Raw genomic sequence first — 55,778 nt, 5'->3', positions numbered from 1 at the left:
ATGACTTGGCGTATCAAGTCCATGCTTTCCTGATCATGGTTATCGCGGCGGTGATGTTCGTCGTCGTGCTGCGCAATGTCGACGAGCCAAAGCCGGTCGCGCCGGAGGGTGAATATCTCGACGGCGTGATTCGTGCGGGCGTGATCGCCACGGCATTCTGGGGGATCGCCGGCTTTCTGGTGGGCACGTTCATCGCCTTCCAGCTGGCCTTTCCGGCGCTGAACTTCGATTGGGGGCAGCCCTTTACCAACTTTGGCAGACTGCGGCCGCTGCACACCAGTGCGGTGATCTTTGCCTTTGGGGGCAACGCCCTGATCGCCACCTCGTTCTACGTCGTGCAACGGACATCGGGTGTGCGGCTCTGGGGCGGCAAGCTCGGCTGGTATGTGTTCTGGGGCTATCAGCTCTTTATCGTGCTGGCGGCGACGGGCTATCTGCTCGGTTCGACACAGTCCAAGGAATACGCTGAGCCGGAGTGGTATGTCGATCTCTGGCTGACGGTCGTCTGGCTGGCCTATCTGGCCGTGTTCATGGGAACGATCATCAACCGGCGCGAGCGGCACATCTACGTCGCCAACTGGTTCTACCTCGCGTTCATCATCACCGTGGCCATGCTGCACGTGGTGAACAACCTCTCGATCCCGGTAAGCATCTGGGGCAGCAAATCCGTGCAGGTCTTTTCGGGCGTGCAGGACGCGATGACCCAGTGGTGGTATGGGCATAACGCCGTGGGCTTCTTCCTCACCGCGGGCTTCCTCGGGATGATGTATTACTTCGTGCCGAAACAGGCCGGACGGCCGGTCTACAGCTATAAACTGTCGATCATCCACTTCTGGGCGCTGATCTTCCTCTACATCTGGGCCGGTCCGCACCACCTGCACTACACGGCGCTGCCCGACTGGGCCTCGACGCTGGGCATGGTGTTCTCGATCATCCTCTGGATGCCCTCGTGGGGCGGTATGATCAACGGCCTGATGACCCTGCAAGGGGCATGGGACAAGCTGCGGACCGATCCGATCCTGCGGATGTTCGTGCTCAGCCTGGGCTTCTACGGCATGTCCACCTTCGAAGGACCGATGATGTCGATCCGTGCGGTCAACTCGCTGTCGCACTACACCGACTGGACCATCGGACACGTCCACTCCGGCGCGCTTGGCTGGAACGGGATGATCACCTTCGCCTGTATCTACTTCCTGACGCCAAAACTGTGGGGACGCAAAGAGATGTATTCGATGTCCGCGATCAACTGGCACTTCTGGCTCGCCACGCTCGGGATCGTTCTCTACGCCTCCTCGATGTGGGTCACCGGGATCATGGAAGGTCTGATGTGGCGTGAAGTCGACGACCAGGGCTTCCTCGTGAACTCCTTCGCCGACACCGTCTCCGCCAAGTTCCCGATGTATGTCGTGCGTGGTCTGGGTGGGGTCATGTTCCTCTCCGGTGCGCTGGTCATGGTCTGGAACATGTTCATGACGATCCGTGGGGCAACGCCGGCAACGGCTGCCCTCCCCAACGCAACACCCGCAGAATAGGAGCAGCCAATGGCCTTTCTAGACAAACACGCCATCCTGGAAAAAAGCCCGACACTGCTTTTGACGGCCTCGCTTCTGGTCGTCACGGTCGGCGGGATCGTGGAAATCGCACCGCTTTTCTGGCTCGAAAACACCATCGAAGAGGTGGAAGGAGTGCGGCCCTACAGCCCGCTCGAACTGGCCGGGCGCGACATCTACATCCGCGAAGGCTGCTACGTCTGCCACAGCCAGATGATCCGGCCGATGCGGGACGAGGTCGAGCGCTACGGGCACTATAGCCTCGCCGCCGAAAGCATGTACGACCACCCGTTCCAATGGGGCTCGAAACGGACCGGGCCGGATCTGGCTCGGGTCGGCGGGCGGTATTCCGACGCATGGCATGTGGATCACCTGATGGACCCGCAGTCGGTCGTGCCGGAAAGCGTGATGCCGAAATATGCCTTCCTTGCCGATACTCCGATCGAGGGCGAGCATATCGAGGCGCTGCTGTCGACGCACCGGCTGGTGGGCGTGCCCTATTCGGACGAACAGATCGAAATGGCCGAGGCGGATTTCCGGGTTCAGGCGGATCCGGACGGCGATTGGGACGGGCTCGAAGAGCGCTATCCCGGCGTCGTGATCTCGAACTTCGACGGGCAACCGCAGCTGACCGAGATGGACGCGCTGATCGCCTACCTGCAAATCCTCGGGACGATGGTCGACTTCTCGACCTTCACGCCCGACGCCAGCCGATAGGAGGGGCAGATGGATACCTATTCTCTCCTGCGCCAGATCGCCGACAGCTGGGTTCTGCTGGCCATGTTCGGGTTCTTTGTCGGGGCGGCACTCTGGGCATTCCTGCCCAGCCAAAGCCACGCCCGCGAAGACGCCAGCCAGATCCCGTTCCGCAATGACAAGGCACCCGCTCAAGCAAAACCGGCCCAACCGAAAGGGCAAAGCGATGACTGACAAGAAAATTGACGACACGACCGGGGTCGAAACAACCGGGCACACTTGGGATGGCATCGAGGAATTGAACAACCCGCTGCCGCGCTGGTGGCTCTGGACCTTCTACGCCACCATCATCTGGGGGGTCGGCTACACGATCGCCTACCCGGCCTGGCCGATGATCTCGGGGGCAACCTCCGGCCTGCTCGGGTTCTCCACCCGCGCTGAGGTGGCCAGCGACATTGCGGCGCACGAGGCCGAAAACGCAGACCTCGTCGTTGCGCTCAACGAGGCCGACCTTGCCGTGCTGGCACCGGGCGACGATCTGCACCGCTATGCCAGCGCCCGCGGGGCCTCGGTGTTCCGGGCGCAGTGCAGTCAGTGCCACGGCTCGGGCGCTGCGGGGGCTGTCGGCTATCCCAACCTGCTCGATGACGACTGGCTCTGGGGCGGCGACATCACCGCCATCGAGGCAACGATCCGGCACGGTATCCGCAACGAAACCGACCCCGACGCCCGTTGGTCGCAGATGCCCGCCTACGACGGCATTTTTGAGACCGCCGAGATCGACGCCGTGGTCGAATACGTCGTCAGCCTGTCCGATCCGGAACATGATGCCGCTCTGGCCGCCGAAGGGAGCATACTCTTCGCCGACAACTGCGCGGCCTGCCACGGCGAGAACGCCGAAGGCAACACCGACATGGGTGCGCCGAACCTCGGCGACGCGATCTGGCTCTATGGCCGGGACCGCGACACCCTCGAATACACCGTGCGGAATGCGCGCTTCGGCGTGATGCCTGCATGGGGACAACGGCTCTCCGACGAAGACGTCCGTGCCGTTGCCGTCTACGTCCATTCCCTCGGAGGAGGGGAATAGGACGTTCGCCCGGCCGCCGTTGATCCGGTGGCCGGCGCCCTCGGAGCGGTGATCGCTGATCTCTCCACCGCTCCGGGGCCCTTCCCGCGCCGACGGCCCGGCATGGCACTGGTTTGGGCGCGTCGCGGATTCGTGGTAAGATGCGTCGATCTTTCACTCGTCAGAGGAGATCGAGATGCCACGTGGAACACCCGTAAGATTCACCGATTTCATGCTCGCCCAATGGGGCAAGGGCGGCAAATTCCTTGCCGTGGTTCAGCGCTTCTACGGTGAACTGCGATGGAGCTATACCGTCGCCAACGGCAAATGCGACATCAAGGTTCACGGAGTGCAGCACCGGAGCGGGCGGGTCTCGATGATCGGGCTCCGCTTCGGCGCCTCGATCGGGGTCGGCGTCGGCCCACTGGGCTTCAGCTTCGGGCGGAGCGATACCGTCGAGGTCCATTCCGGCTGGACGACCGAGGTCGATCCCGAAGAGCTATTCGTCAAATGTGCGCAAGGCACCGGTTGCCAAAAGGTCGTGAAAGTCGACATCTTTCGCAACTACGCCTTCACGCAGAGCGACGATCTGACCCTGGGGATCCTCGGCTTCGGACAAAGCATCACGCGCCGGATCACCAACAAGTTGGGGACCGTCTACCTCAAGACGCCCTGCGACGGGGCCTGTTGCCCACCCGAGGGGGTGCAATTCGTCCAGCCCGGACAGATCGCCAACGCCCTGCCGAAAAAGCCGCGCGAGCGGCTGCCCAAGGACACTCCGCCCCCCTGGGAGGTCACCGGGCCACATGTCGATCCTGAACGGGTGCGGTTCAAAACCGACTGACGGCGCAACCAATTGATTCAGATCAAGGCAGCAATCCTGCGGTCGGCCTAGTGAGGGGCAACTCTAGGGAACCAGACATGTCTTCGACACCCAAACTCTACGCCGCCCGCGAACCGATCTTTCCGCGGCGGGTCTCCGGCCGGTTTCGGCGCTTCAAATGGGCGATTCTCGTCGTCACTTTGGGGATTTACTACCTGACCCCTTGGATTCGCTGGGATCGCGGGCCAAGCCTGCCCGATCAGGCGGTGCTGGTGGATATGGCGGGGCGGCGGTTCTACTTCTTCTGGATCGAGATCTGGCCGCACGAATTCTATTTCGTCGCCGGGCTGCTGATCATGGCCGGCTTGGGGCTGTTTCTGTTCACCTCGGCGCTGGGGCGGGTCTGGTGCGGATACACCTGCCCGCAAACCGTCTGGACGGACCTCTTCATCCTCGTGGAACGCTGGATCGAAGGCGACCGGAACGCGCGAGTCCGGCTGCACAGGGCAAACTGGGATGTTCGAAAAGTCCGGCTTCGGCTCACGAAGTGGTTTGTCTGGCTGATGATTGCGGTCGCCACCGGAGGGGCTTGGGTGTTCTACTTCACCGACGCGCCGACGCTGCTGGTTGATTTGGTGCAATTCCAGGCGCATCCCGCTGCCTACATCACCATCGCCATCCTGACCGCGACGACCTTTGTCTTCGGCGGTTTCATGCGTGAGCAGGTCTGCATCTACATGTGTCCGTGGCCACGGATTCAGGCCGCGATGATGGACCCCGACACCATCACCGTCGCCTACCGGGAATGGCGGGGCGAGCCGCGTGGCAAAGGCAACGTGCGCAAGCGCGACCGGCTGGCCGCCGAGAAGGCGGAACGCGAGGTGCGGGCCGCCGGCCCCGGTGGGGCCCGCTATCCTGCGACGCCCTATCCGAACGCGGCCCTTCAGGTTGGCGGCACGCCAAAAATCACCGCAGCCGAGCAGGAGCACGGCGACTGCATCGACTGCATGGCCTGCGTGAACGTCTGCCCGATGGGGATCGACATCCGCGACGGTCAGCAGATGGAATGCATCACCTGTGCGCTCTGCATCGACGCCTGCGACGAGGTGATGGACAAGATCGGCAAGCCGCGCGGTCTGATCGACTATCTCGCGCTGTCCGACGAACCGGCCGAGCGGGCGGGCAACCCGCCCAAGAAGATCTGGCGGCACGTGCTGCGTCCGCGCACGATCCTCTACACGGCGCTTTGGGGGGCCATCGGGCTCGGGTTGGTCTACGCGCTGTTCATTCGGTCCGATATCGAGCTGACGGTCAGCCCGGTGCGCAACCCGACCTATGTGGTGCAATCGGACGGGGCCATCCGCAACATCTATGACGTGCGGCTGCGCAACAAGTCGGGCGAAGACCGGGAATTCCACCTCAGCCTGACAAGTGACGAAACCCTGCGGATCGATCTCGAAGGCGGCGGCAGAGACCTGACGGTCGACGTGCCCGCCAACAGCACCGTCCTGCAGCGTGTCTACGTCACCGCCCGCAGCGAAGATCCCGCCGCCACGATCGACAGCACCGATCTGCGGTTCTGGGTCGAAGATATCACCACCGGCGACCGCGCCAGCCTTGCCACCAATTTCAACGGGAGAGTTCAATGACACGCGAAATCAAAGGGTGGCACGTCTTTGCCGTATTCGCCTTGGCCTTCGGCGTGATCATCACGGTAAACCTGACGCTGGCGGTCAACGCCGTGCGGACGTTTCCGGGGCTGGAGGTCGACAACTCCTACGTCGCCAGCCAGTCCTTTGACGAGGACCGCGCGGCGCAGGTCGCGCTCGGCTGGGACGTGTCGGCCAGCCTCGACGGCGGCACCCTCTCGCTGGTCATCCTGCAAGACGGCCAGCCCATCGCGCCGGTGATCGAAGAGGCTGTCTTTGGCCGGGCCACCAGCGTCGCACAGGACGAGACGCCCGAGTTCACCTTCAACGGCGAGGCGCTTCAGGCCACCGTGCTGCGTGCGGGCGACGTCGCCTCGACGGGCAGCCACGGCAACTGGAACCTGCGGATCAAGGCACGCGCCGACGACGGGACCTTGTTTCAACAACGCATAATCGTGATGATCGCCGAATGACCTACGCTTGCCCCGCCTGCACCGCCGCGCCATTGGCGCAAGAGATGGCCTCCGGCCCGGCGCTGCAATTCTCGCTGCCGACGATCCACTGTGCCGCCTGCATCGGCAAGATCGAACGCGGGCTCAGCACGTTGAACGGCGTGCAATCGGTGCGGGTCAACCTGTCGCTGAAGCGGCTGTCGGTCAGCGGGCCGGTCGATCCGAACGCGGTGCTGACACAGCTCACCGGGCTGGGCTACGAGGCTTATCCGCTGGACCTCGCCGCGCTGAATTCAGCCCGCGACGATCAGGGGCGCGTGTTGCTCACGCGGCTGGCCGTTGCGGGCTTTGCGATGATGAACGTGATGCTGCTGTCGGTCGCGGTCTGGTCCGGGGCCACCGACGCGACGCGCGATCTGTTCCACCTGATCTCGGCCGCCATCGCGCTGCCGGTCGTCGCCTATTCCGGGCAACCGTTCTTTCAGAACGCATGGTCGGCGCTGCGGGTTCGGCGGCTCAACATGGATGTGCCGATCTCACTCGCAATCCTGCTGGCGGCCGGCATGTCGCTGTTCGAGACGCTCAACAGCGGGGCGCACGCCTATTTCGACGCGGCGCTGTCACTGACGTTCTTCCTGCTGATCGGGCGCTACCTCGATCACCAAACGCGCAGCACGGCCCGGTCAGCGGCCAAGGAACTGACCGCACTCGAAGTGCAAACGGCAGAGCGGGTCAGCGGCAACGGAACCCAGACGGTCGCCGTCTCGGCGCTGCAAATCGGTGACGTGGTTTCGGTGCCCTCCGGGGCGCGGGTGCCGGTGGACGGCGTGCTGCTGTCCGACGGCGCGCTGATGGACCGCAGCTTCCTCACCGGGGAAAGCGCCGCCGTCAGCGTCAAGGCCGACGCTCCGCTGCAAGCCGGCGAGATCAATCTCGCCGCACCGCTGCGGCTGCGGGCGACCGCCGTGGGCGAAGACACCACACTCCGGCGTATGGCTGCGATGGTCGAGACCGCCGAAAACAGCCGCAACAGCTACACCGCGCTGGCCGACCGGGCCGCACAGATCTATGCGCCCGCCGTGCATCTGCTGGCCTTGGCGGCCTTTATCGGCTGGGTGGCCTTCTCGGGCGACATCCGGCTCTCGCTCAATATCGCGATTGCGGTTTTGATCATCACCTGCCCCTGCGCGCTGGGGCTGGCCGTGCCCGCAGTCTCGACCGCCGCCGTCAGCCGGCTTTTCTCCGAAGGGGTGCTGGTCAAGCACGGCACCGCCCTCGAACGGCTGGCCGAGGTCGACCACATCACCTTTGACAAGACAGGCACCCTGACACGGCCCGCCGTGGCCCTTCCCGCCGGGATCAGCGCCAAGGATCAAGGCATCGCGCTGGCCCTCGCCCAAGCCTCGCATCACCCGATGTCGCGGGCGTTGGTGACCGCGCTCGACGGGGTCGTCCCGGCAAAGGTCGACCAGATCATAGAAGCCGCCGGACAAGGCGTCACCGGGCAGATCGACGGGCAAACCGTGCGTCTCGGGCGGGGGGCATGGCTCGGGGCGTCCTTCGACGGGCTCGGACTGAGGGTCGGCAACGACGACGCCATCGCCTTCGATACCATCGAGACACTGCGGGAGGGCGTGCAAGAGGCGCTCGGCCAGATCGACCTGCCGGGCGACATCGTCACCGGCGACGCCGACGGCCCGGCGCAGAGGCTGGCCGTGCAAGTCGGCCTGCCGGTCATCGCCAACGCCAGGCCCGATGACAAACTGCGGCACCTGACCGCGCTGGCCGATCAGGGACACCACGTGCTGATGATCGGTGACGGGCTGAACGACACCGTCGCGCTGGCCTCGGCACATGCCTCGATCGCGCCCTCCTCGGCGCTGGACGCATCGCGGAATGCGGCCGATGTGGTGATCCTGAAAGAGGGCTTCGCCATGTTGCCCACGATCCTGCGGGTGGCCCGGGCGACGCGGACGCTCAGCCAGCAAAACTTCACGATCGCCACGGTCTATAACGGCATCGCTATCCCGATCGCGCTGGCCGGTTACGCCACACCGCTCATGGCGGCCTTGGCAATGTCGATCTCGTCGATCACAGTGATCCTGAATTCCCAACGCATGAGGTGGGTCAAATGAACGTGCTTGTTGTGCTCATCCCGGTCTCGCTGATCCTCGGAGGTCTGGGGCTCGCCGGGTTCCTCTGGACCGTGCGGTCCGATCAATACGACGACGACAAAGGCAACGCCGCCCGGATCCTGCTTGACGACTGACACATGTTCCCGGCAAGGGTCACACGGGCACAGGCTGCAAAGCTCCTTCAAGATCTGGTGACCCCGGCAGGATTCGAACCTGCAACCTGCCCCTTAGGAGGGGGCTGCTCTATCCAGTTGAGCCACGGGGCCACGCCAGACTTCCCTAGCAAGGCGCGGGACATCTGACAACCAAGCTCACGCATGCTCTTGGCGCTCACGCCGAGGAAGAGTATCACTGACGCATAGCTATCATGGATGCACCCTGACGTGACCATTCCACCCCGCCGCCCCCTCACTCTGCGCGACGTCTCCGAAGAATCGGGCGTCAGCGAAATGACGGTCAGCCGCGTGCTGCGCGGCAAGGGCGATGTGAGCGAGGCCACGCGGGCGAAAGTGCAGGCGGCGGCCAAGCGGTTGGGCTACGTGCCCAACAAGATCGCCGGATCGCTGGCCTCGAGTCATGTGAACCTCGTCGCGGTCATCATCCCGTCGCTCAAGAACATGGTCTTTCCCGAAGTGCTCGCCGGCGTATCCGAGATCCTCGAGGACACGGACCTGCAACCGGTGGTCGGGGTCACCGACTACCTGCCTGAAAAAGAAGAGAAAGTGCTCTTCGACATGCTGTCGTGGCGGCCCGCCGGTGTGATCATCGCCGGGCTCGAGCATTCCGAGGCGTCGCGGGCGATGCTGGCGCAGGCCAATGTCCCCGTGGTCGAGATCATGGACGTCGACGGACAACCCATCGACGCCTGCGTGGGCATCTCGCATCAGCGGGCCGGGCGGGTGATGGCCGAGGCGATCATCGCCGCAGGCTACTCGCGGATCGGGTTTCTGGGCACCAAGATGCCGCTCGACCACCGGGCGCGGAAACGGTTCGAGGGGCTGACACGGACGCTGGCCAAGGCCGGGATCGAGATTGCGGACCGGGAGTTCTACTCCGGCGGCTCGGCGCTCGCCAAAGGGCGGGAGATGACTCAAACCCTGCTGTCGCGCACGCCGGACCTCGATTTCCTGTATTACTCCAACGACATGATCGGCGCCGGCGGGCTGCTGTATCTGCTGGAGAAAGGCATCGACGTGCCGGGTCAAATCGGGCTTGCCGGGTTCAACGGGGTCGAGTTGCTCGACGGGCTGCCGCGACGGCTGGCCACGATGGATGCCTGCCGACGCGAAATCGGGCAGGCCGCGGCCAAGGTGATCATGTCGCGCATGGGGGACGGGGCCGACGCCATGCCGCTGCTGACGGAGCTGCAGCCCAAGATCGACTTCGGCGATACGCTCAAGCGCGGCTAGAACGGCACCTCTATGGCGACGCCCCGCGCCATCGCCAGATCGACGACCGCGGCGGCCACGGCCAGATCCTGCAACCCCACGCCGGTGCCGTCAAACAGGGTCACCTGTTCGGCGGACGTGCGGCCCGGGGCGGTGCCGTTGATGACCGCGCCCAACTCGGTGATCGCCCCGGCATCCAGATGCCCCGCCGCAACGGCGTGCTGGCACTCGCCGATGGTCACGGCCTGGGCAACCTCATCGGTAAACACCGCCGCTCGGGACACCAGTGACACCCCGACCTCCTGCTTGCCCTTGGTATCGGTCCCCATACAGGCCAGATGGGTGCCGGGGCGCACCTGTGCCGACGTCAGGATCTGCGCAAACGACGAGGTGACCGTGACGATCACATCCGCCTCGGCCCCCAGCCGGTCCAAATCCACCGCCTCGAAGGGCAGGCCCAGATCGGCAGCCGTCCGCGACAAACGGGCGAGCTTCGCCGGATCACGGTTCCATCCAATCACCCGCTCGAAGCCGCGCTCGGCCGCCACGGCACGCATCTGGAACGCGCTCTGATGACCGGCCCCCACAATGCCCAACACCTTGGCATCGGTCCGGGCCAGATGCTTGACCGACACTGCCGCCGCCGCCGCAGTGCGCAGCGCGGTCAGCAAATTGCCCCCCACCAGCGCCCTCGGGCGGCCCGTATCCGGATCAAACAAGACCACGGTCGATTGATGATTGGTCAGCCCCTTCGCCACATTGCCCGGCCAATAGCCGCCCGATTTCAGGCCCAGGTTCAGACCAGCCCGGTCAAATCCGGACTTAAACCCGTATATTGCATCCGCATGGCCGATCGCCTCCCGGATCACCGGGAAATTACGGGCATCGCCCCGCGACATGGCGGCAAACACCTGCTCCACGGCATCAAACGCGGCCTCCGGAGTCATCAAATCGGCAATCGCCGTCTCAGGCACGATCCACATCACGTCTCTCCCGTCATTCGCTTCTTTTGGCCCCAAATACGGCCCCGCCGGAGGCGTCCCCCGGCCGGGCCTCGCGCATCAATAGGCCTTGCCGCGCGCACTCACCGGCCAAAGCGTCTCGACCTTGCCGCCGCGGACCCCGATATACCAATCATGGACATTGCAGGTCGGGTCACAGTGGCCGGGCACAAGGCGCAGCTTGTCGTTCACCTTGAGCACCCCATCCGGGTCGGCAACCACACCATGCTCGTCCGAGCATTTGACATAGGCCACGTCGGTGCGGCCAAAGATCACCGGCAGGCCCGAGTCCACCGATTGCGCCTTGAGGCCGGCGTCCACGATGGCCTTGTCCGCTTTGGCGTGGCTCATCACAGAGGTCAGGATGAACAGCGCATTCTCCCACTCGCCTTGGTCGATCCGCTTGCCGTCCTTGTCGAGGATGCGGCCGTAATCGGCATCCATGAAAGCGTAGGAGCCGCACTGAAGCTCGTTATACACGCCCGACGCGCCCTCGAAGTAGTATGAGCCGGTGCCGCCGCCACCAACGATATCGCACTCGAGGCCCACGGCCTTCAGGCCATCCACGGCGTCTCTCACCTGGGCGACAGCGATCTCGATCTTGGACTTGCGGTCGTCATAGTTGTCGAGGTGCTGCATCGCGCCCTGATAGGCCTGCAGGCCCGCGAACTTGAGGCCATCGGCGGCATCGATCGGACGGGCTATCTCGATGACGGCCTCGGTCGTGGTCACGCCACAACGGCCCGCGCCACAGTCGATTTCCACAAGGCACTCGATCTGCGTGCCATGGCGAACTGCGGCCTCGCTCAGATCGGCCACATTCGCCAGATCATCGACACAGCAGATCGTGCGGGCACCCAGCTTGGGCAAACGGGCAAGGCGGTCGATCTTCACAGGATCGCGCACCTGGTTCGACACCAGCACGTCCTTGATGCCACCACGGGCAAAGACCTCGGCTTCGCTGACCTTCTGGCAGCAGACACCGCATGACCCACCAAGCCGTTCCTGCAGCAGCGCCACATCGACCGATTTGTGCATCTTGCCATGGACACGGTGGCGCACCCCCATCTTCTTGGCAAAGTCGCCCATCTTGGTGATGTTGCGCTCCAGCGCATCCAGATCCAGCACGAGGCAAGGGGTCTGAATGTCGGCCTCGTCCATGCCAGGAATGGCAGGAACGTCATATCCGACCTCAAGGGCGGCAAAGTCGATATCTCTCATGGCATGGTCCTCATAACTGGGTTCGGAAGGGTCGGCGCTCACCAAGGCAAAGCGTCAAGATCGACATTGCCGCCCGTGATGATGACACCCACGCGCTTGCCCGCGAAGGCGTCCTTGTTCTTGAGAATGATCGCCAGCGGCACCGAGCAACTGGCCTCGATGACGATCTTCATCCGTTGCCACGTCAACTTCATCGCGGCGATGATCTCGGCCTCGCTGGCGGTCATGATGTCGGTCACGTGGTTCGACACGAAATGCCATGTCAGCTCCTTGAGCGGCACCTTGAGGCCGTCCGCCACCGTCACAGGGGCATCGTCTGCGATGATATGGCCCGCCTTGAAGCTGCGATAGGCGTCGTCTGCCATTTCCGGCTCGGCGGCGATGATCTTCACCTCCGGGGCCAGCGAGCTCAGCGTCAGACAAGTGCCCGAGATCATCCCGCCGCCGCCGATCGGGGCCACGACCATGTCGAGCCCGTCGGTCTGCTCCAGCAACTCGCGGCTGCAAGTCCCCTGCCCCGCAATCACCCTCGGGTCGTTGTAGGGATGCACAAAGTTGCCGCCCGTCGCAGCCTGCACGTCCGCAAAAACAGCCTCGCGGGACGAGGTCGAAGGCTCGCATTCGGTGATGATCCCGCCATAGCCCCTGACCGCGTCCTTCTTGGCCTGCGGTGCGGTGCGCGGCATGACCACATGGCAAGGAATGCCGCGTCGGCCTGCCGCATAGGACAACGAAAGCGCATGATTGCCCGAGGAATGGGTGCAGACCCCGCGTGCGGCCTCCGCCTCACTCAGGCCAAACACCGCATTCGACGCGCCACGGACCTTGAACGCCCCCGCATTCTGGAAATTCTCGCATTTGAAGAACAACCGCGCGCCCGTCAGCTCGTTCAAATATGAAGACGTCAGGATCGGCGTGCGGTGAATATGCGGCCGGATCCGGTCATGGGCGGCGAGCATATCCTCATAGGTCGGAATTTCCATCACGCCGCATCCTTGGCCACGGCCGCACGCGGTGCCATATACACAGCTTGCGCGGCGGCGACCCCCGAACCGAGCTTCATCGGCAAGCCCAGATCCACCATGCTCATCTCGGCCGTCGCAATCCCCGACAGCATCATCGCATCGGTCAGGCTCCCCAGATGGCCGATGCGGAACACCTTGCCCGCCACCTCGCCAAGGCCGACGCCAAAGGCCATCCCGTATGTCTGGGCCGCACGGGTCACGATGCTGGTTGCGTCAAATCCTTCCGGCGTGCGAATGGCGCTCACACTGTCAGAGTAGAACTCTGGCCGGGTGGCGCACATCTCCAGCCCCCAAGCCTCGACCGCTGCGCGCACGCCATCGGCGATCCGTCGATGGCGGGCAAAGACATTCTCCAAACCCTCCTCGAGCAGCATATCGCAGGCCAGATTCAACCCGTTGATCAGGCCAACGGCGGGCGTATAGGGATAGGCGTTATTGGCATAGGCCTTCTCCATATCGCGGATGTCAAAGAAGGTGCGGGACAGCTTGGCCCACTCAGTCATCGCCATCGCCTTGGCGCTGAATCCCACGATCGCCAGACCGGGGGGCAACATGAATCCCTTCTGCGATCCGGTCACGGCTACATCGACCGACCAGCCGTCAAACTCGAAATTCATCGACCCGACAGAGGACACCCCGTCGACCATCAGCAGAGCCGGATGGCTGGCCGCATCCATCGCCCGGCGCACGGCCGCGATATCCGACAAGACGCCCGTCGCGGTCTCGTTATGGGTGGCAAGCACCGCCTTGATCGCGTGGCCCTTGTCGGCACTCAACGCCGCCTCGATCCGATCTGCCGGAATCCCCTCGCCCCAAGGCACCTCGATGACACGCACGTCGAGGCCGTGGCGCTGGCACATATCGATCCAGCGGTGAGAGAACATGCCATTGCGAGCCATCAGCACCGCATCACCGGGGGACAGAGTGTTTGTGATCGCCGTCTCCCATCCACCGGTGCCGGTGGACGGAAATATGAACACCTCGGCGTCGGCGGATTTCAGAACCTTGCGGACACCGGCAATTGCCGGATGCAGGATCTGGCCAAACAGCGGCGAGCGATGGTCGATCGTCGGCATATCGCAAGCCTTGCGGATCACCTCGGGGATGTTCGTCGGGCCGGGAATAAAGACAGGATTCTGAAAGCTCATGTGGGCTCCTCCTCTGGATGTCTTCTGACTAAGGGGGTGCATCGCGACTCACAATTTTTTTGAAATGATTTTTCGAAAGTCGCGCAGCGCAAAAATCAAAGCCTTGCCAATGGGTTACATTTTTCACATTATGGAAGCGTTTTTCAAATTGGGGAATTTCAGCATGGACGACGGCGATTCCACCCCAAGGCGGACCCGTGGCAGGCCCCGCGATTGGCACGACAAGACCGAGCAAAACACCATCAAATCGCTCGACCGGGCGATGCAGGTGCTCGAACGGCTCGGCGAGCTCGGCGGCACAGGGCTCTCGGCTCTGGCCGATGATCTGGGGCAATCGCCGGCCACGGTCTACCGGGTGCTGGTCACGCTCGAAGGGCGCGGGATCGTGGAGTTCAACAGCACGTCGCAGCTCTGGAACGTCGGAGCGGGGGCGTTCCTGATAGGATCCAGCTTTCTGCGGCGCACCTCGCTGGTCGAGCGGGCGCGTCCCATCCTGCGGGATCTCATGGAGGCGACGGGCGAAACCGCCAATCTCGGGATCGTACAGGAAGGCGCCGTGCTCTTCGTCTCCCAAGTCGAAACCCACGCCACGATCCGGGCGTTCTTTCCGCCGGGCACCATGTCGCCGCTACATGCCTCAGGCATCGGCAAGGCGCTACTCGCACAGATGCCCGATGAGCGGCTGACGCGGCACCTCAAGGCACATCCGCTCACCGCATTCACGCCGCACACGCTGACCCAGAGGGAGGCGCTGATCGCCGATCTGGCCGCCACCCGAACGCGCGGCTATTCCATCGACGCCGAGGAAAAGACGCTCGGTATGCGGTGCATCGCCGCCCCGATCTTCGACGTGCATGGCGAGGCCGTGGCCGGGCTGTCGGTCTCCGGGCCAACCAGCCGGGTCGAACCTTCGGCCACGCCGCGACTGGGGGCGCAGGTCATTCAGGCCGCACAGGCTCTGACACGGGCAATGGGCGGGCACGCTCGGCACGGCTCCACTGCACCGCCAGAATCCCCGCCGCGATGATCGCCACGCCCACGACGTCGAGCAGGCCGAGCGTTTCGCCCAAAAGGATCGCCGCAATGGCGACGCCAAAGAACGGGTTGAGAAAGTGGAACGTCGCGGCCTTCACGGCGCCGATCCGGCCGACCAGCCAGAACCAGACCAAGGTCGCCAGCAATCCCGGAACGAGGGCGGTATAGGCAAACGCCACGATCAGCTGCCAGGACCATGTCACGTCGAACGGCTCCCAGACCAGCGCAGGCACCGCCAGAACGGCCGATCCCACGAACATCTGCAACCCGACGATCATCAACAGATTGCCACCCGACGAGGCGCCCCTGACGGCCATCGTCGCCGCGGTCAGGGCCACAACACCCAAGACGCACAGCGCCACGCCGGTCATGTCGACGCCGCCCTGCAAACGGGCGCCCATGATCAGTGTCACGCCGACGAAGCCCACGATCAAACCGGCCAAAGCCAATGGACGGGGGCGGTCGGCCAGAAACAGCCAGCCCGCCACGGCGACCATCAGCGGCATGGTCGAGGCAATGATCGACGCCAGACCCGCTTCGATGGTCTGCATGGCGACGAAGTTCATGCCCAGATAGAGCGCGTTCTGACAGATGCCAAAGACGATCACACCGCGCCATTGTGCGCGGGTCAGCCGGGCGGTCTGGCCCATGGCAAAGGCGACGCCCACGCCAATCAGACCCGAGATCAGAAAGCGCAGCGCCAGCGTCGTCAGCGGCGGAGCGTATTCGACGATGACGCGGGCCGAGGTAAAGGCCGACGACCACATCAGCGCAAAGGCCAGGCCCATCGCGATCGCTTTGAAATCCATTTGTGCCAATCCTTGCCGCGCCGGGGTCAAATCTTCCCCGACCCTGAAGATACCAAGGTCATGCGGTTCGCAAGGGCCGGCACGTCGGTCGGCGGCATTTACAGGTCGAGCGCATCCAATTTCGCATAGCTCGCTTCCATGCCGTCCTCCATGCCGCTGGCCAGCATCGCGGCGCGGTCTTCGGGGGTCGGCAGGGTCATGGTCACGACGACCAGCGTCCCCGAGTCCTCGGTGGCGGTGAATTCGGTCAGGACCTCGTTCTCGGGCGACGGATCGGGCATGTGCATGATCTCGGTATGGCGCAAACGGGAATGCGGGATCACCTCCTTGTAGGTGCCGGTGACGCGCATCGTCGCCCCCGCCGGACCGGCCCATTCGAACCGGATCGCGCCGCCGGGCTTCGGATCGGACTCGCAGACCGACATCGTCCAACCGGGCGGGCCGAACATCCACTTGCGAAGCAACTCGGCGTCGATATGAGCCCGGAAGACCGCTTCGGGCGCGGCGCGAAACCGGCGACGGACGATGACGCTCTTCTCGCCATCGGTCTCTATCGAGAGTTTGGTCATGTCTTTGGCTCCTGTGATTGCAGATCGTTCAGAACAGCGTCCAGCCGGTCGTAATTGGCGGCGTAGATGCGGCGGACGTGGTCGAGCCAGTCCTCCAGCGCGCCCAGCGTGTCCGGGGCCAGCCGACAGGGACGCCGATTTCCGTCGACGCGGCGCAGGATCAGACCCGCGTCCTCCAGCACCTTGAGGTGACGCGAGATCGAGGGCTGCGACATCAAGAACGGGGCGGCGATCTCCGACACCGTCGCTTCGCCCTCCGCGAGCCGGGCCAGAATCGCGCGGCGGGTCGGGTCGGAAAGCGCCGCGAATGTCCTGTCCAGAGCCTGAGCCATCACCAAACCTATATTTGCTTTTAGCTATATAGCACATGATGCATATTGCTGTAAACCGACCCGGCCCGGCCTCAAGGCACGACCGCAACGAAAAAGGGCCGCCCGAAGGCGACCCTTAAGTCTGACGACGTGTGCGGGATTAGCCGTTCACGCTGTCCTTGAGAGCCTTGGCGATGGTCATCTTGACCACCTTGTCGGCCTCTTTCTTGATCTGCTCGCCGGTGGCGGGGTTGCGCACCATGCGCTCGGGGCGCTCGCGGCAGTAAATCTTGCCCACGCCGGGCAGGGTCACTGCGCCACCGCTCGATACTTCGTCGGTGATGATCGCAACGACGGCTTCCAATGCGGCGCCAGCGGATTTTTTGTCGGTATCCATTTTCTCGGACAGGGCAGTGACAAGCTGCGCCTTGGTCATTGGTGATTTAGCCATTCTTTTGGTCTCCCTTGTCGTACCCCGCCATTGGGGCTCTGCTCGTGCTGTTCCACGCTATGTTGTATAGGCACACAACGAATTGGGGCGCATTGCAAGGGAAAACAGCACGATTTGTGTTGTTTTCACTGATTTCACAGGAAAGCAGTCTCTTCAAAGCTACGCAACTTGCGGCTGTGGATGCGTTCCAGCGGCATTTCGCGCAAACGCTCCATCGCCCGGATCCCGATCATCAAGTGGCGCGAGACCTGCGTCTTGTAGAAACTAGAGGCCATTCCGGGGAGTTTCAACTCGCCATGAAGCGGCTTGTCGCTGACGCACAACAGAGTGCCGTAGGGAACGCGAAAGCGGAAACCGTTGGCGGCAATCGTGGCGCTTTCCATGTCGAGGGCAACGGCGCGGGACTGGCTCAGGCGCTGGACCGGGCCACGTTGATCGCGAAGCTCCCAGTTGCGGTTGTCGAGGCTGGCGACGGTGCCGGTGCGCATGATGCGCTTGAGCTCATAGCCCTCCAGCTCGGTCACCTCGGCCACGGCGTTCTCAAGGGCGATCTGGATCTCGGCCAGCGGCGGGATCGGCACCCAGACCGGCAGATCGTCGTCGAGCACCTTGTCTTCGCGCAGATAGGCATGGGCGAGGACGAAATCGCCAAGGCGCTGGCTGTTGCGCAGGCCGGCGCAGTGGCCCACCATCAGCCAAGCATGCGGGCGGAGCACGGCGATGTGGTCGGTCGCGGTCTTGGCATTGGACGGGCCGACACCGATGTTGACCAACGTGATCCCCGCGCCGCCCTTGCGGGTCAGGTGATAGGTCGGCATCTGCGGCATCTTGGGCGGCGCAGGCATCGGGGCATCCGGATCGGTGATCACGACGTTACCGGGACCGACAAAGCTGATGTAGCCGCTGTCGGGATCGGCCAGCATCTTGCGACCGTAGGCCTCGAATTCCTCGACATAGAACTGATAGTTGGTGAACAGCACGTGGTTCTGGAAATGATCCGGCGTGGTAGCGGTGTAATGGGCCAGCCGGGCCAGCGAATAGTCGATGCGCTGCGCGGTGAACGGGGCGAGCGGCACCGATCCGTCGCCATATTGAAAGCCGTCGCCATTGACGATGTCGTCGTTCGTCGTCGCCAGATCGGGCACGTCGAAGACATCGCGCAAGCTGAACTCCATCGCGCCCTCTTGGGGCACCGACACTTCGGCATCGCCGGCCACGGCGAAATGGACCGGCATCGGCGTGTCGGACATGCCGATCACCACGGGCTCGTGGTGGTTCTGGATCAAGAGCTGGATCTGCTGGGTCAGGTAATGAGCAAACAGATCCGGGCGGGTGATGGTCGTGGAATAGACGCCCGGCTGGGCGACATGGCCGAAACTCAACCGGCTGTCAGTGATGTCAAAGGTCGAGGTGGTCAGGCGAATCTCGGGGTAGTAGGCGCGGATACGGCCTTCGGGGCGGCCGGTGGCGATGGCCGCCGAGAATTGCTCGGACAGGAACCGGACCGACAGATCGTAGAGCTCGCGGAGGCGCTCCACGGCGGCGGCGGCATCGGTAAAGGCCTCCGGTGCGGGGGTGGTGGGGGTCAGTATGCGTGTTGTGTTTTCTATCTTCATCATTCCATCGTCATAAAATCAGGTGTGTTGAGAAACCCCTGCGGCGCCGAAGGCGCGGATCGCAGGGGCCGTGTCTCCGCCCGGCGGGCGCACAGGGCGCTGGCCGGGTCGGTTCATTTCGGAGCCTCAAACAGATCGGTCAGCTCGAACTTGGTCACATCCACAAGGCCCAGATCGCTGATGCGAAGCTCGGGGATGACGACGAGAGCGAGCAGCGAATGCTGCATATAGGCGTTGTTCAGGGTGCAGCCACACTCGGCCATGGCGGCGATCATCTGGTCGGCCATGGCGGCCACATCGACCGCCGGGCTGTCGGACATCAGGCCCGCGATGGGCAGGGGCACGAGGGCCAGTTCCGCCCCGTCCTTCCACACGGTGATGCCACCGCCCACCTCACCCAGACGATTGGCGGCCTCGGCCATCATCTCCTGGCTGGTGCCGACCACGATCATGTGGTGGCTGTCATGGGCGACGGTCGAGGCAATCGCCATCTCGCCCTCATAGCCAAAGCCGCTGACAAACCCGTTGACCACATCACCGGTCGCGCGGTGGCGCTCGACCAGCGCGATCTGGCAGACCTCGCCGGTGGCCTGCACCCGGCCTTCGGTGACGGGCAGCTCATAGGTCAGCGCCTTGGTCGGGGCCTGGTTCTCGACCACCCCGATGACCTTGGCGGTCACCGCAATTGCCCCTTCGGGGGCTGCAATGGCAAAATCCTGCGCCGTGAGTTTTTTGCCAAGATGAACAGTCTGCCGGGCGCTTTCGGGCCAATCGTAGTGCGGGCATTGGGCGATCCGGGTTCCGGCCTCGGCCACGCGGACGCCGCGGGCAAACACCACCTCGATGGGCAGGGTCCGCAGATCAGACGTCAGGATCACATCGGCGCGGCGGCCCGGGGCGATGCTGCCCAATTCGCGCTCCAGCCCGAAATGGGTGGCGGTGTTGACCGTCGCCATCTGCAGCGCGATCAGCGGGTCGCAGCCGCACTCGATCGCGTGCCGGACCACCCGGTTCATATGGCCGTCGTTAACCAGCGTGCCGGAATGGCAATCGTCGGTGCACAGGATGAAGTTGCGCGGATCGAGGCCCTTTTCGGTGATCGCGGTGATCTGGGTTTCCACGTCATACCATGCCGACCCGAGGCGCATCATCGAGCGCATGCCCTGCCGGACACGGGCGATGGCATCGGCCTCGGCGGTGCCTTCGTGATCGTCGGCAGCCCCTCCGGCGGCATAGGCGTGAAAGCCGATCCCCCGGTCGGGCGAGGCATAGTGGCCGCCCACGGTCTTGCCGGCGGCCATCGTCGCGGCCATCTCGGCCAGCATCTGCGGATCGCCGTTGATCACGCCGGGGAAATTCATCATCTCGCCCAGCCCGATGATGCCCGGCCAGGTCATTGCCTCGGCGACGTCCTCGGCGGTGATCTCGAACCCGGTGGTCTCAAGACCCGGCGCGGAGGGGGCGCAGCTCGGCATCTGGGTGAAGATGTTGACCGGCTGCATCAGCGCCTCGTCATGCATCATCCGCACACCGGCAAGGCCAAGGACGTTGGCGATCTCGTGAGGGTCGGTGAACATGGTGGTCGTGCCATGCGGGATCACGGCGGCGGCGAATTCGGCGGGGGTGAGCATCCCGCTTTCGATATGCATATGGCCGTCGCACAGACCGGGGATCAGATAGCGGCCCTCGGCCTCGACCACCTCGGTCTGCGGCCCGATGCAATGAGAGGCATCGGGGCCGACATAGGCAAACCGGCCAGAGGCCACGGCCACCTGCCAGCCCTCCAGAATTTCGCGGGATTGCACGTTGACCAACAGGCCACCGCGGATGACCAGATCGGCCGGGGCGCGACCGGCGGCGACCTCGACCAGTTTCGGGGCCGCTTCGGCCCATGTTTTGACGGCGTTTTCCATTTCCGAATATCACACCAGTTGTGCGACAGGAGCAAGACGCCACCGCACTCTATCGGCACTTTGTGCCGAAATCCGTCAGGTCACATTTCAATCATGTGCAAACAACGGGCTTTCCATCTGCAATCGCACCTCGGATGGGGCGGGCGCCGGAAGGCTACATATCCATGATCGGGGCGACTTCGACCGAGCCGGAGCCGTCCTTGACCATCGGGCAGCCCTTGGCGATCTCGCAGGCGGCGGCGTGGTCGGCGGCCTCGACGACGGTAAAGCCGGAGCTTGGGTTCGACCCGCCGTCCTCGGCAATGCCGCTGCCGGAGACGGTGTGCGACATGCCGACAGCGCCGCCGGGATCGGCAAGGGCAGCGCCCATGCCCTCATACCAGGCGCCCCAATCGGCCATCATCTTCTCACCCTCTTCGGGGGTCTCCGGCATGCCGCCGCCGTGATAAACGAACAAGAATTTAGGCATGATACTCTCCTGATTGTTGTTCAGGGGTCCAGTAGGCGCGCTGCGGAGCGCATCGGTCAAGCTATTTGACATTGGCGCGGCCCGCCGCCTAGCTGGGCAAATCACGCCAGAAATGTCGGAAAACGGCAGGACGCCGGGGCCATCGGGGGCCTAGGCTACCGCCATCGCAAGGAGACCACACCATGGACGGACAACAGCAGACCGGGGCAAATATCGAGCACTGGCAAGAGCGGGTCGACCTTGCGGCCGCCTTTCGCTGGACCGCCCGGCTGAACATGCACGAAGCCGTGGCCAACCACTTCTCACTGGCGATCAACGACAGCGGAACGCGGTTCCTGATGAACCCGAACCAGATGCATTTCGCGCGGATCAAGGCGTCGGACATGATCGTGGTGGATGCCGAGGATCCGGAAACGCTGTCCGGGCCGAACGCGCCCGACCCCACCGCATGGGGGCTGCACGGCGGGATCCACAGGCACGTGCCGCATGCGCGGTGCGCGATGCACTGTCATTCGATCTTTGCCACGGTGTTGGCCAGCCTCGCGGACAGCCGACTGCCGCCGATCGATCAGAACTGCGCGACGTTCTATGACCGGATCGTCATCGACGACGGCTACGGCGGGCTGGCCTTCGAGGACGAAGGGGAACGCTGCGCGGCGCTGTTCACCGATCCGAAAAAGAGGGTGATGGTGATGGGCAACCACGGGGTGCTGGTGATCGGCGCGACCGTGGCCGAGACGTTCAACCGGCTCTACTACTTCGAGCGAGCGGCCGAGACCTATATCCGGGCGCTGCAAACCGGACAGCCGCTGCGTGTGCTACCGGACGACGTGGCCGAAAAGACGGCACGAGAGCTCGAGGACTATCCCGAACAGGACGCGCGGCACCTGGGCGAGCTCAAAGCGATCCTCGACGACGAGGGGTCGGACTATGCGCGCTAGGGGCATCCGATGACCAGCTTCGGGCTGACCGACGAACACCAGATGATCGCGCAAACCGTGCGGCGGTTCGTCGAACACGAGATCTATCCGCACGAGGCCGAGGTCGAACGGACCGGGGTGGTGCCGCCGGAGCTCGCCGCCGAGATCAAGCGCAAGACCATCGAAATGGGCTTTTACGCCTGCAACTTTCCCGAAAGCGTCGGCGGGGCCGGGCTCAACCACCTCGAATTCGCGATCGTCGAGAGAGAGCTCGGACGCGGATCGATGGCGCTCAACCACTTCTTCGGGCGGCCACAGAACATCCTGATGGCCTGCAAAGGCGACCAGATAGAGCGATACCTGCTGCCCGCGGTGCGGGGCGAGCGGATGGACGCGCTCGCGATGACCGAACCGGGGGCGGGCTCGGACGTGCGCGGCATGAAATGCAGCGCCCAGCGGGACGGCGGCGATTGGGTGGCGAACGGCACCAAGCATTTCATCTCCGGCGCTGAGCACGCCGATTTCGTCATCGTCTTCATGGCGACGGGCGAGGATCAGACCCCAAAGGGGCCGAAGAAGCGGATCACCACCTTTCTGGTCGACCGGGGAACGCCGGGGTTCACGATTCGCGAAGGGTATAAATCGGTCAGCCACCGCGGCTACAAGAATATGATCCTCGATTTCGACGACTGCCGGCTGAGCGACGCCCAGGTGTTGGGCGAGGTCGACGGCGGCTTCGAGGTCATGAACGAATGGCTCTACGCCACGCGGATCACGGTGGCCACGATGTGCGTCGGCCGGGCGCGGCGGGTGTTCGACTACGCACTGGACTACGCGGCGACGCGGGAGCAGTTCGGACAGCCGATCGGCAAATTCCAGGGGGTCAGCTTTCAACTCGCCGACATGATCACCGAGATCGACGCCGCCGACCTGCTGACCCTCGCGGCGGCCGACCGGCTCGACAAAGGGCTGCCGGCCAACCGGGAAATCGCCTCCGCCAAACTCTACGCTTCCGAGATGCTGGCGCGGGTCACCGATGCGGCGATCCAGATCCACGGCGGCATGGGGCTGATGGACGACTACCCGCTGGAACGGTTCTGGCGGGACGCGCGGGTCGAGCGGATCTGGGACGGCACCAGCGAAATCCAGAGACACATCATCAGCCGTGATCTCTTGCGGGCACTGGGGGCCTGACGCTCTTGGCCCCCGCCGCGCCCAGTTCCGGTTTCGACGGCTTGACGCCGCCGACAGGAGCGAGAGGCCAGCCTCTCGCGCTCTCCGGGATATTTTTGACCCAAAGAAGCAACGCTTCGTTAACTAGAATCGGGGACGCTTCTCATGCGGAACAGGCGGGGACGCCGATGGCCGTACCCAGAGAAGCCCCCCGGTATCTGGAACGGCCGGGGGGTATTTCTGCCTCTGCCTTCTTTGGGTCAAAAATATCCCCGCCGGAGGCTCCTGCCCGCGCCACCGAGTATGGAGCCTTGCATTGATGCGAGACCTGTCCCGATTGTTGCGCCCCCGTTCCGTGGCGGTGATCGGCGGTGGGGCATGGTGTCGGGCGGTCGTGCAGCAGTTGCGAAAGGCCGGTTTTGCGGGGAAAATCTGGCCGGTCCATACGAGCGCGACTCAGGTCGAAGGGTTGCCCGCATTCCCGGGCGTCGCCGCATTGCCCGCACCGCCCGATGCCGCCTTTGTCGGGATCAACCGCGATGCCACCATTCCGGCGATTTCCGAGCTTTCCCGGATGGGCGCAGGTGGCGCGGTCTGTTTTGCCAGCGGATTCGCCGAAGTCGGCGACGGAGCCACGCTCCACGCCCGCCTGCTGGATGCGGCGGCCGACATGCCGATCCTCGGGCCCAATTGCTATGGCTTCATCAACGCCTTCGACGGGGCTCTGCTCTGGCCCGACCAACACGGTTGTTCGCCGGTGACGCGCGGGGTCGCGATCCTGACACAGTCGTCCAACATCGCGATCAACCTGACCATGCAGGCCCGGGCCCTGCCCATCGGCTATGTCGTCACCTGCGGCAATCAGGCTCAGACCACGCAAGCCCAGATCGCCCGCGCCCTGCTCGACGATCCGCGTGTGACGGCCATCGGCCTGCATATTGAGGGCTTCGGCGATCTGGCAGACTGGCAGGCCCTTGCCCGCGACGCCGCCGCCCGCGGCATCCCCCTTGTGGCCCTCAAGATCGGAGCGTCCGACGAGGCGCAGGTGGCGACCGTATCCCACACCGCCTCACTCGCGGGCAGCGATGCCGGGGCGCAGGCCCTGTTGGACCGTCTGGGGATCGCCCGGGTCTCTGACCTTGGGGTGTTTCTGGAAACGCTCAAGCTCATGCACGGCACCGGCCCCCTGCCGCACCCCGGTATCGCGTCGATCAGTTGCTCCGGCGGCGAGGCCAGTCTTGCGGCTGATACCGGCGCCCGCGCGGGTCTGCGCTTTCCGCTGCTCAGCCCCGATCAAACCGCCGCCCTGCATGACGCCCTTGGCCCCAAGGTGACGTTGTCCAACCCGTTGGACTACCACACCTACATCTGGCGCGATGCGATCGCCATGGCCCGCGCCTTCATCGCGATCGACGCCCCAGACATCGCCCTTACCTGCCTGATCGTGGACTACCCCCGGGCCGACCGCTGCGATGCATCCGATTGGGCCTGCGCCACCAGCGCCGCCAAGGACACCGCCTGGGCCACCGGCAAGCCGACCGCCATGCTCGCCACCTTGCCCGAACTGATGCCCGAGGACGTGGCCCAGGACCTGTTGGCTGCCGGGGTGGTGCCGCTGAGCGGGCTGGCCGATGGCTTTGCCGCCATTGCCGCTGCCGTGGCGCGGACTGCCCCGGATCGGGGGCGAGACCTGCTCCTGCCCGGCCCGGATCGGGAGCCGCTGCCGCTGACCGAGGCAGAGGCCAAGGCCACCCTCTCCGCCCACGGACTGGCCATCCCTGCGGCGCGTCACAGCATGAACGCCGCAGATGTCGCGAGCGCTTGCACCGGGCTCCGCCCACCCTTCGCACTCAAGGGCGAGGGGCATGCCCACAAGTCCGACGCCGGGGCAGTTGTGCTCGGGCTTGCCACCCCGCAGGCCGCACAGCAGGCGGCGGAAGGAATGGACGCCACCGGCTATCTGATCGAAGAGATGATCAGCGACGCCGTGGCCGAGCTGCTTGTCGGGGTGGTGCGCGATCCGGCGCATGGCTTCGTGCTGACGCTCGGGGCGGGGGGCATACTGACAGAGCTTTGGCAGGACAGCACGCAACTGCTGATCCCGGCGAGCCGCGCGAGCATCGAAACCGCGCTTGGCCGCTTGCGGATCGCGCCGCTTCTGACCGGGTTCCGGGGCAGGCCTGCGGCCGACCTCACCAGCATTGTGCGTGCCGTCGAGGCGGTGCAGGGCTACGTGCTTGCCAATGCGGACCGGCTGGCCGAAGTTGAGGTGAACCCGCTGCTTTGCACCCCCACCCGCGCCGTCGCCGTCGATGCGCTGATAAGGATTGCCCCCAATGACTGACGCCCCCGTCAAGACCCGCACCAAAGGCGCGATCCTCGAGGTCACGCTCGACCGGCCCAAGGCCAACGCGATCGACCTCAAGACCTCGGTCATCATGGGCGAGACCTTCCGGGCCTTCCGCGATGACGACTCGCTCAGGGTCTGCATCCTGCGCGCCGAGGGGGAGAAATTCTTCTGCCCCGGCTGGGACCTGAAGGCGGCAAGCGATGGCGATGCGGTCGATGGCGATTACGGGGTCGGCGGCTTTGGCGGCTTGCAGGAACTGCCGCACCTGAACAAACCGGTGATCTGCGCGGTCAACGGGATCTGCTGCGGCGGCGGGCTGGAACTGGCGCTGTCCTGCGATCTGATCCTCGCCTCCGACAACGCCACCTTCGCGCTGCCTGAAATCCGGTCGGGGACGGTGGCCGACGCCGCCTCGATCAAGCTGCCCAAGCGGATTCCCTATCACGTGGCGATGGACCTGTTGCTGACGGGGCGCTGGTTCGACGCCGAAGAGGCGCTCCGCTGGGGGCTGTTGAAAGAAATCACCACCCCCGAGGACCTGCTGCCCAAGGCTTGGGCGCTGGCCGAACTGCTCGCTTCCGGGCCGCCGCTGGTCTTTGCCGCGATCAAGGAGGTGGTGCGCGAGGCCGAGGACATGAAGTTTCAGGACGCGCTGAACCGGATTACCAAACGGCAATTCGCCACGGTGGACCGGCTCTATGGCAGCGAGGACAACCTCGAAGGGGCGCGGGCCTTCGCCGAAAAGCGCGATCCGGTCTGGAAAGGCAAGTAGCGCGACAAAAGCCGGACCTTCGACTGCCCGTGGGATGGCGATGTAGCGGGCGACATAGGCGCTTTATGGCTGCCACTGTCAGGACGTGGAATGAGCCCCAGGCTACGGATGACAAATCGCCAGCCCGCCGGGACGGGCAGTCGATGGTCCGGCGGCCTGACGGCCTTGATTCCGGACCGAACAAGCGCCCCGAAGGACTGTCCCCCTAACGCCGCTTGGAAAACGACGCCACCGCCACGGCTGCAATGACGATCAGGCCCACGAGGATCTCGCGGATATAGCTGTCCACCTGCATCTGCGTCAGGCCATTGTCGAGGATGCCGAGGATCAGCACCCCGACCAGCGTGAACAGCACGCGCGGCTCGCCCTGCCTGCTCATCGTCATACCCAGAAACACGGCGGCAATGGCGTCGAGCATCAGGCCGCTGCCTTGGGTCGGGTTGGCCGAGGCGACGCGGGCGGCATACATCAGGCCGGCACCGGCCGCGCCGAGGCCGGTCAGGCCAAAGGCCAGAAGGCGCAGACGTTTGACCTTGATCCCGGCAAGGTGTGCCGCCTCCTTGTTGCCGCCGATGGCATAGAGACGGCGGCCGAAGGTGGTCTGCTCCAGCACGAACCAGCAGACGAGGATGACAAGCGCGGCCGTCACCGTCAGGAACGGTATCCTGACGTCGCCCAACTCGATGCCGCCACGGGCAAAGCCCGAAAATCCGGCCGGAATATCGCGGCCAAAGATCGTCTTGCCGTCGCTGATTAGGAACGCCAGTCCGCTGAACACCGTAAGCGTGCCAAGGGTGGCGACAAAGGGCAGAATGCCGATGACCGACACCAGAAACCCGTTGAACAGGCCGCCCGCCGCGCCCACCAATAGCGCCGCGAGGAGCGCGGTCCAGATCGGATAGTCCATGGTAAAGACCGTCGCCGCGACGATGCCTGCAAGACTGGCCATCGAGCCGACCGAGAGGTCGAAATCGTTCATCACCATGACGATGGTCATCGTCGCCGCGACCACGGCGAGCATGGACAGCTGCTGGCTGATGTTGATGAGGTTGCGGGCGGTCAGGAACGTCTCGGGCAGTTGGACGGCAAAGAACACGATGATCGCGGCAAAGCCCAGAAGCGTGCCGGATTGGCGCAGGGTCTTGGTCATTGGGCTGAACTCGTCATGCTGGGCCTTTGGGTCAGATGCGCCGCCTCGGGCGGGTAGAAATGGGTCAACAGAGCGGCGCTGGTCAGGCCCTCCGTATCGAGGATCTCGGTCTGGCGACCGTCTTGCAGCACGAGAATGCGGTCGCACATGCCCAGCATCTCCGGCAGGTCGGACGAGGTCAGGATGATGGCGCAACCCTGCGCGCTGAGATCGCGGACGGTGGTATAGATGTCGAACTTGGCGCCCACGTCGACGCCGCGTGTCGGCTCGTCGAGGAGGAGGAGCTTGGGCTGGCCATAAAGCGCGCGGGCAAAGACCACCTTTTGCTGATTGCCGCCCGAAAGCTGGCCGACGGGCTGGTCGATGTGATCGTATTTCACCCGCATCTTGGCGCTCATGGCGGCAGCATCGCGGCGCTCGGCGCCCGCCTTGGCGCGCAGGCCGTAGCGGCCCAGATGCGGCAGCACCACGTTGGCGCGGATCGACATATCGAGCATCAGCCCCTCGGCGCGGCGTTCGCGGGGCAAATAGGCAATACCGCGCGCCCATGCCTCGGCCGGTGTGGCCGGCGTCGGGCCACCCATAACACGCACCTGTGTATCGTGGGTTCGGCCAAGGCCCATGAAAAGCCCGAGCAGCTGGCTCTGTCCCGCTTCCGCCAGACCGGCGACGCCCAGGATCTCGCCGGCCCGCAGGGTGAAGTCCGCCGCCCCCGACACCTCGGCCACGACCTCGGCACCGATCGGATGGCGCCGCGGCGGATAGGCGTCCTGCACGTCCCGTCCGGTCATCGCATGGATGATCTGGTCCTTGCTCAGCCCGGCCACTGGGCCGGTCGAGACATGACGTCCGTCGCGCAGCACGGTCACGTCATCGCAGATCGCCATCACCTCGTCGATCCGGTGCGAGACATAAAGCACCGCCGCCCCCTTGGCCGTCAGCCGGGCGATCACCGCAAACAGCATCTCGGATTCCTCGCCGGTCAGCGCGGCCGTCGGCTCGTCGAGGACATAGAGATCGGCCTGCCTGCCCTCGTCGGCGACCAGCGCCGCCGCGATCTTGATCAGCATCTTGTCGCCCGCGGGCAGATCACCGGCCAGCCCCGCCACGTCGATATGCGCAGCGCCCAGAAAGGCCAGCGCCTCGCGGGCCATCGCCCGGACCCGCGGCCAATCCACCGCCAGCCCAAAGCGGCGCGGATAGGGCCGCCCCAGCAGCACATTCTCGGCCACCGAGATCTGCGGGACGATGTTCAGCTCCTGATGGATAAAGCGAAAGCCCGCGTCATGGGCGTCCTGCGCCGAGGCGAGGGGCAGCGGAACGCCGTCCTTCTCGACGCTCAGGCTATCCGCCCCGACGACGCCCGCGATCAGCTTGATCAGGGTGCTCTTGCCCGCCCCGTTCTCTCCCATCAGGGCGTGGACGCGGCCTCCGGTCAGGGTCAGGGACACGTCCGACAGGGCAGGCACACCGCCGTAGGCCTTGGACATCTGTCTGAATGTCAGGCTGTGCATGGCATCGCTTTTCAGAGGGCGGAAAGGGGCGACGCCGGTGTCGGCGCCGCCGCGGGGATCACTCGGCGGCGTTGGCCGATGTCACCAGCATGGTCGGCACATAGATCACGCTCTCGCGGAGCTCTTCGCCGGCCAGCAAGCGGGCAACGACATCGGCAGCGGTCGACCCGATTCCGTTGAAATCCTGCGCAATGGAGGCTTCGAAATTGCCACCGGCGGCGATGGCGTCGCGGGCCTGCGGGTTCGCGTCGATGCCGGTGATCACGATGCCCTCACCGGCGCGGCCGGCATCCTCGATGGCCTGCAAGGCGCCCAGCGCGGGCTGGTCCCACGCGGCCCAGACGGCGGCAATGCTGCCCGGCTCGGGATTGGCGGCGAGGATCGCCTCCATCTTGGCGCGGCTGTCGGCGATGCCACCATCGGACACATCCGGGGTCACACGGTCGAGCACCTCGATATCGGGAAAGTTGCCAAAGATCGCGTCGGCCACAACGCCCCGGATCTGCACCGGCGGAAAGGCGTCAAAGACAAACATCACCACGGCACCTTCGCCGTTGATGCGGTTGGCCACGTAGACGGCGGTCTCGGCGGCCATGCCATAGCCGTTGGAGGTGACGTTCGCGGCGACCAGCGGATCGGATCCGGCATCCATGCCCACCACCGGAATGCCCGCGTCGGCGGCAGCCATCAGGCCGACACCCACCTGAGCGGGATCGACGTTGATCACGATGGCGTCGACATTCTGAACAACGGCATCCTCGATGCGGCTGATCACGGCGGCCACGTCGCCAGCGGTGTCGATGACGTTCACGTCCCAGCCACGCTCGGCGGCGGCGGCTTCAAAGCCCTCGACATAGGCCTGCGTGCCCGGCTGCGCGAGATACGGCGTGATCACCGCCACGGTTTCGGCCCACGCGGCAGAGGCGCACAGAGCCAAAGCCGAGACAGCCAGCGTCAGATGTCTTGTCATTTTCGTCTCCCCTAGGTTTGGCGGTATCTGAGAGCCTTCGGCGTGGATTGTAAAGGGATGGTCGCCGCCCCGGGACCGGGTTTCTCGGCGGTCAGGGGGCCGCGGCCGACAGGGCAGACACCCGTTTGCCCAGATCGGCGGTCGTTGTGATCGCCTCTGCGTAGAGAGCAAAGAGATCGTCATAGAAAGCACGCCGCCCCGGATCGGGCGCATAGCTTTGGTCCACCGCGGCAAGCGCGGCATAGGCCTCTTCAAACCCGGCAAAGGCACCCACGCCGATGGCGGCCATCGTCGCGGCACCCAGAATCCCCGGATCCTTGGCGGCAAGACGGCGAAGCTCCACGCCCATCACATCGGCACGGATCTGGTTCCACGGCTCGGACTGAAACCCACCGCCGCCGCAGGTGATCGTGTCGCTTTTCACCCCCGACGAGGCCTGCAACGTCTCGAGCGCCATGCGGGCGGCCATCGCCACGCCCTCATAGACCGCGCGGGCGAAATCGGCCTGCCCGGTCTGGCGGCTCACCCCCAGAAAGGCGGCGCGCAGATCGGCGTCCCACAAAGGGGCGCGCTCGCCCTGCAACTGCGGCAGGAACAGCGGCACCGCATCGCTGCGGGGGCCGACCATCGCGGCCATGGCCTCGGGCGACATTTCGTGCACGCCGGTGAACCAAGCCACCGCATCGCCGCCCGATTGGGTCGGCGCGGCATGCAGCCTTATGCCCTCGCATTCGGCAAAGACGATCGCGCCCGGCGTCGGGATCACCTCGCGGGACGAGATGCCCATGATCTCGCTGGTGCCGCTCAGATACATCGTCGAACGGTCCTGCGCCCCGCCTGTGCCGACAAGGCCCGCCCAAGCGTCCATCGTGCCCGACACCACCGGCACGCCCTCGAAGGGGCCGCCGCGCACCCGGCCGACCACGTCGCAGATCGGCACCAGCGGAGCCATGCGCTCCGCCGCGCCGGGCACGAGGGCCAAGACCTCCGGCACATAGCGCAGATCGCTGTCCACAAGGCCCACGTTCGACAACGGGTCCGTCGCGGCCTCGCCGGTCAGGGCGAGCAGGCAGTAATCCTTGGGCAGCATCACCCATCGGGTCTGCTCCCATATCTCCGGGCGATGGGCGGCAACCCACGCCATCCTCGAGGCCGCATGGCTCGCGTCAATCGGCATCGGGGCGCCCCACCACGCCTGCTTCTGCTCAACGGTCACGCGGGCATCCAACGCCGCGGCTTCCGCCCCGGCCCGGCCATCCTGCCACAGTATCGCGGGCATCAGCGAGGAACCATCCGCGCCCACGAAAACATGGGTGTTGACCTGACTGGTCAGGCCAATGGCCGAAACCTCATGGCCCGCAAAAGCCTCCAGTGCGGCATCGATCAGACGGATCCAATCCGCCGGATCCTGCTCCACCACGTTGCGGCCAGAGCGGCGGGTCGGATAGCTCTGGGCAAAGCGGGCCACGATCTGGCCGGTCTCGTCGATGATTCCGGCCTTCACCGAGGTCGTGCCGACATCAATCCCCAGAATGCGCATCAGCGGCCCCTAGCGCTTGGAGAACACAACGACATAGCCGTTGTCCTTGGCATGCGGTCCGGTCGCACCCTCGCGATAAAGCGGCACAGTGGACAACGAGAACCCCGTGATCTGATCGGCCAGCGCCTCGATCTTGGCCTCGAATCCGGCGGCCACATAGTGCTTGGCATTCATCCCCAGCGAGAAAATCGCACCGGGTGCGGCGGCCGCCAAAAGCGGGTCGAACGCCTCCGGGCCGACATGGCCCAGCGTGAACGTGCCGGAACTGACCACGCCGGCATAGGGGCCCTCGGGCAAGACAATCGGCTGGGTCACATCCGCCTCGATCAGATGGCGGTATATGCCCTTGCGGCCCGCCACTGCGAGCATCTCCGGCGACAGATCCAGCGCGTCGATGGGGGCAATCCCCGCCGCGCCCAGCCCCTCGCCCATCACGCCCGTGCCCGCACCGACGTCGAGCACCGGGCCGGCGCCACCGGCGGCCAGAAACGCATCCGCCACATGGCTTGGCATCAGATAGCCCTGCCCCTGCACGAAATCGGCGTCATAGGTCTCGGCCCATTCGGCATAGAGGCGACGTGTGTCCTCTGGCCCGTTCAGCGAATAGGCGGAGGAGAGCTTGCTGTTGTCCTGATCTGTCATAGAGCCAAGATCCGCACTGGGCGACAAATTGCAACCACCTTGCGCAAGGCCGCGCATCACGGCATCACTCGGGCTATGAAAACCTTGCTCTCCTTCGGCCACGGCTACTCCGCCCAGGCACTTGCCCGGATCCTGCCCCGCGACTGGCGGGTCATCGGCACGACGCGCAGCGAAGACAAGGCCGCCGCCCTGCTCGCCGCAGGCACCGAGCCGCGGATCTGGCCCGGCGCCGACCTGACACCGGCGCTCGACGCGGCGACGCACCTGTTGATCTCGGCGGCCCCGGACGCGGACGGCGACCCGGTCCTGCGGGAATTGCGCTCCGAGATCGCCGCACGGGCAGGGCAGTTCGAATGGGTGGGCTACCTCTCCACCACCGGGGTCTATGGCGATCACAACGGCGCTTGGGTCGACGAAACCGCCCCGCTCACCCCCGCCACTGCACGCGGGCAAGCGCGGGTGAGGGCCGAAGCGGACTGGGCGACGCTCGGGCTCCCTCTGCATATCTTTCGGCTGGCAGGGATCTACGGCCCCGGCCGCGGCCCCTTCGCCAAGGTGCGCAACGGCACCGCTCGCAGGATCATCAAACCGGGGCAGGTCTTCAGCCGCACCCACGTCGACGACATCGCGCAAGTCCTGCTCGCCTCGATCAATCAGCCCAACCCCGGCCGCGCCTACAACGTCTGCGACGACGACCCGGCCCCGCCCGAAGACGTCATCGGCCACGCGGCACAGCTTCTCGGCCTGCCGATCCCGCCCGCCGAAGACTTCGACACTGCCGAGATGACGCCGATGGCGCGCAGCTTCTACGCCGAGAGCAAGAAGGTCTCCAACGAGCGGATCAAATCCGAACTTGGGGTCGTGCTGAAATACCCCGACTACAGGGCCGGGCTCAGCGCGCTTCTGGCCTTGGAAGAGCGCGACGAATAGCCCAAGCCAGCCCGGAGAACAGCGCCAGAACCGCCATGGCGACCAGCACATTGGTCACATAGAACTCGATGCGGCCGGCAGGCTCCAAGTTGTTGAGAAACTTATAGGGCAACCCCGTCGTCACCGACCCCACAGGGCTGTCGGCCAGGGGGCGGACGACGCCCTCGATCCACGCAAAATACGTCGCACAAAACAGCAGCAAACAGCCCGCCGCCGCAAAGGGCCTGCGAAACGAACGATGGATGAACAGGGCATCAATCCACTGCAACGCCGGACCAAGGGCATGCAAATACCCCTCCAGCCACCACGAGTTCAATTCGCCGTCACGGGTGACAGAGGTGGGATCGGCCAGATACAGACGCCAATACAGGAACACGACCATCAGATTGGCCACGGCGGTCATGGCGACGACGGCGTCCCAACGGCGCTCCGTTCGGCCCTCCTCGCGGGCAATCATCCGGCTGGCACAGAAGAACGACGCAAACAGCGCCCAGACGGTCAGGAACCGGAACGGCCCGGCAAACTGCTCCCAGCCGCCGAAAATCACCATCCGCAGACAATAGCCCGCAGCCAGCAAAAACACCGCCCAGCGATAGATCAAAACAGCGCGCATCCGGCCCTCCCGTCTTCGGCAACATGACCGATCGCAGAGGGGCCGACAATGCTTGCACCGGCGGCGCCGGCAAACCATATGGACATGACATCAAAGCCCCAAAAGGACTGGTCCCTTGCGCAGCCAACTGACCCGCTTTCTCGAACGCGACAGCACCAAGAACGCCATCATCGGCGTGATCCTGTTCAACGCCGTCATTCTGGGGCTGGAAACATCGCAAAGCGTGATGGCGACGGCCGGCGGGCTGATCGGTCTGCTCGACAGCATCTGTCTGACGATCTTCGTGGTCGAGCTCTTGGCGAAACTCTACGCCTATCGGGGGCAATTCTTCCACAACCCCTGGAACCTGTTCGATTTCTTCGTCGTCGGGATCTCGCTCGTGCCAGCGAGCCAAGGGCTGTCGGTGCTGCGGGCGCTCCGTATTCTGCGGGTGCTGCGGGTGATATCGGCCGCCCCCCGACTGCGGCGGGTGGTCGAGGGGTTCATCACGGCCCTGCCCGGCATGGGATCGGTCTTCGTGCTGATGGCACTGATCTTCTACATCGGGGCGGTGATGGCGACGAAACTCTTCGGGGCCGACTTCCCCGAATGGTTCGGCACATTGGCGCGGTCCGGCTATTCGCTGTTCCAGATCATGACGCTGGAAAGCTGGTCGATGGGGATCGTCAGGCCAGTGATGGAGGTCTACCCCTACGCATGGCTGTTCTTCGTGCCGTTCATCATGGTCACCACCTTCGCCGTGGTAAACCTGCTCGTCGGCCTCATCGTCAACTCGATGCAGGACGCCCACGCCGAGGAATCGAACGCCGCCACCGACGAATACCGCGACCGGGTGCTCGCCCGGCTGGAAGCCATCGAAGCCGAGCTGAAATCAAGGCGCGACTAGGGGCTTCTTTGGGTCAAAAATATCCCCGCCGGAGGCTCCCGGCCTAGCCGCCCGCCTTGAATGCCTCATAGCGCGCCCGGGTCTCCGCATTCATCGGATACAGGCCGGGCAGCGGCACGCCACGGTCGACCTCCTCCATGATCCACGCCTCCATGCGCTCCTGCTCCGGGGCTTCGGCGAGCACCGTCTCCAGATAGGCCGCCGGGATCAGCACCGCACCATCGTCATCAGCCAGAATCCAATCACCGGGCATCACGGCGACGCCGCCACAAGCAACCGGCTCGTCCCAGCCGACAAAGGTCAGGCCCGCCACGCTCGGCGGCGCGGCCACACCGGCGCACCAGACCGGCAGGCCGGTGCCGTGAACGCCGGCCGCATCGCGGACCACGCCGTCACTGATCAGGGCGGCCACACCGCGTTTCACCATCCGGGCGGCAAGGATATCGCCAAAGATGCCGGCATCCGACACGCCCATCGCATCCACGACGGCGATACAGCCCTCGGGCATCGCCTCGATGGCAGCGCGGGTCGAAATCGGCGAGGACCAGCTTTCCGGCGTCGCCAGATCCTCGCGGGCCGGCACGAACCGCAGGGTAAAGACCGGGCCCGCCAATCGCGGCTGTCCGGGGGCCATCGGCTTGGGTCCGCGCAGCCAGACGTTGCGCAATCCCTTCTTGAGCAGAACGGTGGTGACGGTCGCCGTCGTGACCGTCTCCAGCACCGATTTCGTGTCCATCATGGCTTTACCCTTCGTTCATCCGTGCGCCCCATTAACCGGGCCAATCCAAGCAACCGCACCTACGGCATACCGACGCCATACCGACGTGATACCGCGGGCCATTTCAGGCCGTTAACTAGTTGCGCGACTCAGCGCGGGCCGGCAGCACATCGACACCCATCACATTCAGCACCTTGGCCTCGATGTGCTCGGCGTTCATCCCGGCCACGTCGTACATGTCCTTGGGGCTGGCCTGATCGATGAAAATGTCGGGCAAAACCATCGAACGATACTTGAGGCCGTGGTCAAAAACCCCTTCATCGCCAAGCAGTTGCGCGACATGAGAGCCGAATCCGCCGACAGCGCCCTCCTCCACCGTGATCAGCGCATCATGGGTCTCGGCAAGGCGCAAAATCAGGTCGCGGTCGAGCGGTTTGGCAAAGCGGGCATCGGCCACCGTGGGCGTAATCCCGCGGGCTTGCAGCGCCTCGCAGGCCAGCATCACTTCCTGCAATCGGGTGCCAAATGACAGGATGGCAACGCCTTTTCCCTCTTGGATCATGCGGCCTTTGCCGATCTCCAAGGGCTTGACATCATTGGGCATTTCCACGCCCACACCCTCGCCACGCGGAAAGCGGAAGGCAATCGGCCCGCTGTCATGGGCCGCCGCCGTGGCGACCATGCGGATCAGCTCCGCCTCGTCGCTCGCGGCCATCACGACAAATCCCGGCAGGTTGGCAAGGAACGCCACGTCGAAAGAGCCAGCATGGGTCGACCCGTCCGCACCGACCAACCCCGCACGATCAATGGCAAATCTGACCGGAAGCCGCTGAATCGCAACGTCGTGAACGACCTGATCGTAGCCCCTCTGCAGAAAGGTCGAATAGAGCGCGCAAAACGGCCGCAACCCGCCCGCCGCAAGCCCCGCGGCAAAGGTCACCGCATGCTGCTCGGCAATACCGACGTCAAAGCAGCGCGAGGCATAGCGCTCCATGAATTTGCTCAGGCCCGTGCCATCCGGCATCGCTGCCGTGACGGCACAGATGCGGCTATCCTTCGCCGCGTGATCCAGCAAAGCATTCGCAAAAACAGAGGTATAGCTGGGCGCATTGGATTTCGCCTTGGCCTGTTTTCCGGTCACCATGTCAAACTTGGCGGTCGCATGCCCCTTGTCAGACGCCTCTTCGGCGGGGGCATACCCCTTGCCCTTCTTGGTGATCGCATGGATCAAAATCGGCCCCGTGGCGCGGGATTTCACAGTGCGGAGCACGGCCAGAAGTTGCTCCATATCATGGCCGTCGATCGGCCCGAGATAGGAGAAGCCCAGCTCCTCGAACAGGGTCCCGCCCACAGTCATATGCTTGAGCATTTCCTTCGCCCGATGCGCACCCTCGCGAAGCGGCGGCGGCAGGAACGACACCGCCCCCTTGGCCGCAGCCTTAAGCTCTTGGAAAGGAGCCCCGGCATAGAGTTTGGACAAGTAAGCCGACATCGCCCCCACAGGCGGCGCAATCGACATCTCGTTGTCATTGAGGATGACAATCAGCCGCTTTTTCAGATGACCCGCGTTATTCATGGCCTCATAGGCCATGCCCGCGCTCATCGCGCCGTCACCGATCACGGCAATCGCGTCGCCCAGGCCATGTTCAGGCGCACCGCCCAGATCACGAGCCACGGCAAAGCCGAGCGCCGCGCTGATCGACGTGCTCGAATGGGCGGCCCCGAATGGGTCGTATGGGCTTTCGGAGCGTTTGGTAAATCCGCTGAGGCCACCCTTCGTACGCAAGGTGCGGATACGGTCGCGACGGCCGGTCAGGATCTTGTGGGGATAGCACTGATGGGACACATCCCAAATGATGCGGTCCTTTGGGGCATCAAACACAGCATGTAGCGCGACAGTGAGTTCGACGACACCAAGGCCAGCGCCCAGATGGCCCCCGGTCTCGCTGACTGCGCTGATCGTCTCGGCACGCAGCTCGTCGGCCAATCGAACCAATTCCGCGTCCGACAAACGCTTCATGTCGGCGGGCACCTTGACCTGATCCAGCAGGGGCGTTTCGGGACGGTTTGTCATCTTGCGAGCCTTCTCAGTTCCGCCGGGAAATCACAAAGCGGGCGGCGTCCCGCAGGCTGTCGGCCTTTGCACCAAAGGGCTCCAGCGCCACACATGCCTCGTCGATCAAGGCGCTTGCGCGGGCTTTTGCCGCATCCAGGCCCAATAGCGAAACGAACGTCGCCTTGCCAGCCTCGGCATCCTTGCGCAAGGCTTTGCCGACCGCTTCCGCATCGCCCTCTACATCCAAGATGTCATCGGCGATCTGGAATGCCAGCCCTAACGCCGCGGCATAGCGGCGCATTGGCGCAGGATCCGCCCCGGCCAAAATCGCGCCGGCTTCGGCGGACCATGCAATCAAGGCGCCGGTCTTGCCCGCCTGAAGCGCGGTGATTTGCTCCAAGGTCAATGGTTCCGCCGCAGTTTCCGCCGCAATATCAAGCGCCTGCCCCAAGACCATGCCGTCGGCTCCAGCCGCCTTGGCCAGCGCCGCCACCAGTGCAATTCGCACCTCCGCATTGCCGACCTCGGGCGCAGCACACAGCTGAAACGCAAGGGTTTGCAACGCATCGCCGGCAAGGACCGCCGTCGCCTCGTCCCACTTGCGGTGTACCGTCGGCTGGCCTCGGCGGAGGTCGTCGTCATCCATGCAGGGCAGGTCGTCATGTACCAGCGAATAGGCATGCAAAGCCTCGATCGCCGCCGCCGGAGCCGTCGCCCGCGCCGCCACGACCCCGTGCAAAGCCGCTGATTCCAATACCAAAAATCCGCGCAACCCTTTGCCGCCCTTGACGGCATAGGCCATCGCCTGAACCACAGGCAGGTCCGACATCGCGGCAAATTCTCGGGTCAGTCGATCTTGGGTCAGCGTCGCCGCTCGGGCCAGTCCAGAGGCAAAGTCAGTCGCCAAGAGCCGTCGTCCCGGTCGGCTGACCGCCCTCACCCAGCGTGATCTTGGCAACCTTCTCTTCGGCTTCGGTCAGCTTCGTCTCGCAACGTTTCTTGAGCGCGGCACCACGCTCATAGAGCGCAATGGAATCCTCGAGCGCCACGTCGCCGCGCTCCAGCTTGCCCACCACCTGCTCGAGCTCGCGGATCGCATCCTCGAAGCTCATCTCGTCCACCGGCACGTCCGTCATGCGCCTCTCTCCTTCAATACCGTCACATGGGCCGCCGCACTGGCGCCCAGAGCGCCCAAGTCATAGCCGCCTTCGAGCGCAGATACCACGCGTCCACCGCAATGGGCATCCGCAAGATCACAAAGCCGCTCAGTCACCCAGATGAAGTCAGCCTCGGTCAGCATCAGCCCGGCCAGTGGATCATCCTTATGTGCATCGAATCCTGCGGAAATGAGCAGGAGTTGCGGAGCAAACGCATCGACACGGGGTAGCACCTGCCGTTCCATCACATCGCGAAACACCTCCGAGCCGGCCCCATCCGGCAAGGGAACGTTCAACACATTCCCCACGCCGGTTTCATGGGCATGGCCCGTGCCTGGATAGAGCGGCATCTGGTGCGTGGAACAGAACAGGATGCGGGGATCGTCTTCGACAAGGTCCTGGGTGCCGTTGCCGTGATGGACATCGAAATCCACGATCGCAACACGCTCAAGTCCATGAAATTCCAGCGCATGTTTGGCGGCGACTGCGACGCTTCCAAAAAAGCAAAAGCCCATCGCCGTCTCGCGTTCGGCATGGTGTCCCGGCGGGCGCACGGCGGCAAAGGCGTTGTCCGCCTCTCCGGCGATCACCATATCGACAGCCCGAACGACGGCCCCCGCTGCACGGTGCGCCGCGGTGAGCGTGCCCGCGGACATGTGGGTGTCGGCGTCGAGAGATCGCCAGCCATGCTCGGGCGCGGCGGCCTTCAGGGCCTCCAGATGCGCCTTGGGGTGGGCGCGAAGCAAGTCGTCCTCGGCGGCCAGCGGGGCGCTGACCCGCATCAGGTCCATCTTGTCGAGGGCGTTCAGAACGGCGTCCAGACGGGCCACCTGTTCGGGGTGGCCCGGAGGCGTGATATGGTCGTAACAATCGGGGTGTGAAATCAGTGCTGTGGTCATAGGGTAAGTCAAAACCATTGCCACCCGTCTGACAAGGATCTCTCCGATGCGTTATCTGCTTCTCGCCATTTTTCTGATCCCCGGCGTCGCCATGGCCGACAGAATTCTGGGGGAGGTGACGTCGGATCTGAACGGTGACGGGACCGCCGAGACCTTTATTCTGCGGGAGTTCGACGAAGGTTATGCCTCGCTGATCCTCGTCACAGAGAGCGGCGCGCCGGTCGAGTTTCGGGCTGTCGCCTGGTCCGGCATGGGAGCAGGAAACCAACCCAGCCTGGCGCTGGCGCCGAATGGGTCGGTGCAGATCATCTCTGAGAACGCGGCGATCGGCCGAAACCGCTGGACCCAGACGCTGACCATCGCCTACCGGGCCGGAGCCTACAGGGTCGCGGGCTACACCTACAGCTGGTATGACACTCTCGACCTTGAGTTTGCGGGGACCTGCGACGTCAATCTGCTGACGGGGAACGGGGTTCTCGATCAGTTGGGCCACAAACCAAAGTCGATCTCCGATCCGAACCTAGTGGCGGTGCCCCTTGGGGACTGGACGATGGACAGCGCCGTAGAGGCGTGTGATCCCATCGCCACCGACAGCTAGTCGGGCGCAAGCATATAGCCCTCGCCGCGCACTGTTTGCAGATAGCGCGGCTGCTTTGGATCGGACTCCAGCTTGCGGCGCAGGCGGGTGATCTGGACGTCGACGGCACGCTCCTGCGCCTGGCCACCACCACGGCCGAGTTCTTCGACCAGACGGGCGCGGCTGACGGCCTCTCCCGGACAGCCGGAGAAAATCCGCATCAACTGGCTCTCGGTCGAGGTCAAGCGAACGGGCTGCTCTCCCTCCCAGAGTTCACCACGCTCGATGTCATAGCGAATAGGGCCAAGGGTCAGAACCTTGGGCGATACGGTGGTCGGCTCTGCCGCTGGAACGCGGCGCAAAATCGCGTTGATCCGCAACAGAAGCTCTTTCGGCTCGAAGGGCTTGGAAAGGTAGTCGTCCGCACCGGCCTCGAACCCGTTGATCCTGTCGTTCGTATCGCTCTTGGCCGTCAGCAGAAGGATCGGTGTGCTGATGCGTTGGCGCAGATCACGGCAAAACGTGACGCCATCTTCGCCGGGCATCATCACGTCCAGAACGATCATGTCGAATTCGAGTCCTGAGAGGATCCGCCGGGCATGGGCGGCATCGCGGGCGGCCGATACGAGGAAACCATTGCGTATCAGGAATTTCTGCAGCAGCACGCGGATGCGTTCGTCGTCATCCACGATCAAAAGGTGAGCGGCGTCCATCACGTCTTGCCCTTCTCTCGCAGCGCCTCGTAGTGGCGCCGCATATCTTCATCCATCATCGCTTCCAGCACCTGCCGAAAACCCGCGACCGCCTCCGGCCCGGCGGCGCGATAGGCCGCGCGCATCCGATCCCGTTGTGCGTCCGACAAGGCACGCTCAAGCTCTGCACCCGTGTCGGTCAGGTATAAATGCCGCTCGCGCTTGTCGATCTGGCCAACCCTGCTTTCGACCAAGCCATCCGCAACCAATGTTCGCAACACACGATTCAGGGATTGTTTTGTAACACCCAAAATGGACAAAAGATTGTTCACCGTGGTTCCGGGGCTGCGATGGATGAAATGCACGGCGCGATGATGGGCCCGGCCATAGCCCCACTCGGACAGGATGCGGTCCGGATCGGCGGTGAAACCGCGATAGGCGAAGAACATCGCCTCGATACCTTTGCGCAGCTGTTCGTCGGTCAGAAACAGCAACGCCTGCCCGCCTTGGGGGGATGTCGACTGATCCATGGCAAGCCTCCCTTGTTTGGGCGCAGGATACGTCAGCCTTGTTGACACTCCAAGGCGCAACTGCTAGCGAAACGTGAAATTTGCGCAAGAATGTGTCCGGGCTGGACCCTTCGTCGCAACAATTGACAAAATGAGGTACCGAAGATGGCCGGATCATACGATGACCGCGATGGCAAAATCTGGATGGATGGGACACTCACCGACTGGCGGGATGCCAATGTCCATGTCCTTACCCATGCGATGCATTACGCCTCATCGGTATTCGAAGGCGAGCGCTGCTACAACGGCAAGATCTTCAAGAGCCGCGAGCACTCCGAGCGCTTGCATTACTCGGCCAAATGCCTCGACTTCGAAGTGCCCTACACCGTCGATGAGCTTGAAGCAGCCAAGCAATCCGTGCTCGCAGCCAACGGCCTGACCGACGCATATGTGCGTGCCATTGCATGGCGCGGTGCGGGCGAGGATATGGGTGTGGCCTCCAAGAAGAACCCGGTGCGGGTCGCCATCGCGGCCTGGGAGTGGGGCAACTACTACGGTGACGCGAAATTCAAGGGGGCCAAGCTCGACATCGCCAAATGGAAACGGCCGAGCCCGGAAACCGCGCCCAGCCTCGCCAAGGCCGCCGGGCTCTATATGATCTGCACCATGTCAAAGCACGCGGCCGAGGCAAAAGGATGCTCCGACGCCATGATGTTCGATTACCGCGGCTACGTGGCCGAGGCGACGGGCGCCAACATCTTTTTCGTCAAGAACGGCGAAGTCCACACGCCGCTTCCCGATTGCTTCCTCAACGGGCTGACCCGGCAAACCGTGATCGGAATGCTGAACGATCGGCAGATCAAGGTGATCGAACGGCACATCATGCCCGAAGAGCTCGAGGGGTTCGAGCAGTGCTGGCTGACCGGCACCGCCGCCGAAGTGACCCCGGTGGGACAGATCGGCGACTACAACTTCGAAGTCGGCGCCATCACCCGCGAGATGTCGGACAGCTATGAGAAACTGGTGCGCGCCTGACGCTCAGGCGGCCGGCACCATGTTGCACAGCATTTCAAACATGAGCGACACGCCGAGGAAGGCGGTCGCCCCGGACTGATCAAACGGCGGGGACACCTCGACGAGATCAGCGCCGACGATGTTCACCCCGGCCAATTCCCGGGCGCATTGCAGCGCCTGATAGGAATTCGGACCGCCGACTTCCGGTGTTCCGGTGCCGGGCGCAAAAGCCGGATCGACGAAGTCGATGTCGTAAGTGACATAGGTGGGCATATCGCCCACAAGCTCACGCGCCTGCGCCATCACGTCGAGCACGCCACGGGCGTGGAATTCCTCGATCGGAATGATGGTCACGCCGACCGCCTCGGCGAAATCCCTGTCTTCGAAGTCATAGGCCGTGCCGCGGATCCCGATCTGGATCACCTTGCGCGGATCGAGCAAGCCTTCCTCAATGGCACGTCGGAACGGCGTGCCATGGGTGAACATCGTGCCGTTGAAATAGCTGTGGAACAGGTCCGTGTGGCTGTCGAAATGGATCATGCCCAAAGGAACAGCCTTGCCCAAGGCCCGAAGGATCGGCAGAGAGCAGAGGTGATCGCCGCCCGCAGTCAGCGGCTTTATCTTGGCAGCGACGACCTGATCGTAGAATGCCGTGATCCGGGTCATCGAATCCATCAGGTCGGCCGGGTTCGGACCCACGTCACCCAGATCCGCGCAGTTCATCGCCTCGAACGGGCGCACGCCCGTCGCGCCATTCTGCGCCCGGATCATCGTCGACATGTCGCGCAGCTGACGCGGACCGTGGCGGGGGCCGGGGCGATTGGTCGTTCCGCCGTCCCACGGCGTGCCGATCAGGCCGATATCGACCTCCGAGATACGCGGGCTGTCCAACGGCACATGGGGCAGCCGCATGAAAGTTGGCACACCGGCAAAGCGTGGCAGGTCAAACCCCGAGATCGGCTGAAAGTACGAATCCGCCATTTTGGCTCTCCTAGAAGTCGAGGTTTTCGACGTTCAATGCGTTTTGCTGGATGAACTCGCGACGGGGTTCGACCACGTCGCCCATCAGCTTGGTGAACAGGTCATCGGCCTCGGCCACGTCGTCGATCTTGACCTGAAGCAGCGTCCGCGCGTCCGGGTCCAGCGTGGTTTCCCACAACTGGTCCGGGTTCATTTCGCCCAACCCCTTGTAGCGCTGCAGAGTGAGACCCTTCTCGCCCTCCTGCAGGATCGCCTTGAGCAGGTCGAGGGGGCCATGAATCAACTGGCTCCGATCCTTGCGGACCAAGGTTGCCGGCAGGTCGTAGATTTCCTGAAGGCTTTGCGTGAACGTCCCGGCGCGGCGGCTTTCGCCGGAGCGGAGCATCGGGCCATCCAATGTGCGCACCTCTTCGACGCCGCGAAGGATGCGGGCCAAACGGATGCCCTTGTCTTGCGTGATCCGGCCTTGCCAACCGCGCTCGTATTCCAGCGCGATCAAGTCAAGACGACGGGCGACCTTGTCGGCCACGCCCTGCAAATCGCTGTCCACGGCACCCGGCACGAAGGCGCCGGCAATGGCAGCCTGCTCCAGGATGTGGCGGGGGTAGTGCGTCGGGAAAGCGTCGATCACACGGCGCAACTTCGCGGCGTCTTCCACCACGCGCAGCAAATCCGCGCCGGCGATCTCGGAGCCGTCGCCCAAACGCAAGAGCGCCCCCTCAATGCCCTGATGCGTCAGGTAGTCGTCGAGCGCGGCCTGATCCTTGAGATACACCTCGGACCGGCCACGAGAAACCTTATACAGCGGCGGCTGCGCGATATAGACAAAGCCGCCCTCGATCAATTCCGGCATCTGACGGAAGAAGAAGGTGAGAAGCAGTGTTCTGATATGCGCCCCGTCCACGTCGGCGTCCGTCATGATGACGATCTTGTGGTAGCGAAGCTTGTCGATATTGAACTCGTCGCGCCCGATGCCGGTACCGAGAGCCATCACGAGATTGCCGATCTCCTGACTGGCGAGCATGCGGTCGAAACGGGCACGCTCGACGTTCAGGATCTTGCCGCGCAACGGCAAGACGGCCTGAGTGCGCCGATCCCGCCCGGTCTGCGCCGATCCACCGGCGCTGTCCCCCTCGACGAGGAAGACTTCGGTTTTCGACGGATCCTTCTCGGAGCAATCCTTGAGCTTGCCGGCGAGGAAGTTGACGTCCATCGCGGTCTTGCGACGGGTAAGCTCACGCGCCTTGCGGGCAGCTTCGCGGGCCAAGGCGGCCTCGACGATCTTGCCCACGATGACCTTGGCGATTTGCGGATTTTCCTCAAACCACTCGGCCAGCTTCTCGTTCATCAGGTTCTCGACCGCTGGGCGGACCTCGGAACTGACGAGCTTGTCCTTGGTCTGGCTGGAGAACTTCGGGTCCGGTACTTTCACCGACAATACGCAGGTGAGTCCCTCACGCGCATCGTCGCCAGTGAAAGAGACCTTCTCCTTCTTGGCGATACCGCTCGACTGAGCGTAGTTGTTGATCGTGCGTGTCAAAGCCGCGCGAAAGCCCGCCATATGCGTGCCGCCATCGCGCTGCGGAATATTATTGGTGAACGGCAGAACCATCTCGTTGTAGCTGTCGTTCCACCACATCGCGACCTCGACACCGATATCATCGCGCTCGCCACGGACATAAATCGGCTCCGGCAGGATCGACGACTTGTGCCGGTCGAGGTATTTGACGAATTCCTTGACGCCGCCCTCGTAAAACAGCTCGGTCCGCAGCGGGACGGCAGGGCGATCATCCTCCAGAATGATACGCACACCGGAGTTCAGGAAGGCCAATTCCCTGAGCCGCTTTTCAAGCGTCTCGTAGACGTAATTGAGGTTCGAGAACGTGCTGGTCGACGCCAGAAAGCGGACCTCCGTGCCCTTCTCCCCATTCGCATCGCCAACGACCTCGAGCGATTTGACGGTGACACTGTCTTCAAAGCGAACGAAGTGCTCTTTCCCGTTGCGCCAGATCCGCAATTCCAGCCAATCGGACAGAGCGTTAACCACCGAAATCCCCACACCGTGCAGACCACCGGAAACCTTGTAGGAGTTCTGATCGAACTTACCGCCGGCATGAAGCTGGGTCATGATGACCTCGGCGGCACTGACGCCCTCTTCCTTGTGCATATCCACTGGGATGCCGCGACCGTTGTCCCGCACAGAAACGCTCGAATCCGCGTGGATTTTCACCAGCACATGGTCGGCGTGACCCGCCAGCGCCTCGTCAATTCCGTTGTCGACGGCCTCATAGACCATATGGTGAAGCCCCGATCCATCATCGGTATCGCCAATATACATGCCCGGACGCTTTCGAACAGCATCCAAGCCCTTGAGAACCTTGATAGAATCAGCACCATATTCCGGCTGATTTTCGGTGACGTCTGACATAGAGAATTTCCTTGGTGTTCACCCCCGAAATATAGCTATTTGGCCCATGTTTGTCACGTCGAAACCCCAATATTTGGTGTCCCAAAGGGCCAAAGACTCAGCGCCGGCGATTCGAGCCGAATCGCGCTTGGAAATCGACGGTTCTCAACGGCTCGAACCGGGCCGGAACCCCGCTCAGAAGAGGTGCCCCAAGAGGTCGACCTCGGCCCGCGGTTCCCATGCCATATCGGTCAGCGGCAACACCATCAGCCCATCGTCTACCTTGGTATCAACGGCACCGGTATGGGCGTGATCCATGCCCACATAGGTCAGGCGATTGCGATGGGGCACAAACCCGGACGCCGCGTAGAGCGGTCGGTCGCCAAACAGCACAAAGAAGTTCGCCAGCGTCGCCCGCGCCTCGTCTACTGCGGCACGCATCAGGCCCGATGCTATGCCCCGGCCGCGATAGGCCGGGTCTGTCGATACCTCGGCCAGACCCACGATAGGCACCAACGCCTCGCCCAAGCGAATATCGCGAAAACACAGGGCCATATGGCCCACGATCTGACCGTCCTCGCGCCAGACCAGCCGCAGGTGATGGCGCTGCTTGTGATACGATCGGCCACCAAAGTCCTCCTGGAAGGCGCGGACCAGCATTTCGGCAATCTGGCGCTCGTACTCGGCACTCAGTCGCATTTCCTCGATCCGCTCCATCATGACTGGCTCTCCCGAATTGTCATCTGCGACACGCCTGCCGTGTCCGTGGCCTCTAGGTAGTTCGCCCGCTCACCAAAGGCGGTGAACAACTCAGGGCCGGTGCCGGTCATGAAGGCCTGCCCCCCCAAGGCGCATATCTCATCATAAAGCGCGGCGCGGCGGCCATCATCCAAATGGGCGGCAACCTCGTCGAGCAACAAGACGGGGGGATGAGCCTGCGCCAAGGCGCGCGCATTCGCCAGAATGAGCGAAACGAGCAGGGCCTTCTGCTCTCCGGTCGAGCAGTCGCGCGCAGGCACATCCTTTGCCTTCCACACAGCCTCCAGATCGGCACGATGCGGGCCGGTCAAGGTGCGGCCCGCCCCAAGGTCCCGCGAACGGCCCTCTGCAAAGGCAGCCCGCAGGCCGTCCTCGGTAGTCTGCGGATCGGTCTCAGGATGGCTGAGCGCCAGATCCGCGGCCGGAAATGCAGTCTCGGCATCGGCCTGCGCCCGCATCAACGCCTCGATGGTCGACTGCCGGCCCGCATGGATCGCAGCTCCCGCGCGGGCCATCTGGCCTTCGACCGCCGCATACCAATGCGCATCGCGAACCATATCCTTGAGAAGGCGGTTTCGTTCACGCATTGCCTTCTCATAATCGAGGACAGCCTCGGCATGTCTTGGATCAAAGCTCAGCACGGCACGGTCCAGAAAACGGCGCCGGCCCTCCGCCCCCTCGATCCACAGACGATCCATCGACGGGACAAGCCACAGCACACGCATCAAGCGGCCCAGAGCCACCTGTGATGTGGTCTTCCCATCGATCCGCACTTGGCGGGACGATCCGGGCTCGGCCCATGTCTCAACCTCATGGCCCGCCACTTCGGCACGGATTTTCCATCCGATCGCTTCGGGTCGGCGGATCAAATCGTCCGCCCCGGCCCGGCGCATCCCCCGGCCCGGCGACAAGAGCGATACCGCCTCGATCAGATTTGTCTTACCGGCTCCGTTGGGCCCATAGATCGCCACCGGCCCACCGTCGAACGACAGCTCCGTCCGATGGTGGGAGCGGAAATGAGACAGGCTGATCTTGGCGACAAACGGCCCCGGCATGGCTCAGCGCCTCATTTCTTCTGGCCAGAAATACGGATACCCGGCCCGACATCCAGAAAGTCAGTCAGGCAACTGCGGCAGACATCCCCACGTCCGGTCAAACGCGCATCGGCATCACGACATAGACGGCGCTCATGTCGTCGCCCTCACGCATCAGCGTCGGATCACCCGAGGAATTGAACAGGAATACGGCATTCTCGCGGTCGACCTGACTGGCGATCTCTAGAAGATATTTCGCGTTGAACCCGATCTCGAGCTTTTCGTCGGCATATGCGACGGCAAGCTCTTCCTCGGCGGCCCCACTGTCCGGCGCATTGACCGAAAGGATCAACCGATCTTCGTCGAGGCTCAGCTTCACCGCACGGGACCGTTCGGAGGAAACCGTCGCCACCCGGTCTACGGCGCGCGCGAATTCGCTGGCGTCCACCTCCAGTCGGCGTGTGTTGCCCTGCGGGATCACGCGGGTGTAGTCGGGGAAGGTGCCATCGATCACCTTTGAGGTCATCGTGATGTCGGGGGTCGCAAAGCGCACCTTGGTTTCAGACACGGATACGGCGATCTGCATCTCGTCGTCCTCCAACAGCTTGCGCATCTCGCCAACGGTCTTGCGGGGCACGATCACGCCCGCCATGCCCTCTGCGCCTTCGGGAAGCAGAGCGTCGATCCGGGCAAGCCGGTGGCCGTCTGTGGCCACGCAGCGCAAGACCTTGCCGCTTTCGCCGTCGGCCACGTGCAGATAGACGCCATTCAGGTAATAGCGGGTTTCCTCTGTCGAAATCGCGAACTTCGCCTTGTCGAACAGGCGGCGAAGCACAGCGGCCGGAGCGGAGAAATTCGTCGCGTATTCAGACGATGCCATCACCGGAAAATCTTCGCGCGGCAATGTCGCCAACTCGAAATTGGAGCGACCCGCTTCGATACTCAGTCGGCCGACCTGCGCATTGTCGCTGAGCGTGACCAGCGCACCGTCGGGCAATTTGCGCACGATCTCGTTCAAGGTCATGGCAGATACCGTGGTGGCGCCTGCCTTCTCGACCATCGCCGGGGCGCGATCGACCACTTCGATATCGAGGTCCGTTGCCCGGAACTGCACCGAATCGCCTTCGGCTTCGATCAGCACGTTGGCGAGAATCGGGATTGTGTTGCGCCGCTCGACAACCGATTGGGCCTGCGCCACCGCCTTGAGAAGCGCACCGCGCTCAATGCTGAATTTCATGTTCGTCGCTCCGTTTTGCCGAACCAAGAGTCCGGGAGGGGAAAACTACCGGTTTTCCCCTCCTTCTCAAGAGGTTTAGTGCGATTCTTTGCGACTGCGCTCTTGTGGTCAAGCCTCTAGAGCGCGACGCAGCATTTCAACGTCGTCCGCGATCTGGCTGTCCGTGGCGATCAGCTCTTCGATCCGACGGACACCATGCATGATCGTGGTATGATCACGGCCTCCAAAGCGACGTCCGATTTCGGGCAATGACCGATTGGTATGCTGCTTCGACAGGAACATCGCGATCTGCCGCGGCCGGGCATAGACCCGCAGCCGCTTTGGCCCGACCAGATCGGACAGGCGGATGTTGTAGTGGTCGCTGACCTTGCGCTGGATCTCCTCGATGGTGATCTTGCGGTCGCTCGACTTGATCACGTCGGACAGGCAGTCCTGCGCGAGTTCCAGATCGATCTCACGGCCGACGAGGCTGGCAAAGGCAAACAGGCGGGTCAGAGCGCCCTCGAGCACCCGCACATTGGTCGAGATGCGGTGGGCGAGAAATTCCAGAACGCCGTCGCGGATGACGAGCCCGGGATACTGGCCGCGGTAGTACTGCTCCTTGGATTGCAGAATGCTCAGCCGCAGCTCGTAGTCGGTCGGGTGCAGGTCGACGACGAGGCCGCATTGCAGGCGCGACTTGATACGATCCTCCAGGTCCTTGATCTCGCCCGGGGCACGGTCGGCGGAAATGATGATCTGCTTCTGGCCGTCCACCAGCGCGTTGAACGTGTGAAAGAACTCCTCTTGCGTGGAATCCTTGCCGGCCATGAACTGCACATCGTCCACCATCAGCACATCGACAGAGCGGAACATCTGCTTGAAATCCATCATCCGCTTTTCGCGAAGCGCGGTGATGAAGCGATACATGAATTGCTCGGCCGACAGGTAGAGAACGGTCAATTCGGGCTGTTTTGCACGCAATTCGTGGGCAATAGCATGCATGAGGTGGGTCTTGCCCAAGCCGACTCCACCATAGAGGAACAGCGGATTGAAGCTGACCGGACCGCCCTCGGCGACACGACGTGCGGCGGCATGGGCCAATTCGTTCGGCTTGCCGACGACAAAGCGGTCAAAGGTGAAGCGCGCATCAAGGCCGGCGCCCTGCTCGGCCGGATTGACCGTTACCGCCGCGGGGGCGACGGGCTCGCGGGCGGGCTGACCTACGATCGCAAAATCAAGCCGCTGGACCGGCTGTCCGGTGCGCTTGAGGTGATGCAGTATAAGATCGCCGAAGTTCTGCAAGACATAGTTGCCGATGAACCCGGTCGGCACATTGAAGGTCACAACGCCGTTATCGAATCCGCCAAAAACCAAAGGCTCGATCCAATTGGTATAGTTGTTTGCCCCAACGGCTGCTTTGAGCGAAGTTTGGACGCCTTCCCACGTTGCGTCCGTCATTTGCTGTTTTGACCCGTCCAAAATTTCGTCCCCTTAGACCACTCTTCCGAGCAAGGTGCACAGGCACCCCACCAAACTCTTCGGTGCACGTGTTCTGGCAGTGCCGAATGGCACATCAAGATCCTTCAAGACTGAGGCCACACAATGGCATCATCTCGGTCAAAGACCGGATCTTTTGCACAATTGGGGTAAGGACAAGCACCTGCAAAAACCGAAGTTTATGCAGCCGGATCGAGACAAGATTTCGGCCAGTGCAGGCATGCACAGGTCGTTCCCGCCCATCAAGTCTGTAACACCGGCACAGCACTAGTCATCGACAGAATCTGCCCATGGTAGCGCACCGCTATTACTGACCTTCTCTCCGTTCCCCCAGGAACGACGTGAATCGCTTGGTCAAGGTAGCAAGGGGTTTGAGGGCTTCACAACAGAACAAGTCACTTGACTCTGGCTTAGTTCAAAATCGAATCTGGCGACCTTTAGATTTGGCTGACTTAGCAGCACAATTGTGGCACCGAGGTCAAAATAGCGGTTTTTTGAGAGCCGGAGACCCTTCGGTCTCTTGACAGGTATACCAGTTGTATGGGCAACCGGTTACGACTCAGTAAACGCAAAAAGGGCGCACCGTTTGGTGCGCCCTTTGTTCGATCGGACTGCGCCTCGGCTCAGCCGAGTGCTTTGACCCGGTTGCTCAGGCGCGACATTTTCCGTGCCGCTGTGTTCTTGTGATAGACGCCTTTGGACACACCGCGCATCAGCTCAGGCTGTGCGGCGCGGAGTGCTGCGGTCGCTGCATCCTTGTCACCGGAAGCGATGGCTTCCTCGACTTTGCGAAGCTCGGTGCGGATACGCGAACGACGTGCTTTGTTGACGGCAAAGCGCTTGGCGTTCTGGCGTGCGCGCTTTTCGGACTGAGGTGAATTGGCCATGTCTGCTTTCAGCTTTCTTAATATGTGTCTGTCGAGCGCGACAAAGCCCAAGGCCCGGGTTTGTTACCGGACAAATCCTGCCTAAGCGGGCATCACGCGCATGTATCGGCTGCCTATAGGCCAGCCGGCTCAAAATGGAAACCAAAAAATGCCTGGTTAGCGGTCGCGGAACTGCGCCTCGCGCTTTTCACGAAACGCCGACATGCCTTCTTTCTGGTCTTCGGTCGCAAAAAGCGAATGAAACACCTTGCTTTCATAGGCCAATCCCTCGGACAGGGTGGTCTCGTAGCTGCGATTGACCGCCGATTTTGCCGCCATCGACGCCAGCAAGGATTTCTCCGTAATCTTGATCGCGGCGGAGCGGGCCTCTTCCATCAGCTTCTTGGCGGGCACGACGCGACTCACCAGTCCACTGCGCTCGGCCTCGGTGGCGTCCATGAAACGCCCGGTCAGGTGCATGTCCATCGCCTTGGACTTGCCGACATACCGGGTCAGGCGCTGCGTGCCCCCCATCCCGGCGATCACACCAAGGTTGATCTCGGGCTGGCCGAATTTCGCGGTATCGGCGGCGATAATGAAATCGCAGATCATCGCCAGTTCGCAGCCACCGCCCAGGGCATACCCGGCCACCGCGGCGATGATCGGCTTGCGGCATGCCTGCAACTTGGCCGAAGGGCCGCCGAACGGGTCGGCAAAGAACATCTCGACAAAGCTCTTGTCGGCCATCTCGGTCACGTCGGCGCCTGCGGCGAAAGCCTTCTCAGAGCCGGTGATGATGATGCATCTCACCTTGTCGCTGGCATCGGCGTCCGCGACAGCGGTCGTCAGCTCCCGCAACATCTGATCATTCAGCGCGTTCATCGCGTCGGGTCGATCAAGGGTAATGGTCGCGACGTAGTCGCTGATCTCGACGATAATCGTCTCATATGCCATCAGGCAGGCCCTTTGCTGTGTCCCGTTGCTGTTGGTCTAACAAACCCCGAGGCACGATCAAGTCATCTTTGACACTTTGGGCAGAAGAAGGACGAGCGGCCGGACTGCACGATCCGGCCGATCACTGCCTCACATCCTTCGGTCTGGCAGGGTTGGGATTCGCGGTCATAGACCTTGAAACCATGCTGGAAATAGCCCAGTTCGCCGTCCGCTTGGCGGTAGTCGCGCAAAGACGATCCACCCGCCTCGATGGCCTCTTGCAGCACGTCGCGGATAATCGGAACGAGACCGGCCACCCGGGGGGCAGCGATACGCCCCGCCTTGCGCTTGGGGTGAATTCCGGCACGGTAGAGCACTTCGCAAACGTAGATATTGCCCAGCCCCGCCACCAATCGCTGATCCAGCAGGGCCGACTTGACCGGCGTGTTGCGACCCCGAAATGCCTCGACCAGATAGTCCCCGTCAAAAGCATTGCCCAAGGGCTCCGGCCCGATATCGCGGATCAGCCAATGATCCTCCACCGCCTCTGTCGCGATCATATCCATCGCCCCAAACCTGCGGGCGTCGTTGAACGTGACCCTTGCCCCGTTGGCCATGTCAAAGACAACGTGGTCGTGCTTGGCCGGGGCCGGGTGTTCATGATGAAACGTTCCCAGCTGGCTGCCGGAAATGAGCATCCGGCCAGACATGCCCAAATGAATGATCAGGGTTTCCCCGCTGCTCAGATCGGCAAGGATGTATTTCGAGCGGCGGCGCAGCGCGGTAACAGTTTGTCCGGTCAAGCGATCGGCCATTCGGTCCGGGAACGGCCACCGCAGATCGGGGCGGTTGACCTGAGCCACAGAAATGCGCTGGCCCGTCAAAACCGGCTCCAGCCCGCGTCGGACGGTCTCGACCTCTGGCAGTTCGGGCATCGGGCACCTCACCTCGTATCACCTGCGTCGGGGGCGGCCTCGCCGCCGCCTCCTGGCCAAAGACAAGTGCGGTTCTTTCACCCGAATGCAAGGGGCAAGCGCAAGCCGAAGCCGAGCAACGGGTCGCTCCCGGCCCGCTTGTCGGGGGCAACTCCGGGGGTCTTTCCAAGATCGGCCGCCCCACAATCGGGTGCGCTGTTGCGTCACCGCGATCTGGTTTGTTTCTTCGACCGTAGTCCTATATCTGCATGAGAGAAACGAGGACGGCGGCATGACTGAGAACTCTGAAAAAACGACACATTTCGGTTTCGAGACGATCAGCGAGGATGCCAAGGCAGGGCGGGTGCAAGGTGTCTTCTCCTCCGTCGCCAGCAAATACGACATCATGAACGACGTCATGTCCGGTGGAGTTCACCGGATCTGGAAGGATGCGATGATGGACTGGCTCGCGCCACGGGCCGGCCAGCGACTGCTGGATGTGGCAGGCGGCACCGGCGACATATCGTTCCGTTTTCTGAAACGAGCCGGGCACGGGCATGCCACCGTGCTCGACCTGACCGAACCGATGCTGATCGAGGGCCGCAAGCGGGCCGAGGCCGAAAAGATGAGCGACAGCCTCGACTGGGTCGTTGGGGACGCGATGGCCCTGCCCTTCGAGGACGCCACCTTCGACGTCTATACGATCAGCTTCGGCATCCGAAACGTCACAAGGCCCCAAGACGCGCTGGCCGAAGCTTACCGTGTGCTGAAGCCGGGCGGCCGGTTGATGGTGCTGGAGTTCAGCCAACTGCCCAACCCGATGATGCAAAAGGCCTATGACCTCTATTCGTTCAACGTGATCCCCCGAATGGGCCAGATCATTGCGGGCGACAAGGACAGCTATCAATACCTCGTCGAATCGATCCGCAACTTCCCCGATCAGGAGACCTTCCTCGGGATGATCCGCGAGGCAGGTTTCGACAACGCCAAGTATCGCAACCTGACGATGGGCGTCGCAGCCCTGCATTCCGGCTGGAAACTCTGACGTGAGAGGCCCCCACAACATCTGGCGGCTGGTCCGAACCGGCGCGACGCTCGAACGGGCGGGCGCGATGAACGTCGTGCTCGATGCATTCGAGGCCGGGCCAACGCTTCGGATCGCGGCCCGCACGTTGGCATGGCCGTTCACTTGGCTGGGCTATCGCGGCGATCCGTCGATGCCGCCCGCCACACGTGCGCTGAACGCGCTGGGCCCGGCCTACATCAAATTCGGGCAGATTCTGTCCACTCGGCCCGATGTCGTCGGTGACCAGATGGCCTCCGAACTCAAGGTTCTGCAAGACAAGCTACCGCCGTTCCCCACAGCGATCGCCAAGGCCGAAGTGGCCCGCGAAATCGGGCGGCCGGTCGATTCCGTCTTTTCGTCGTTCTCAGAGCCTGTCGCAGCAGCGTCGCTGGCACAGGTCCACAAGGCGACGATTGCCGACACCGGCGAAGAAGTCGCCGTAAAGGTGCTGCGGCCCGGCATCGAGAAGGCCTTCCGCAAGGATATCGACGCATTCTATTTCGCCGCCCGGATGATCGAATTTCTGTCGCCGGCATCACGACGACTGCGACCGATGGATGTGATCGAGCATTTCGAAGGCGTCGTGATGGGCGAACTCGACCTGCGCCTCGAAAGCTCCGCCGCCGCTGAATTCGCTGCCAATACGGCCGAAGACCCCGGTTTCGCCGTGCCTCGCGTCATATGGCCCCTATCGGGCAAACGCGTGATGACGCTGGGCTGGGCGGAAGGCATCGGCGCCGCGGACGTGGCCGCCATCGATACGGCCGGGCACAATCGTCAGGAACTGGCTCAGCGAATCCTGCAGCTTTTCCTAAATCACGCGCTGCGCGACGGCTTCTTCCATGGCGACATGCACCAGGGAAACCTCAAGATCGGCGCCAATGGCGACGTGATCGCCTATGACTTCGGGATCATGGGCCGGATCGACGAGTATACCCGCCGGGTTTACGCCGAGATCCTGTTCGGCTTCATCCGCAAGGATTACAACCGGGTCGCAGAGGTCCATTTCGAGGCCGGATATGTGCCGGCAGACCGGGATGTCGATGAGTTCGCGCGGGCATTGCGGGCCGTGGGAGAGCCGATCTTCGGCATGGATGCCAGCCAAATCTCGATGGCGCGGCTTCTGGCATATCTCTTCGAGGTCACAGAGCGCTTTGGCATGGAGACCCGGACTGAGTTGATCCTGCTTCAGCGGACGATGGTCGTTGTCGAAGGCGTCGCCCGCACCCTGGATCCGCACATGAACATCTGGCAGTCCGGACAGCCTGTCGTCGAAAATTACATCAAGGAAAACGTCGGACCGAAGGCGTTGATGCGCGATCTGGCCAAGACCGCGCAAGTCATCGCCCGGTTTGGGCCGAGGCTGCCCAAGATGGCCGAAGATCTGCTGATCCGCTCCACCAATCCCGCACCCTCGCCAAAGTCTCGGGGGGCAGGAGAGGCCATCGCATGGATGACCCTTGGTGCTGCTGTGGCGCTGGCGATTACCGGCGTGGTTGCATTCATCGTCAGCTAGGCGAGTCGGTTGGTGCCCGCAATGCACCAACCTGGCTTGCCAAGACAGCGACATCCCCATCCATCACGAGGATGATCTCGCCGCCTTCTGACATCACCTCGTTGACGACGCCATACACATCAGCGGTCTCCTGCAGGATGACTTCACCACCGGCATAGCTGACGACCTCAAAGC

At 63.4% G+C, this 55,778-nt stretch carries 55 protein-coding genes and 1 tRNA gene (2 of these 56 only partly in view); 21 read left to right on the top strand and 35 right to left on the bottom strand.

The features are described 5' to 3' along the window. The 9 genes from ccoN to ccoS form a co-directional block, all read left to right on the top strand. Window positions 1-1,532, top strand: partial view of a cytochrome-c oxidase, cbb3-type subunit I gene (gene ccoN / locus LOM8899_RS12150; RefSeq protein ID WP_093992491.1) — the 3' portion only. 70 nt of this gene lie to the left of the window's left edge; the window shows 1,532 of its 1,602 coding nt (coding positions 71-1,602); its start codon lies off the left edge, out of view; the stop codon is at window positions 1,530-1,532. Between the two features lie 9 nt (window positions 1,533-1,541). Then, on the top strand, window positions 1,542-2,267 hold the full coding sequence (gene ccoO / locus LOM8899_RS12145; RefSeq protein ID WP_093992490.1) for a cytochrome-c oxidase, cbb3-type subunit II: 726 nt from the start codon (window positions 1,542-1,544) through the stop codon (window positions 2,265-2,267). Window positions 2,268-2,276: 9 nt separating this feature from the next. Then, the gene (locus LOM8899_RS12140) at window positions 2,277-2,480 is read left to right on the top strand and encodes a cbb3-type cytochrome c oxidase subunit 3 (RefSeq protein WP_093992489.1); all 204 of its coding nucleotides are present in this window, start codon (window positions 2,277-2,279) and stop codon (window positions 2,478-2,480) included. Continuing rightward, complete coding sequence (gene ccoP, locus LOM8899_RS12135; protein WP_093992488.1) at window positions 2,473-3,336, top strand: cytochrome-c oxidase, cbb3-type subunit III; 864 nt, start codon at window positions 2,473-2,475, stop codon at window positions 3,334-3,336. Before LOM8899_RS12140 ends, ccoP begins: the two co-directional genes overlap by 8 nt. A 175-nt stretch (window positions 3,337-3,511) precedes the next feature. Continuing rightward, on the top strand, window positions 3,512-4,159 hold the full coding sequence (locus LOM8899_RS12130; protein WP_133065024.1) for a hypothetical protein: 648 nt from the start codon (window positions 3,512-3,514) through the stop codon (window positions 4,157-4,159). Window positions 4,160-4,236: 77 nt separating this feature from the next. Then, entirely contained in the window at window positions 4,237-5,787 is a 1,551-nt protein-coding gene (ccoG, locus tag LOM8899_RS12125; RefSeq protein WP_093992486.1) for a cytochrome c oxidase accessory protein CcoG, read from the top strand. Next, window positions 5,784-6,260, top strand: a complete 477-nt coding sequence (locus tag LOM8899_RS12120; protein ID WP_093992485.1) for a FixH family protein — start codon at window positions 5,784-5,786, stop codon at window positions 6,258-6,260. Before ccoG ends, LOM8899_RS12120 begins: the two co-directional genes overlap by 4 nt. Continuing rightward, window positions 6,257-8,374: a heavy metal translocating P-type ATPase gene (locus tag LOM8899_RS12115; protein ID WP_093992484.1), complete on the top strand. Its 2,118-nt coding sequence runs from the start codon at window positions 6,257-6,259 to the stop codon at window positions 8,372-8,374. The genes LOM8899_RS12120 and LOM8899_RS12115 overlap by 4 nt, the downstream gene beginning before the upstream one ends. Then, window positions 8,371-8,508: a cbb3-type cytochrome oxidase assembly protein CcoS gene (gene ccoS, locus LOM8899_RS12110; protein WP_093992483.1), complete on the top strand. Its 138-nt coding sequence runs from the start codon at window positions 8,371-8,373 to the stop codon at window positions 8,506-8,508. The genes LOM8899_RS12115 and ccoS overlap by 4 nt, the downstream gene beginning before the upstream one ends. A gap of 55 nt (window positions 8,509-8,563) precedes the next feature. On the opposite strand, the gene LOM8899_RS12105 is transcribed toward ccoS, so the two are convergent. Further along, a tRNA-Arg gene (locus LOM8899_RS12105) sits at window positions 8,564-8,640 on the bottom strand. 117 nt (window positions 8,641-8,757) lie between these two features. Here LOM8899_RS12105 and LOM8899_RS12100 point away from each other — a divergent pair. Then, window positions 8,758-9,783 (top strand): LacI family DNA-binding transcriptional regulator, encoded by a 1,026-nt coding sequence (locus LOM8899_RS12100; protein WP_281253227.1) that lies wholly within the window; start codon window positions 8,758-8,760, stop codon window positions 9,781-9,783. On the opposite strand, the gene bhcD is transcribed toward LOM8899_RS12100, so the two are convergent. From bhcD to bhcA, 4 genes are all read right to left on the bottom strand, one after another. Then, window positions 9,780-10,745 (bottom strand): iminosuccinate reductase BhcD, encoded by a 966-nt coding sequence (gene bhcD, locus LOM8899_RS12095; RefSeq protein WP_093992481.1) that lies wholly within the window; start codon window positions 10,743-10,745, stop codon window positions 9,780-9,782. The genes LOM8899_RS12100 and bhcD overlap by 4 nt on opposite strands. Before the next feature lie 78 nt (window positions 10,746-10,823). Beyond that, the gene (gene bhcC / locus LOM8899_RS12090) at window positions 10,824-11,984 is read right to left on the bottom strand and encodes a 3-hydroxy-D-aspartate aldolase BhcC (RefSeq protein WP_093992480.1); all 1,161 of its coding nucleotides are present in this window, start codon (window positions 11,982-11,984) and stop codon (window positions 10,824-10,826) included. Between the two features lie 38 nt (window positions 11,985-12,022). Further along, window positions 12,023-12,967 carry a beta-hydroxyaspartate dehydratase BhcB gene (bhcB, locus tag LOM8899_RS12085; RefSeq protein ID WP_093992479.1) on the bottom strand — a complete coding sequence of 315 codons (945 nt, stop codon included), beginning with the start codon at window positions 12,965-12,967 and terminating at the stop codon, window positions 12,023-12,025. Further along, window positions 12,967-14,157 carry an L-aspartate--glyoxylate aminotransferase BhcA gene (bhcA, locus tag LOM8899_RS12080; RefSeq protein ID WP_093992478.1) on the bottom strand — a complete coding sequence of 397 codons (1,191 nt, stop codon included), beginning with the start codon at window positions 14,155-14,157 and terminating at the stop codon, window positions 12,967-12,969. Before bhcA ends, bhcB begins: the two co-directional genes overlap by 1 nt. A gap of 163 nt (window positions 14,158-14,320) precedes the next feature. Between bhcA and bhcR the strand changes: the two genes are divergently transcribed. Beyond that, window positions 14,321-15,184, top strand: a complete 864-nt coding sequence (gene bhcR, locus LOM8899_RS12075; RefSeq protein ID WP_093992672.1) for an HTH-type transcriptional regulator BhcR — start codon at window positions 14,321-14,323, stop codon at window positions 15,182-15,184. On the opposite strand, the gene LOM8899_RS12070 is transcribed toward bhcR, so the two are convergent. The 7 genes from LOM8899_RS12070 to LOM8899_RS12040 all read right to left on the bottom strand — a co-directional run bounded on the left by LOM8899_RS12070 (window position 15,096) and on the right by LOM8899_RS12040 (window position 21,330). Continuing rightward, complete coding sequence (locus tag LOM8899_RS12070) at window positions 15,096-16,001, bottom strand: DMT family transporter (protein WP_093992477.1); 906 nt, start codon at window positions 15,999-16,001, stop codon at window positions 15,096-15,098. The genes bhcR and LOM8899_RS12070 overlap by 89 nt on opposite strands. Before the next feature lie 98 nt (window positions 16,002-16,099). Beyond that, window positions 16,100-16,570: an SRPBCC domain-containing protein gene (locus tag LOM8899_RS12065; RefSeq protein WP_093992476.1), complete on the bottom strand. Its 471-nt coding sequence runs from the start codon at window positions 16,568-16,570 to the stop codon at window positions 16,100-16,102. Further along, entirely contained in the window at window positions 16,567-16,902 is a 336-nt protein-coding gene (locus tag LOM8899_RS12060; protein WP_211096197.1) for an ArsR/SmtB family transcription factor, read from the bottom strand. Before LOM8899_RS12060 ends, LOM8899_RS12065 begins: the two co-directional genes overlap by 4 nt. Before the next feature lie 139 nt (window positions 16,903-17,041). Beyond that, entirely contained in the window at window positions 17,042-17,332 is a 291-nt protein-coding gene (locus LOM8899_RS12055) for an HU family DNA-binding protein (protein ID WP_093992475.1), read from the bottom strand. A gap of 134 nt (window positions 17,333-17,466) precedes the next feature. Continuing rightward, window positions 17,467-18,948 carry an AMP nucleosidase gene (locus LOM8899_RS12050; protein ID WP_093992670.1) on the bottom strand — a complete coding sequence of 494 codons (1,482 nt, stop codon included), beginning with the start codon at window positions 18,946-18,948 and terminating at the stop codon, window positions 17,467-17,469. A gap of 113 nt (window positions 18,949-19,061) precedes the next feature. Continuing rightward, on the bottom strand, window positions 19,062-20,861 hold the full coding sequence (gene ade / locus LOM8899_RS12045) for an adenine deaminase (RefSeq protein ID WP_093992474.1): 1,800 nt from the start codon (window positions 20,859-20,861) through the stop codon (window positions 19,062-19,064). A gap of 154 nt (window positions 20,862-21,015) precedes the next feature. Beyond that, entirely contained in the window at window positions 21,016-21,330 is a 315-nt protein-coding gene (locus LOM8899_RS12040; protein WP_093992669.1) for a YciI family protein, read from the bottom strand. A gap of 182 nt (window positions 21,331-21,512) precedes the next feature. Between LOM8899_RS12040 and LOM8899_RS12035 the strand changes: the two genes are divergently transcribed. The 4 genes from LOM8899_RS12035 (at window position 21,513) to LOM8899_RS12020 (ending at window position 26,545) form a co-directional block, all read left to right on the top strand. Continuing rightward, entirely contained in the window at window positions 21,513-22,271 is a 759-nt protein-coding gene (locus tag LOM8899_RS12035; RefSeq protein ID WP_093992473.1) for a class II aldolase and adducin N-terminal domain-containing protein, read from the top strand. Between the two features lie 9 nt (window positions 22,272-22,280). Next, window positions 22,281-23,444 carry an acyl-CoA dehydrogenase family protein gene (locus tag LOM8899_RS12030; RefSeq protein ID WP_093992472.1) on the top strand — a complete coding sequence of 388 codons (1,164 nt, stop codon included), beginning with the start codon at window positions 22,281-22,283 and terminating at the stop codon, window positions 23,442-23,444. A gap of 298 nt (window positions 23,445-23,742) precedes the next feature. Beyond that, on the top strand, window positions 23,743-25,767 hold the full coding sequence (locus LOM8899_RS12025) for an acetate--CoA ligase family protein (protein ID WP_245820517.1): 2,025 nt from the start codon (window positions 23,743-23,745) through the stop codon (window positions 25,765-25,767). Next, a complete protein-coding gene (locus tag LOM8899_RS12020; protein ID WP_093992470.1) occupies window positions 25,760-26,545 on the top strand; it encodes a carnitinyl-CoA dehydratase in 786 nt (261 codons plus the stop codon). Before LOM8899_RS12025 ends, LOM8899_RS12020 begins: the two co-directional genes overlap by 8 nt. A gap of 205 nt (window positions 26,546-26,750) precedes the next feature. Here the strand turns inward: LOM8899_RS12020 and LOM8899_RS12015 are convergent, their stop codons facing one another. The 5 genes from LOM8899_RS12015 to LOM8899_RS11995 form a co-directional block, all read right to left on the bottom strand. Further along, complete coding sequence (locus LOM8899_RS12015; RefSeq protein ID WP_093992469.1) at window positions 26,751-27,695, bottom strand: ABC transporter permease; 945 nt, start codon at window positions 27,693-27,695, stop codon at window positions 26,751-26,753. Continuing rightward, window positions 27,692-29,209, bottom strand: a complete 1,518-nt coding sequence (locus LOM8899_RS12010) for a sugar ABC transporter ATP-binding protein (RefSeq protein ID WP_093992468.1) — start codon at window positions 29,207-29,209, stop codon at window positions 27,692-27,694. The genes LOM8899_RS12015 and LOM8899_RS12010 overlap by 4 nt, the downstream gene beginning before the upstream one ends. A 58-nt stretch (window positions 29,210-29,267) precedes the next feature. Continuing rightward, window positions 29,268-30,179, bottom strand: a complete 912-nt coding sequence (locus LOM8899_RS12005) for a substrate-binding domain-containing protein (protein ID WP_093992467.1) — start codon at window positions 30,177-30,179, stop codon at window positions 29,268-29,270. Between the two features lie 91 nt (window positions 30,180-30,270). Then, window positions 30,271-31,719, bottom strand: coding sequence for a xylulokinase (locus LOM8899_RS12000; protein WP_093992466.1), 1,449 nt, complete (start codon window positions 31,717-31,719; stop codon window positions 30,271-30,273). Between the two features lie 9 nt (window positions 31,720-31,728). Continuing rightward, the gene (locus LOM8899_RS11995; RefSeq protein ID WP_093992668.1) at window positions 31,729-32,361 is read right to left on the bottom strand and encodes a class I SAM-dependent DNA methyltransferase; all 633 of its coding nucleotides are present in this window, start codon (window positions 32,359-32,361) and stop codon (window positions 31,729-31,731) included. A 75-nt stretch (window positions 32,362-32,436) separates the two neighbouring features. On the opposite strand from LOM8899_RS11995, the gene LOM8899_RS11990 reads away from it, so the two are divergent. Next, entirely contained in the window at window positions 32,437-33,291 is an 855-nt protein-coding gene (locus tag LOM8899_RS11990) for an SDR family oxidoreductase (RefSeq protein WP_093992465.1), read from the top strand. Here LOM8899_RS11990 and LOM8899_RS11985 read toward each other — a convergent pair. Further along, entirely contained in the window at window positions 33,254-33,904 is a 651-nt protein-coding gene (locus LOM8899_RS11985; RefSeq protein WP_093992464.1) for an androgen-induced gene 1 family protein, read from the bottom strand. The two genes, LOM8899_RS11990 and LOM8899_RS11985, sit on opposite strands and share 38 nt — an antisense overlap. A 115-nt stretch (window positions 33,905-34,019) precedes the next feature. Between LOM8899_RS11985 and LOM8899_RS11980 the strand changes: the two genes are divergently transcribed. Then, the gene (locus tag LOM8899_RS11980; protein ID WP_168770534.1) at window positions 34,020-34,790 is read left to right on the top strand and encodes an ion transporter; all 771 of its coding nucleotides are present in this window, start codon (window positions 34,020-34,022) and stop codon (window positions 34,788-34,790) included. A 43-nt stretch (window positions 34,791-34,833) separates the two neighbouring features. Here the strand turns inward: LOM8899_RS11980 and LOM8899_RS11975 are convergent, their stop codons facing one another. The 5 genes from LOM8899_RS11975 to LOM8899_RS11955 form a co-directional block, all read right to left on the bottom strand. Beyond that, entirely contained in the window at window positions 34,834-35,529 is a 696-nt protein-coding gene (locus LOM8899_RS11975; RefSeq protein WP_093992463.1) for a ribonuclease activity regulator RraA, read from the bottom strand. Between the two features lie 115 nt (window positions 35,530-35,644). Continuing rightward, window positions 35,645-37,582: a 1-deoxy-D-xylulose-5-phosphate synthase gene (dxs, locus tag LOM8899_RS11970; RefSeq protein ID WP_093992462.1), complete on the bottom strand. Its 1,938-nt coding sequence runs from the start codon at window positions 37,580-37,582 to the stop codon at window positions 35,645-35,647. 13 nt (window positions 37,583-37,595) lie between these two features. Then, entirely contained in the window at window positions 37,596-38,471 is an 876-nt protein-coding gene (locus LOM8899_RS11965) for a polyprenyl synthetase family protein (RefSeq protein ID WP_370739338.1), read from the bottom strand. After that, a complete protein-coding gene (locus LOM8899_RS11960; protein ID WP_093992460.1) occupies window positions 38,461-38,700 on the bottom strand; it encodes an exodeoxyribonuclease VII small subunit in 240 nt (79 codons plus the stop codon). Before LOM8899_RS11960 ends, LOM8899_RS11965 begins: the two co-directional genes overlap by 11 nt. Further along, window positions 38,697-39,620 carry a histone deacetylase family protein gene (locus tag LOM8899_RS11955; protein WP_093992459.1) on the bottom strand — a complete coding sequence of 308 codons (924 nt, stop codon included), beginning with the start codon at window positions 39,618-39,620 and terminating at the stop codon, window positions 38,697-38,699. The genes LOM8899_RS11960 and LOM8899_RS11955 overlap by 4 nt, the downstream gene beginning before the upstream one ends. 46 nt (window positions 39,621-39,666) lie before the next feature. On the opposite strand from LOM8899_RS11955, the gene LOM8899_RS11950 reads away from it, so the two are divergent. Next, window positions 39,667-40,218 carry a hypothetical protein gene (locus LOM8899_RS11950; RefSeq protein WP_093992458.1) on the top strand — a complete coding sequence of 184 codons (552 nt, stop codon included), beginning with the start codon at window positions 39,667-39,669 and terminating at the stop codon, window positions 40,216-40,218. Here the strand turns inward: LOM8899_RS11950 and LOM8899_RS11945 are convergent. Next, entirely contained in the window at window positions 40,215-40,910 is a 696-nt protein-coding gene (locus LOM8899_RS11945; RefSeq protein WP_093992457.1) for a response regulator, read from the bottom strand. The genes LOM8899_RS11950 and LOM8899_RS11945 overlap by 4 nt on opposite strands. Beyond that, window positions 40,910-41,419, bottom strand: a complete 510-nt coding sequence (locus LOM8899_RS11940) for a MarR family winged helix-turn-helix transcriptional regulator (protein ID WP_093992456.1) — start codon at window positions 41,417-41,419, stop codon at window positions 40,910-40,912. The genes LOM8899_RS11945 and LOM8899_RS11940 overlap by 1 nt, the downstream gene beginning before the upstream one ends. A 144-nt stretch (window positions 41,420-41,563) precedes the next feature. Here LOM8899_RS11940 and LOM8899_RS11935 point away from each other — a divergent pair, with 144 nt between their 5' ends. Then, complete coding sequence (locus LOM8899_RS11935; protein ID WP_093992455.1) at window positions 41,564-42,433, top strand: branched-chain amino acid aminotransferase; 870 nt, start codon at window positions 41,564-41,566, stop codon at window positions 42,431-42,433. Window positions 42,434-42,436: 3 nt separating this feature from the next. Here LOM8899_RS11935 and speB read toward each other — a convergent pair whose 3' ends face one another. From speB to mutM, 9 genes are all read right to left on the bottom strand, one after another. Beyond that, complete coding sequence (gene speB / locus LOM8899_RS11930) at window positions 42,437-43,393, bottom strand: agmatinase (protein ID WP_093992454.1); 957 nt, start codon at window positions 43,391-43,393, stop codon at window positions 42,437-42,439. 10 nt (window positions 43,394-43,403) lie between these two features. After that, window positions 43,404-45,821 (bottom strand): DNA topoisomerase (ATP-hydrolyzing) subunit B, encoded by a 2,418-nt coding sequence (gene gyrB / locus LOM8899_RS11925; protein ID WP_093992453.1) that lies wholly within the window; start codon window positions 45,819-45,821, stop codon window positions 43,404-43,406. A gap of 174 nt (window positions 45,822-45,995) precedes the next feature. After that, window positions 45,996-46,520, bottom strand: a complete 525-nt coding sequence (locus LOM8899_RS11920) for a GNAT family N-acetyltransferase (protein ID WP_093992452.1) — start codon at window positions 46,518-46,520, stop codon at window positions 45,996-45,998. Then, on the bottom strand, window positions 46,517-47,614 hold the full coding sequence (recF, locus tag LOM8899_RS11915) for a DNA replication/repair protein RecF (protein ID WP_093992451.1): 1,098 nt from the start codon (window positions 47,612-47,614) through the stop codon (window positions 46,517-46,519). Before recF ends, LOM8899_RS11920 begins: the two co-directional genes overlap by 4 nt. Before the next feature lie 97 nt (window positions 47,615-47,711). Continuing rightward, a complete protein-coding gene (gene dnaN, locus LOM8899_RS11910; RefSeq protein ID WP_093992450.1) occupies window positions 47,712-48,830 on the bottom strand; it encodes a DNA polymerase III subunit beta in 1,119 nt (372 codons plus the stop codon). A gap of 108 nt (window positions 48,831-48,938) precedes the next feature. Further along, window positions 48,939-50,270 carry a chromosomal replication initiator protein DnaA gene (gene dnaA, locus LOM8899_RS11905; RefSeq protein WP_093992449.1) on the bottom strand — a complete coding sequence of 444 codons (1,332 nt, stop codon included), beginning with the start codon at window positions 50,268-50,270 and terminating at the stop codon, window positions 48,939-48,941. A gap of 662 nt (window positions 50,271-50,932) precedes the next feature. Continuing rightward, window positions 50,933-51,196 carry a 30S ribosomal protein S20 gene (gene rpsT, locus LOM8899_RS11900; protein WP_093992448.1) on the bottom strand — a complete coding sequence of 88 codons (264 nt, stop codon included), beginning with the start codon at window positions 51,194-51,196 and terminating at the stop codon, window positions 50,933-50,935. Between the two features lie 156 nt (window positions 51,197-51,352). After that, window positions 51,353-52,129: an enoyl-CoA hydratase gene (locus LOM8899_RS11895; RefSeq protein WP_093992447.1), complete on the bottom strand. Its 777-nt coding sequence runs from the start codon at window positions 52,127-52,129 to the stop codon at window positions 51,353-51,355. Between the two features lie 62 nt (window positions 52,130-52,191). Beyond that, a complete protein-coding gene (gene mutM, locus LOM8899_RS11890) occupies window positions 52,192-53,043 on the bottom strand; it encodes a bifunctional DNA-formamidopyrimidine glycosylase/DNA-(apurinic or apyrimidinic site) lyase (RefSeq protein ID WP_093992446.1) in 852 nt (283 codons plus the stop codon). A 271-nt stretch (window positions 53,044-53,314) separates the two neighbouring features. Here mutM and ubiE point away from each other — a divergent pair, with 271 nt between their 5' ends. After that, complete coding sequence (ubiE, locus tag LOM8899_RS11885; RefSeq protein WP_093992666.1) at window positions 53,315-54,067, top strand: bifunctional demethylmenaquinone methyltransferase/2-methoxy-6-polyprenyl-1,4-benzoquinol methylase UbiE; 753 nt, start codon at window positions 53,315-53,317, stop codon at window positions 54,065-54,067. A gap of 1 nt (window position 54,068) precedes the next feature. Further along, window positions 54,069-55,604, top strand: a complete 1,536-nt coding sequence (gene ubiB, locus LOM8899_RS11880; protein ID WP_093992445.1) for a 2-polyprenylphenol 6-hydroxylase — start codon at window positions 54,069-54,071, stop codon at window positions 55,602-55,604. Here ubiB and LOM8899_RS11875 read toward each other — a convergent pair. Then, window positions 55,597-55,778 carry the final stretch of a flagellar hook capping FlgD N-terminal domain-containing protein gene (locus tag LOM8899_RS11875; protein ID WP_306456518.1) on the bottom strand. Its footprint extends 538 nt past the window's final position, so the window shows 182 of its 720 coding nt (coding positions 539-720); its start codon lies off the right edge, out of view — the gene reads right to left on this strand; the stop codon is at window positions 55,597-55,599. The two genes, ubiB and LOM8899_RS11875, sit on opposite strands and share 8 nt — an antisense overlap.

This window comes from Flavimaricola marinus, from assembly GCF_900184895.1.
GTDB classification, from domain to species: Bacteria; Pseudomonadota; Alphaproteobacteria; order Rhodobacterales; family Rhodobacteraceae; genus Flavimaricola; species Flavimaricola marinus.
This window is presented reverse-complemented; position numbering and strand designations above follow the sequence as displayed.

What these genes read in the sequence shown, in the direction of transcription:
- ccoO (WP_093992490.1), top strand. Translation starts at nt 1,542, where the DNA reads ATGGCCTTTCTAGACAAACACGCCATCCTGGAAAAAAGCCCGACACTG.
- LOM8899_RS12140 (WP_093992489.1), top strand. Translation starts at nt 2,277, where the DNA reads ATGGATACCTATTCTCTCCTGCGCCAGATCGCCGACAGCTGGGTTCTG.
- ccoP (WP_093992488.1), top strand. Translation starts at nt 2,473, where the DNA reads ATGACTGACAAGAAAATTGACGACACGACCGGGGTCGAAACAACCGGG.
- LOM8899_RS12130 (WP_133065024.1), top strand. Translation starts at nt 3,512, where the DNA reads ATGCCACGTGGAACACCCGTAAGATTCACCGATTTCATGCTCGCCCAA.
- ccoG (WP_093992486.1), top strand. Translation starts at nt 4,237, where the DNA reads ATGTCTTCGACACCCAAACTCTACGCCGCCCGCGAACCGATCTTTCCG.
- LOM8899_RS12120 (WP_093992485.1), top strand. Translation starts at nt 5,784, where the DNA reads ATGACACGCGAAATCAAAGGGTGGCACGTCTTTGCCGTATTCGCCTTG.
- LOM8899_RS12115 (WP_093992484.1), top strand. Translation starts at nt 6,257, where the DNA reads ATGACCTACGCTTGCCCCGCCTGCACCGCCGCGCCATTGGCGCAAGAG.
- ccoS (WP_093992483.1), top strand. Translation starts at nt 8,371, where the DNA reads ATGAACGTGCTTGTTGTGCTCATCCCGGTCTCGCTGATCCTCGGAGGT.
- bhcD (WP_093992481.1), bottom strand. Translation starts at nt 10,745, where the DNA reads ATGTGGATCGTGCCTGAGACGGCGATTGCCGATTTGATGACTCCGGAG.
- bhcC (WP_093992480.1), bottom strand. Translation starts at nt 11,984, where the DNA reads ATGAGAGATATCGACTTTGCCGCCCTTGAGGTCGGATATGACGTTCCT.
- bhcB (WP_093992479.1), bottom strand. Translation starts at nt 12,967, where the DNA reads ATGGAAATTCCGACCTATGAGGATATGCTCGCCGCCCATGACCGGATC.
- bhcA (WP_093992478.1), bottom strand. Translation starts at nt 14,157, where the DNA reads ATGAGCTTTCAGAATCCTGTCTTTATTCCCGGCCCGACGAACATCCCC.
- bhcR (WP_093992672.1), top strand. Translation starts at nt 14,321, where the DNA reads ATGGACGACGGCGATTCCACCCCAAGGCGGACCCGTGGCAGGCCCCGC.
- LOM8899_RS12070 (WP_093992477.1), bottom strand. Translation starts at nt 16,001, where the DNA reads ATGGATTTCAAAGCGATCGCGATGGGCCTGGCCTTTGCGCTGATGTGG.
- LOM8899_RS12065 (WP_093992476.1), bottom strand. Translation starts at nt 16,570, where the DNA reads ATGACCAAACTCTCGATAGAGACCGATGGCGAGAAGAGCGTCATCGTC.
- LOM8899_RS12060 (WP_211096197.1), bottom strand. Translation starts at nt 16,902, where the DNA reads ATGGCTCAGGCTCTGGACAGGACATTCGCGGCGCTTTCCGACCCGACC.
- LOM8899_RS12055 (WP_093992475.1), bottom strand. Translation starts at nt 17,332, where the DNA reads ATGGCTAAATCACCAATGACCAAGGCGCAGCTTGTCACTGCCCTGTCC.
- LOM8899_RS12050 (WP_093992670.1), bottom strand. Translation starts at nt 18,948, where the DNA reads ATGAAGATAGAAAACACAACACGCATACTGACCCCCACCACCCCCGCA.
- ade (WP_093992474.1), bottom strand. Translation starts at nt 20,861, where the DNA reads ATGGAAAACGCCGTCAAAACATGGGCCGAAGCGGCCCCGAAACTGGTC.
- LOM8899_RS12040 (WP_093992669.1), bottom strand. Translation starts at nt 21,330, where the DNA reads ATGCCTAAATTCTTGTTCGTTTATCACGGCGGCGGCATGCCGGAGACC.
- LOM8899_RS12035 (WP_093992473.1), top strand. Translation starts at nt 21,513, where the DNA reads ATGGACGGACAACAGCAGACCGGGGCAAATATCGAGCACTGGCAAGAG.
- LOM8899_RS12030 (WP_093992472.1), top strand. Translation starts at nt 22,281, where the DNA reads ATGACCAGCTTCGGGCTGACCGACGAACACCAGATGATCGCGCAAACC.
- LOM8899_RS12025 (WP_245820517.1), top strand. Translation starts at nt 23,743, where the DNA reads ATGCGAGACCTGTCCCGATTGTTGCGCCCCCGTTCCGTGGCGGTGATC.
- LOM8899_RS12020 (WP_093992470.1), top strand. Translation starts at nt 25,760, where the DNA reads ATGACTGACGCCCCCGTCAAGACCCGCACCAAAGGCGCGATCCTCGAG.
- LOM8899_RS12015 (WP_093992469.1), bottom strand. Translation starts at nt 27,695, where the DNA reads ATGACCAAGACCCTGCGCCAATCCGGCACGCTTCTGGGCTTTGCCGCG.
- LOM8899_RS12010 (WP_093992468.1), bottom strand. Translation starts at nt 29,209, where the DNA reads ATGCACAGCCTGACATTCAGACAGATGTCCAAGGCCTACGGCGGTGTG.
- LOM8899_RS12005 (WP_093992467.1), bottom strand. Translation starts at nt 30,179, where the DNA reads ATGACAAGACATCTGACGCTGGCTGTCTCGGCTTTGGCTCTGTGCGCC.
- LOM8899_RS12000 (WP_093992466.1), bottom strand. Translation starts at nt 31,719, where the DNA reads ATGCGCATTCTGGGGATTGATGTCGGCACGACCTCGGTGAAGGCCGGA.
- LOM8899_RS11995 (WP_093992668.1), bottom strand. Translation starts at nt 32,361, where the DNA reads ATGACAGATCAGGACAACAGCAAGCTCTCCTCCGCCTATTCGCTGAAC.
- LOM8899_RS11990 (WP_093992465.1), top strand. Translation starts at nt 32,437, where the DNA reads ATGAAAACCTTGCTCTCCTTCGGCCACGGCTACTCCGCCCAGGCACTT.
- LOM8899_RS11985 (WP_093992464.1), bottom strand. Translation starts at nt 33,904, where the DNA reads ATGCGCGCTGTTTTGATCTATCGCTGGGCGGTGTTTTTGCTGGCTGCG.
- LOM8899_RS11975 (WP_093992463.1), bottom strand. Translation starts at nt 35,529, where the DNA reads ATGATGGACACGAAATCGGTGCTGGAGACGGTCACGACGGCGACCGTC.
- dxs (WP_093992462.1), bottom strand. Translation starts at nt 37,582, where the DNA reads ATGACAAACCGTCCCGAAACGCCCCTGCTGGATCAGGTCAAGGTGCCC.
- LOM8899_RS11960 (WP_093992460.1), bottom strand. Translation starts at nt 38,700, where the DNA reads ATGACGGACGTGCCGGTGGACGAGATGAGCTTCGAGGATGCGATCCGC.
- LOM8899_RS11955 (WP_093992459.1), bottom strand. Translation starts at nt 39,620, where the DNA reads ATGACCACAGCACTGATTTCACACCCCGATTGTTACGACCATATCACG.
- LOM8899_RS11950 (WP_093992458.1), top strand. Translation starts at nt 39,667, where the DNA reads ATGCGTTATCTGCTTCTCGCCATTTTTCTGATCCCCGGCGTCGCCATG.
- LOM8899_RS11945 (WP_093992457.1), bottom strand. Translation starts at nt 40,910, where the DNA reads ATGGACGCCGCTCACCTTTTGATCGTGGATGACGACGAACGCATCCGC.
- LOM8899_RS11940 (WP_093992456.1), bottom strand. Translation starts at nt 41,419, where the DNA reads ATGGATCAGTCGACATCCCCCCAAGGCGGGCAGGCGTTGCTGTTTCTG.
- LOM8899_RS11935 (WP_093992455.1), top strand. Translation starts at nt 41,564, where the DNA reads ATGGCCGGATCATACGATGACCGCGATGGCAAAATCTGGATGGATGGG.
- speB (WP_093992454.1), bottom strand. Translation starts at nt 43,393, where the DNA reads ATGGCGGATTCGTACTTTCAGCCGATCTCGGGGTTTGACCTGCCACGC.
- gyrB (WP_093992453.1), bottom strand. Translation starts at nt 45,821, where the DNA reads ATGTCAGACGTCACCGAAAATCAGCCGGAATATGGTGCTGATTCTATC.
- LOM8899_RS11920 (WP_093992452.1), bottom strand. Translation starts at nt 46,520, where the DNA reads ATGATGGAGCGGATCGAGGAAATGCGACTGAGTGCCGAGTACGAGCGC.
- recF (WP_093992451.1), bottom strand. Translation starts at nt 47,614, where the DNA reads ATGCCGGGGCCGTTTGTCGCCAAGATCAGCCTGTCTCATTTCCGCTCC.
- dnaN (WP_093992450.1), bottom strand. Translation starts at nt 48,830, where the DNA reads ATGAAATTCAGCATTGAGCGCGGTGCGCTTCTCAAGGCGGTGGCGCAG.
- dnaA (WP_093992449.1), bottom strand. Translation starts at nt 50,270, where the DNA reads ATGACGGACGCAACGTGGGAAGGCGTCCAAACTTCGCTCAAAGCAGCC.
- rpsT (WP_093992448.1), bottom strand. Translation starts at nt 51,196, where the DNA reads ATGGCCAATTCACCTCAGTCCGAAAAGCGCGCACGCCAGAACGCCAAG.
- LOM8899_RS11895 (WP_093992447.1), bottom strand. Translation starts at nt 52,129, where the DNA reads ATGGCATATGAGACGATTATCGTCGAGATCAGCGACTACGTCGCGACC.
- mutM (WP_093992446.1), bottom strand. Translation starts at nt 53,043, where the DNA reads ATGCCCGAACTGCCAGAGGTCGAGACCGTCCGACGCGGGCTGGAGCCG.
- ubiE (WP_093992666.1), top strand. Translation starts at nt 53,315, where the DNA reads ATGACTGAGAACTCTGAAAAAACGACACATTTCGGTTTCGAGACGATC.